At 63.9% G+C, this 48,828-nt stretch carries 44 protein-coding genes; 10 read left to right on the top strand and 34 right to left on the bottom strand.

Features of this window, described 5'->3' with window-relative positions; genetic code table 11:
- The 4 genes from nrfD to VMW12_03495 form a co-directional block, all read right to left on the bottom strand.
- Positions 1-638, bottom strand: a 638-nt coding sequence (gene nrfD / locus VMW12_03480; protein HUZ48787.1) for an NrfD/PsrC family molybdoenzyme membrane anchor subunit, incomplete at its 3' end; no start/stop codon positions are given.
- A complete protein-coding gene (locus VMW12_03485; GenBank protein HUZ48788.1) occupies positions 631-1,479 on the bottom strand; it encodes a 4Fe-4S dicluster domain-containing protein in 849 nt (282 codons plus the stop codon). The genes nrfD and VMW12_03485, both read right to left, overlap by 8 nt.
- Before the next feature lies 1 nt (position 1,480).
- Positions 1,481-4,147 carry a formate dehydrogenase-N subunit alpha gene (gene fdnG / locus VMW12_03490; GenBank protein ID HUZ48789.1) on the bottom strand — a complete coding sequence of 889 codons (2,667 nt, stop codon included), beginning with the start codon at positions 4,145-4,147 and terminating at the stop codon, positions 1,481-1,483.
- A 12-nt stretch (positions 4,148-4,159) separates the two neighbouring features.
- Entirely contained in the window at positions 4,160-4,732 is a 573-nt protein-coding gene (locus VMW12_03495; protein ID HUZ48790.1) for a hypothetical protein, read from the bottom strand.
- Between the two features lie 74 nt (positions 4,733-4,806).
- On the opposite strand from VMW12_03495, the gene VMW12_03500 reads away from it, so the two are divergent.
- Positions 4,807-7,488 (top strand): methyl-accepting chemotaxis protein, encoded by a 2,682-nt coding sequence (locus VMW12_03500; GenBank protein ID HUZ48791.1) that lies wholly within the window; start codon positions 4,807-4,809, stop codon positions 7,486-7,488.
- Between the two features lie 67 nt (positions 7,489-7,555).
- On the opposite strand, the gene VMW12_03505 is transcribed toward VMW12_03500, so the two are convergent.
- The 4 genes from VMW12_03505 to VMW12_03520 form a co-directional block, all read right to left on the bottom strand.
- A complete protein-coding gene (locus VMW12_03505; protein HUZ48792.1) occupies positions 7,556-8,833 on the bottom strand; it encodes an OFA family MFS transporter in 1,278 nt (425 codons plus the stop codon).
- A gap of 251 nt (positions 8,834-9,084) precedes the next feature.
- On the bottom strand, positions 9,085-9,270 hold the full coding sequence (locus VMW12_03510) for a hypothetical protein (protein HUZ48793.1): 186 nt from the start codon (positions 9,268-9,270) through the stop codon (positions 9,085-9,087).
- Positions 9,267-9,986, bottom strand: coding sequence for a hypothetical protein (locus tag VMW12_03515; protein ID HUZ48794.1), 720 nt, complete (start codon positions 9,984-9,986; stop codon positions 9,267-9,269). The genes VMW12_03510 and VMW12_03515 overlap by 4 nt, the downstream gene beginning before the upstream one ends.
- Positions 9,983-12,226: an alkaline phosphatase family protein gene (locus VMW12_03520; GenBank protein ID HUZ48795.1), complete on the bottom strand. Its 2,244-nt coding sequence runs from the start codon at positions 12,224-12,226 to the stop codon at positions 9,983-9,985. The genes VMW12_03515 and VMW12_03520 overlap by 4 nt, the downstream gene beginning before the upstream one ends.
- 100 nt (positions 12,227-12,326) lie before the next feature.
- Between VMW12_03520 and VMW12_03525 the strand changes: the two genes are divergently transcribed.
- Positions 12,327-13,265 (top strand): branched-chain amino acid transaminase, encoded by a 939-nt coding sequence (locus VMW12_03525; GenBank protein HUZ48796.1) that lies wholly within the window; start codon positions 12,327-12,329, stop codon positions 13,263-13,265.
- A 9-nt stretch (positions 13,266-13,274) separates the two neighbouring features.
- Here the strand turns inward: VMW12_03525 and VMW12_03530 are convergent, their stop codons facing one another.
- The 5 genes from VMW12_03530 to VMW12_03550 form a co-directional block, all read right to left on the bottom strand.
- Positions 13,275-14,147: a serine hydrolase gene (locus tag VMW12_03530; GenBank protein ID HUZ48797.1), complete on the bottom strand. Its 873-nt coding sequence runs from the start codon at positions 14,145-14,147 to the stop codon at positions 13,275-13,277.
- A 209-nt stretch (positions 14,148-14,356) separates the two neighbouring features.
- Positions 14,357-15,214, bottom strand: coding sequence for an ABC transporter permease (locus tag VMW12_03535; GenBank protein ID HUZ48798.1), 858 nt, complete (start codon positions 15,212-15,214; stop codon positions 14,357-14,359).
- Positions 15,215-15,227: 13 nt separating this feature from the next.
- Positions 15,228-16,247 (bottom strand): ABC transporter permease, encoded by a 1,020-nt coding sequence (locus tag VMW12_03540; GenBank protein ID HUZ48799.1) that lies wholly within the window; start codon positions 16,245-16,247, stop codon positions 15,228-15,230.
- The gene (locus VMW12_03545; GenBank protein HUZ48800.1) at positions 16,244-17,671 is read right to left on the bottom strand and encodes an ABC transporter ATP-binding protein; all 1,428 of its coding nucleotides are present in this window, start codon (positions 17,669-17,671) and stop codon (positions 16,244-16,246) included. The genes VMW12_03540 and VMW12_03545 overlap by 4 nt, the downstream gene beginning before the upstream one ends.
- Positions 17,671-18,693: a BMP family ABC transporter substrate-binding protein gene (locus VMW12_03550; protein ID HUZ48801.1), complete on the bottom strand. Its 1,023-nt coding sequence runs from the start codon at positions 18,691-18,693 to the stop codon at positions 17,671-17,673. Before VMW12_03550 ends, VMW12_03545 begins: the two co-directional genes overlap by 1 nt.
- Positions 18,694-18,749: 56 nt before the next feature.
- Between VMW12_03550 and VMW12_03555 the strand changes: the two genes are divergently transcribed.
- The 3 genes from VMW12_03555 to VMW12_03565 are packed head-to-tail and all read left to right on the top strand — an operon-like array spanning position 18,750 to position 20,715.
- Complete coding sequence (locus VMW12_03555) at positions 18,750-19,247, top strand: DUF5069 domain-containing protein (GenBank protein ID HUZ48802.1); 498 nt, start codon at positions 18,750-18,752, stop codon at positions 19,245-19,247.
- The gene (gene rocF, locus VMW12_03560) at positions 19,244-20,131 is read left to right on the top strand and encodes an arginase (protein ID HUZ48803.1); all 888 of its coding nucleotides are present in this window, start codon (positions 19,244-19,246) and stop codon (positions 20,129-20,131) included. The genes VMW12_03555 and rocF overlap by 4 nt, the downstream gene beginning before the upstream one ends.
- Positions 20,128-20,715, top strand: coding sequence for a hypothetical protein (locus VMW12_03565; GenBank protein HUZ48804.1), 588 nt, complete (start codon positions 20,128-20,130; stop codon positions 20,713-20,715). Before rocF ends, VMW12_03565 begins: the two co-directional genes overlap by 4 nt.
- Here the strand turns inward: VMW12_03565 and VMW12_03570 are convergent.
- A complete protein-coding gene (locus VMW12_03570; protein HUZ48805.1) occupies positions 20,712-21,410 on the bottom strand; it encodes a hypothetical protein in 699 nt (232 codons plus the stop codon). The genes VMW12_03565 and VMW12_03570 overlap by 4 nt on opposite strands.
- A gap of 114 nt (positions 21,411-21,524) precedes the next feature.
- Between VMW12_03570 and VMW12_03575 the strand changes: the two genes are divergently transcribed.
- A complete protein-coding gene (locus tag VMW12_03575) occupies positions 21,525-21,776 on the top strand; it encodes a glutaredoxin domain-containing protein (GenBank protein ID HUZ48806.1) in 252 nt (83 codons plus the stop codon).
- 17 nt (positions 21,777-21,793) lie between these two features.
- Here the strand turns inward: VMW12_03575 and VMW12_03580 are convergent, their stop codons facing one another.
- The 7 genes from VMW12_03580 to hemC all read right to left on the bottom strand — a co-directional run bounded on the left by VMW12_03580 (position 21,794) and on the right by hemC (position 30,309).
- Positions 21,794-22,564 (bottom strand): DUF92 domain-containing protein, encoded by a 771-nt coding sequence (locus VMW12_03580; protein ID HUZ48807.1) that lies wholly within the window; start codon positions 22,562-22,564, stop codon positions 21,794-21,796.
- A complete protein-coding gene (gene cobA / locus VMW12_03585; protein ID HUZ48808.1) occupies positions 22,561-24,090 on the bottom strand; it encodes a uroporphyrinogen-III C-methyltransferase in 1,530 nt (509 codons plus the stop codon). Before cobA ends, VMW12_03580 begins: the two co-directional genes overlap by 4 nt.
- Positions 24,083-25,420, bottom strand: a complete 1,338-nt coding sequence (gene hemA, locus VMW12_03590) for a glutamyl-tRNA reductase (protein HUZ48809.1) — start codon at positions 25,418-25,420, stop codon at positions 24,083-24,085. Before hemA ends, cobA begins: the two co-directional genes overlap by 8 nt.
- Positions 25,421-25,530: 110 nt before the next feature.
- The gene (hemL, locus tag VMW12_03595) at positions 25,531-26,829 is read right to left on the bottom strand and encodes a glutamate-1-semialdehyde 2,1-aminomutase (protein ID HUZ48810.1); all 1,299 of its coding nucleotides are present in this window, start codon (positions 26,827-26,829) and stop codon (positions 25,531-25,533) included.
- Positions 26,826-27,431 carry a molybdenum cofactor guanylyltransferase gene (locus tag VMW12_03600; protein HUZ48811.1) on the bottom strand — a complete coding sequence of 202 codons (606 nt, stop codon included), beginning with the start codon at positions 27,429-27,431 and terminating at the stop codon, positions 26,826-26,828. The genes hemL and VMW12_03600 overlap by 4 nt, the downstream gene beginning before the upstream one ends.
- On the bottom strand, positions 27,428-28,399 hold the full coding sequence (hemB, locus tag VMW12_03605; protein ID HUZ48812.1) for a porphobilinogen synthase: 972 nt from the start codon (positions 28,397-28,399) through the stop codon (positions 27,428-27,430). Before hemB ends, VMW12_03600 begins: the two co-directional genes overlap by 4 nt.
- Positions 28,399-30,309: a hydroxymethylbilane synthase gene (hemC, locus tag VMW12_03610; GenBank protein ID HUZ48813.1), complete on the bottom strand. Its 1,911-nt coding sequence runs from the start codon at positions 30,307-30,309 to the stop codon at positions 28,399-28,401. The genes hemB and hemC overlap by 1 nt, the downstream gene beginning before the upstream one ends.
- Positions 30,310-30,320: 11 nt before the next feature.
- On the opposite strand from hemC, the gene VMW12_03615 reads away from it, so the two are divergent.
- From VMW12_03615 to VMW12_03625, 3 genes are read left to right on the top strand one after another with little or no spacing between them, the layout of a single operon-like run.
- Positions 30,321-32,036, top strand: a complete 1,716-nt coding sequence (locus VMW12_03615; protein ID HUZ48814.1) for a glycosyltransferase family 39 protein — start codon at positions 30,321-30,323, stop codon at positions 32,034-32,036.
- Between the two features lie 23 nt (positions 32,037-32,059).
- Positions 32,060-32,740, top strand: coding sequence for a response regulator transcription factor (locus VMW12_03620; GenBank protein HUZ48815.1), 681 nt, complete (start codon positions 32,060-32,062; stop codon positions 32,738-32,740).
- Entirely contained in the window at positions 32,737-34,077 is a 1,341-nt protein-coding gene (locus VMW12_03625) for a HAMP domain-containing sensor histidine kinase (GenBank protein HUZ48816.1), read from the top strand. Before VMW12_03620 ends, VMW12_03625 begins: the two co-directional genes overlap by 4 nt.
- A gap of 56 nt (positions 34,078-34,133) precedes the next feature.
- Here VMW12_03625 and VMW12_03630 read toward each other — a convergent pair whose 3' ends face one another.
- From VMW12_03630 to ubiE, 8 genes are all read right to left on the bottom strand, one after another.
- Entirely contained in the window at positions 34,134-35,636 is a 1,503-nt protein-coding gene (locus VMW12_03630) for a cytochrome b N-terminal domain-containing protein (protein ID HUZ48817.1), read from the bottom strand.
- Between the two features lie 18 nt (positions 35,637-35,654).
- Positions 35,655-36,335, bottom strand: coding sequence for a ubiquinol-cytochrome c reductase iron-sulfur subunit (locus VMW12_03635; GenBank protein ID HUZ48818.1), 681 nt, complete (start codon positions 36,333-36,335; stop codon positions 35,655-35,657).
- Positions 36,336-36,453: 118 nt separating this feature from the next.
- Entirely contained in the window at positions 36,454-37,446 is a 993-nt protein-coding gene (gene ccsB / locus VMW12_03640) for a c-type cytochrome biogenesis protein CcsB (protein HUZ48819.1), read from the bottom strand.
- Between the two features lie 4 nt (positions 37,447-37,450).
- Positions 37,451-38,851: a cytochrome c biogenesis protein ResB gene (locus tag VMW12_03645; protein ID HUZ48820.1), complete on the bottom strand. Its 1,401-nt coding sequence runs from the start codon at positions 38,849-38,851 to the stop codon at positions 37,451-37,453.
- Positions 38,852-38,863: 12 nt separating this feature from the next.
- Entirely contained in the window at positions 38,864-39,625 is a 762-nt protein-coding gene (tatC, locus tag VMW12_03650; protein ID HUZ48821.1) for a twin-arginine translocase subunit TatC, read from the bottom strand.
- Positions 39,626-39,934, bottom strand: a complete 309-nt coding sequence (locus tag VMW12_03655; GenBank protein HUZ48822.1) for a twin-arginine translocase TatA/TatE family subunit — start codon at positions 39,932-39,934, stop codon at positions 39,626-39,628.
- Between the two features lie 23 nt (positions 39,935-39,957).
- Entirely contained in the window at positions 39,958-40,917 is a 960-nt protein-coding gene (locus VMW12_03660) for a polyprenyl synthetase family protein (protein HUZ48823.1), read from the bottom strand.
- Positions 40,914-41,642 (bottom strand): bifunctional demethylmenaquinone methyltransferase/2-methoxy-6-polyprenyl-1,4-benzoquinol methylase UbiE, encoded by a 729-nt coding sequence (ubiE, locus tag VMW12_03665; protein HUZ48824.1) that lies wholly within the window; start codon positions 41,640-41,642, stop codon positions 40,914-40,916. Before ubiE ends, VMW12_03660 begins: the two co-directional genes overlap by 4 nt.
- A gap of 94 nt (positions 41,643-41,736) precedes the next feature.
- Between ubiE and VMW12_03670 the strand changes: the two genes are divergently transcribed.
- Complete coding sequence (locus tag VMW12_03670; protein HUZ48825.1) at positions 41,737-42,606, top strand: hypothetical protein; 870 nt, start codon at positions 41,737-41,739, stop codon at positions 42,604-42,606.
- A 212-nt stretch (positions 42,607-42,818) separates the two neighbouring features.
- Here VMW12_03670 and VMW12_03675 read toward each other — a convergent pair whose 3' ends face one another.
- The 5 genes from VMW12_03675 to VMW12_03695 all read right to left on the bottom strand — a co-directional run.
- The gene (locus VMW12_03675; protein ID HUZ48826.1) at positions 42,819-43,589 is read right to left on the bottom strand and encodes a TatD family hydrolase; all 771 of its coding nucleotides are present in this window, start codon (positions 43,587-43,589) and stop codon (positions 42,819-42,821) included.
- Positions 43,590-43,610: 21 nt separating this feature from the next.
- Positions 43,611-45,287 carry a GGDEF domain-containing protein gene (locus tag VMW12_03680; protein ID HUZ48827.1) on the bottom strand — a complete coding sequence of 559 codons (1,677 nt, stop codon included), beginning with the start codon at positions 45,285-45,287 and terminating at the stop codon, positions 43,611-43,613.
- Between the two features lie 16 nt (positions 45,288-45,303).
- Positions 45,304-46,830 (bottom strand): methionine--tRNA ligase, encoded by a 1,527-nt coding sequence (metG, locus tag VMW12_03685; protein ID HUZ48828.1) that lies wholly within the window; start codon positions 46,828-46,830, stop codon positions 45,304-45,306.
- Between the two features lie 15 nt (positions 46,831-46,845).
- Positions 46,846-47,700: a 16S rRNA (cytidine(1402)-2'-O)-methyltransferase gene (gene rsmI, locus VMW12_03690; protein HUZ48829.1), complete on the bottom strand. Its 855-nt coding sequence runs from the start codon at positions 47,698-47,700 to the stop codon at positions 46,846-46,848.
- Positions 47,700-48,828: ABC transporter permease (locus tag VMW12_03695; protein ID HUZ48830.1), on the bottom strand; the 1,129-nt coding region annotated here is incomplete at its 5' end. The genes rsmI and VMW12_03695, both read right to left, overlap by 1 nt.

The following is a 48,828-nucleotide window of genomic DNA, read 5'->3' on the forward strand; positions in this document are numbered from 1 at the left end:
TGGTTGCCTTCGATGGTTGCCAGCAGGCCGGCGAGGGCGCACGCCCCGGCAAAGCCGGAGCAGACCGATGCTGCGGGAATATGTTTTTTCCCCGCGCCCCATAAGGGAATGGCGGTCGCCGAGAGCAGCACGCCGGTGTAACCTGCGACGAAGGCGCCGAGGACGGCCTGCAGCGGAGTGGTAACGCTCGGCGCCAAATGACGCATCCATCGCGGCAGTACGCCCGCATCGGCGAGTTCTCTAGCCACGTTCGCACCGGCGGCTCCCGAGAAAAAGATCAATCCCCAGACCCCGAGCGACATCGGCGATTTGATTTTAACGATGCGCAACATGTGCAGAAAGCGCTCGGGGCGCCCGAGGTGAGAAATCAGAATCAACGGATTGATCGCCGCTAGCGCAAACGACGCAAACCGGGCCGAGCGGCGCAATCGGCGTTCGTCTTCTTGATCTTCGCGCGCGATCGTCGCGAGGACGCCGAGGCCCCCCATCACGCCGCCGAGGAAGAGGTACGTGATGACGTTCCACTCCCAATGCGGTGCCTTAAGCATCGGCCGCTCGAAGTACGTCGGCGTCGCCGGCAGCGAATCGCGCCCGGAGGCGCCGGCAAAGGCTTCGTCGGGACTCGCTACGTTACGCATTGCGGAAGATCATCCATCCGGCGATTGCCAGTCCGGCCGCGGTAAGCGCCGCCGCCGTATATCCTGCGGGCTGGCGCGTCGACGGGAGGACGGGTTCCACGGGCAAATTGTACGCTTCGGGCCGATCCGTCAACAAGAAGAAGGCATTGAGAGCGCCTATGCCGCCTCCGACGTCGCCGGCTCCGTAGAGCGAGGCTTCGATCCCACGCTTTGCGAGCGATTCGACGCGCACGTTCGCACGTTCGCGCAGTTCTTCGAGGTTTCCAAACTGGATCGACTCGGTCGGGCAAGCCTTCGCGCAGGCCGGCGTCATGCCCAGCGTTTGCCGGTCGTAGCACAGCGTGCACTTCCCAGCGACGCCGCCCGTGGCTTGAACGGCCGTCTGCTTGTCGTCGAGCCGTTGGTCGTTCAGCGTCGCGAGCCCGTACGCTCCGCTCGCTTCCGAATTGAAAACGTTCACGAGATCGATCACGCCGAACGGGCACGAGACCACGCAATACCCGCATCCGTTGCAGACGTCCGGTTGTACGAATACCGAATCGAATTCGTTGCGAATGATCGCGCCGGTGGGGCACGCTTCCATGCAGCCTGCGTGCGTGCAGTGTTTGCATACGTCGCTCATCATCAGCCAGCGGTCGTCGATGGCGGTTTCCTCGACGTGCATCTGTTCGACGAAGGCGACGTGTCGCCACGTCGTTCCGGAGAGCTGTGAGGTGTTGTCGTAGGAATTGCCGGTGAACTCGTAGCCGTCGGACGGCAACTCGTTCCACTGCTTGCACGCGACCTCGCAGGCTTTACAGCCGATGCATAGGGTGGTATCGGTAAAAAATCCGGTCGACATCCTACACTCCTTTTTCGGGGCTGGGTTTATCGCCCTGGCCCATCTGTCGCATGCCATGGCTGGCATCCTTGCCGCTGTCGGCACGCGCATGGTGCGCGAGTGCAGCCGGATCGCGGAGGTCCTCCGGTCCCAAGGCCGACGATTGCCCCATCGTCGTTCGTTCGCTCATCGGCACGTCGGCTTCGACCACGCCTCTATGGCGCGGCGCGCGCCGGCCGGCACGGATGTTGCACGTCAACGATTTGGATTCGTGGATCGAGACGTTAGGATCCATCGAGAGCGCGATCAAATCGCCCACCGAATCGCCGCGCGCGAACGCCACTTGATTGCCGTAATTGTACGGTATGCCGATCTGGTGCACGCGTTGTCCCTTCGCGATGCGTAGCGGGCGCAAGCGGCCGCTCACGAGTGCGCGCGCCTCCATCTCGCCGAGTGCCGTCGAAATCGTCACCCATCCGCCATTCTTGATGCCCTTCTCCACCGCGAGTTCCGGATTGAGCTCGCAGAATGCGGCGGGCTGCAATTCGGCAAGCCACGGAACGTAGCGGGTCATGATGCCGGACATCTCGGTGACGCGGTAGGTCGTCAGGACGTACGGGTATGCGGCATCGATCGCTTCGTTGTAGGCGTTGTCGGGGCGATCCCACTGGCGCAGCATCGGATTGCTCTGTTGCTCGTAGAGGGGGTTGCGAACGACGGATTGCAGCGGCTCGTAGTGGGTCGGTAACGGCCCGTCTTTGAGCGCACCGTTCACAAAAAGCTGTCCTTTGCCGTCCACGTTCATAATAAACGGGTCGGCCCCAGAATGCGCGTCGAGCCCTTTTCCACCGGGAATTGCGGGCGTCGTCGGGGCTTTCGTCTTGGGAAAATCGGGAACGTCGTGTCCGGTCCACTCGTGGCGCTCTTCGTCCCACCAAACGTACTTTTTGCGCTCGCTCCACGGCTTGCCGTCCGGGTCGGCGGACGCGCGGTTATAGAGCGTGCGCCGGTTCGCAGGCCACGCCCAGCCCCAATTGAGTGAGGTGGAGTCGTCGCCGGTGCGCGAGCGCGCGTGATTGGTGTGTTCGTCGGGGCAGACTCCGGTAAAGATCCAGCCGCCGGCCGCGGTCGAGCCGTCGTCCACCAGATCGGTAAAGGCTTTGACTTGTTCGCCCGTCGCCGTGTAGAAGCCGTTGATCTCGCGCAGTACGCGAAGTGCCGAAGGCTCGCCTTTGGCACGCTCGTGCGGGTCGTCGTGATCGTATTCCCACGTCATATCGAGAATCGGTCGATCCTTCGGGTCGCTCGAAGCCGCGTAGAGTGCCTTGAGGCGCTTCCCCAGATCGTAGAAATACCATAGATCGCTATGCGCGTCGCGAGCGGGCTCGATCGCTTTGTCGTGCCACTGTAACAGGCGACTGGTTTGCACCATCGTGCCTTCTTTTTCGAGTACCGTGGCGCCCGGTAAGAAAAATACCTCAGTCGCGATTTTTGACGGATCGGCGCCCTCGCGCTTCCAGAACGAAACCGTCTCGTTGTCGTAGAAGTCGATGTTCACGAGCCAATCCAATCGCTCCATCGCCGAGCGCGTAAGCTCGCCGTTCTGGCTCGAAGCGCCCGGATTCTGGCCGATGACGAAGTAGCCTTTGACGTTGCCGTCTTTCATCGCCATCGTGGTCGGTAACGTAGAATGATCGCCGGTTAATTGCGGCAAGTACTCGTAGCAATAATCGTTTTCTTTCGTTGCGGCGGTACCGTAAAACGCCTTGAGCAATGAGACGACGTATTTGGGCATGTTCGCCCACCAGCCGGTCGGCTTCGTAGTGCTCTTGAGATAGCTCCCGAGCGTCTGTTCGTCGCGTAACGCGGAAGGCATGGGGAGATAGCCCGGGAGCAAATCGTACAGCGTCGCAATATCGGTCGCGCCCTGGATATTGGCGTGCCCGCGCAACGCCATGATGCCGCCGCCCGGGCGCCCGATATTACCTAGCAGCAACTGCAAGATGGCCGCAGTCCGAATGAACTGCACGCCGGCCGTGTGCTGCGTCCAACCAACCGCGTAGGCAAAAGCGGTGGTGCGTTCGCGCCCGCTGTTTTTCGCCAGCAACTCCGCGATCTTCAGGAACGACGCCTGCGGCGTGCCGCAAACGTTCTCAACCATCTCCGGCGTGTAGCGCGCAAAGTGGCCTCGCATGATGTTGAGGACGCAGCGCGGATGCTGCAACGTCGGGTCGTTGACGACGGCACCGTGCTCGTCGCGCTCGAAATCCCAGGTAGCGATGTCGTAGCCGTTCTTCTCTTCATTCCATCCGGAAAACAAGCCGTGCAGATCCTCGGTATCGACAAAATCTTCGCGTACGAGATGCGATGCATTGGTGTAGGCGGCGACGTACTCTTTAAAATACGATTCGTTGGCCAGCACGTGATTGATGATGCCGCCAAGGAATACGATATCGGTCCCGCTTCGAATCGGCGCGTACACGTCGGCCATTGCGGACGTGCGCGTGAATCGCGGGTCGACGTGAATGATCGTAGCGCCGCGCTCCTTGGCCTGCATGACGAAGCGAAACGCGACCGGATGCGCTTCGGCAAAATTCGAACCTTCGATGAGGATGCAATCCGCGTTGGCTAGATCCGGAACCCAGACCGTTGCGCCGCCGCGACCGAACGAGGTGCCGAGACCCGGCACCGTCGAGGAGTGTCATATTCGCGCTTGATTTTCAATCGAAACCACGCCGAGCGAGTGCATCAACTTCCCGAGCAGGTAGTTCTCTTCCACGCCGAAAGTGGCGCCCCCGAGCGAAGCGATGCCGAGCGTGTGGTTAACGCGCTTGCCTTCCGAGCTTCTTACGAACGTTTGCTCGCGCGTTTCTTTGACGCGTTGCGCGATGCGTTCGAGCGCCCAAGCGAGCGGCCGCTCCTCATAACGATCTGAATACGGCGCGCGATACTTTACCGTAGTCCAACGCTGGTCGTTGACGGTCAGGCCAAAGATCGCCGAGCCTTTGGGGCACAGGTGGCCGGCCGATATCGGGCTGTCGGGATTGCCCTCAACATCGAGAAGCTTGCCTTCGTCGCTAACGTACGCAAGCGTGCTGCAGCCTACCGCGCAATACGGGCACAGGCTGACGACCGGTTTTGCGTGAGCGATGCGGCCCTCGAGCGTTCGCGTACGTTCGGACGCAAGGTTGGGCATCATGCCGATGCGTTCGCTCAAACGTAGTCCCCCGCCGGACGATAGCATTTTCGTGAGATCGATCGTCGTTTTTGCCATGCTACCCCTCATGAAGCGACTCGTAGCCTAAACGGCCCAAAAGGTTTGTGCCCATAGTGACCGATTACTGAACTATGCAAGCGTTAGATGCACCCATTGGGTTGCACTTCGCCCAAGAGCTCTCGAGTTGGCTTGAAGCGGTTGTCTCCAACCGCGATTTTAGCCTATCACCGCAGCTTCAGGACGATCTTACCCCCGAAGAATCCGCCATCCTCGCGGCGACGTTCGAAATGGTCCGCACCTTTAGCGGTGAGTTCGAACGATATGTGGCCGTCATCGGGCATGCCGATGCCGCGATCGCCCGCAATGCCGAGCAGGTACGGTACGCGCTCGCCGATGCCACGAGTTACAATCGCTTGATCGAGCATGCGTCCGCTACCCTGGACCAAGCGCGCAGCGGCTCTATCCACGTGGCAACGCAGACCGAATCCCTCGAACGCGAAGCGCTTGGGGCGCGGGATGCTTCGCGGAGCGCGCTCGGCGAGGTGGCGCGGGCTCGGGTCGAGCCGCTCGTAGCGTCGATCCAAAACGTGGAGACGTCGGCCGGCGCGCTCCAGCGGACCTCGCTGGGCCTCTCCGCTTTCGTCGAAGGGATAGCGCGGATCTCGCGCCAGGCCGGGCTGCTCAGCACCAATGCGCTCATCGAAGCGGCCCATTTTGGGATGGCCGGTAAGGGCTTCGGCATCGTCGCGACCGAGGTCCGGACGCTCGCCGAATCCACCAAGGATTCCGTCCGCGATATCGGCTCCATCGCGCGACAGCTTCGCGAATCGACGGCGCGCGTCGGCTCGGTTACCACCGAGGCGCTGCACGCGGCCCAGCAGCTTGCATCCGATACCGGCGCGATCGCTCGAGGGGTCGAGCGCATCGATGCGTTGGTCGCTGCGTTTGCGGAACCGGTCGAGGCGATCGCGGCGATCGCGGCCGAGCAACAGGCCGCGTTGCCGCTGCTGGCCGAGAACGTCGATAGCGTTGCGATGCAGGCTGAGGCCACGGCCAAGGCGGCTGAGGGCGCCGCTGCGATCGACCTGGAGGAGATGTTCTCTCAGGCGCGCTCCCTGATCGCGTCCTACCGCTTCGCGGATGCGTCGGCGTCGCGTGTTATGCCGGCGGTAGAATCCACGCTCGTCGAAGCGATCGTGCGCGTTGCCGGCGGCGAGACCGACGCGCTTGCAAGTGCGGGCATCGGTAGCGGCGATCCCGCCGCGGCCCTGGTCGTGCGGGCGGTGGCGGATTTCGCGAGCACGCTTGCGGCGAAAGAACGCGAGGTTCTCACGACGGTCATGCGCGTTGCCGTCGCGGTCGCGCGCAACAGTTTTTCGTGGAAATCCATCGCAACGAATCTCTCGGAATTGAAGGCGTCGCTGCATGCCGGCAATCGCGCGCTGACGGAATCGCGCGAAGCCGCGCACTCCTTGCTCACCTCCGCTCGCACCATGCAGCGCCTCGGCGACGAACTACGCTCCGAAATCGAAGCGCCGGCACGCTCGCTCGCCGCCTCGGTCGCGTCGCTGGGGACGGTTCGCGAGCAAGTGGGGCTCGTTCGCACCGTCGTGGAGGAGATGTCGGCATCGCTGGATCGGGCCGGTGCGATTCTCAATCTCGTCGATGAAATCTCCGAGGAGACCAATCTCTTGGCGCTCAACGCCGCCATCGAAGCCGCCCATGCCGGCACCGCCGGTTTGGGTTTTTCAGTGATTGCCGGAGAGATTCGCAAGCTCGCCGACCGAACGCACGACGCCACGCGCGAAGTGAGCGCAGTGATCGAAGCCGTCTCCGCATCGGGCCGCGAGATGGGCGCCGGGACGAGCGATGCCACGGAGCGGACGCACGAGGTGGAAGATCGGGCTCGCGATATCGAGGGCGTGGTGGAGAAGCTCTTGCAGACGATTGCCCGCGCCGTCGATCGGGCGCAAGAACTGGCGGTCGTAGCGCAGCAGCAAGTGACGGGATTCGACGCGCTCTTGCACGAGATCGACGCGGCCGTGAGCGCGATCGATGCAAGCGCCGCGACGGCCACCGACACGCGTCGCTTGGAACTTGCGAACGTCGGACGCCAAGCGCACGACCTCGCCGCGCATCGCACGCTCGGAACGTTTGCCGAACGCATCCGCGATTGGGGATTGGCACTGGCACAAGAGATGGACGAAGCGTTCGACGATGCCGTCGATCGCGGCGCGATGACGCTTGCGGATTGCAAGGATACCGGCTATCAACCGATCGTTGGGACGCGCATCGCCGAGCTGGCGCGGCTCTTCGATGTCTCGCGCGTTACCGCGGCCGGATTCGATCCGCCGAAATTCGCCACGCGCTATGACCGTGCGGTCGAAGACGGGATCGACGCGATCATCGATCGCTGGGTGCCGAAGGATCCGGCGATTAAGGCGATGTTCGCCGTCGATCTCAACGGCTATTGCTTCGGGCACTACAAAGAGTGTCGCCGGGATTGGACCGGCGATTACGTTACCGATCTCAACGGCAATCGAATCAAACGGTTCTTCGAAGACGTGCTGAGCCTGCGTTGTTCGCGGGTCGGGCTTGGAGACGCGGCCGACGACTTCCCCGCACGCACTCCATACGAACGGTTCGAACAGGCGGGATGCGACCTGTCTCGCCCTCGCGGGCGGCGCCCCTGGGCGATCTTCACCTACGCTCGCGATACGGGCTTGGTATATAACGATCTCTCGGTTGCGCTCTACGTTAAGGACCGGCGCGTTGGAACGATCCGCATCATCTACGATCCCGACGTGTTATAGCAGCCGTACAAAAAACAACGCCCGGCATCATCGATGCCGGGCGTTGCATGTGATAGCGGAGCGGCAGCTATGCGGCAGCTTCGCGTGGGAGGTTCGTGGGTTTTTTAACGAAGAACGGGATGACCGCCGCGACGAGTAGCATGATCGCGACCGGAATGAGTGCGCCTGAGAACGATCCCGTCGCATCCTTGACGCGCGCGGCGATAAACGGCCCAACGACTCCGCCGAGGCCCCACGCGGTAAGAATCATCCCGTAGTTAGCGCCGAGGTACTTCGTGCCGAAGAAGTCGGCATTGAAGGACGGCATCACGCCGAAGCCTCCGCCGTAGCAGAGCAGCACGATCGCGAATGCGAGGCCCACCAACGTGAGAGAGTGGAATCCACCGAGCAAAAAGAAGACGACGACCTGAATGAGGTACATTACCGTGTACGTCAGGCCGCGTCCGATTCGATCGGAGATGCTCCCCCAGAGGAAACGGCCAAGCCCGTTGAAGATGGCGAGGAAACCATATGCCGGAGCGGCGACGGCCGCGGAGGCTTTGGTCAGCTCGATGATAATCGGCACGGCATTCGAGATGATGAGAATACCCGCAGTTACGTTCAGGAAGAGCAGCAACCAGAGGCCGTAGAGTTGCGGCATGCGTAGAGCTTCTCCGGGCGTGAAGCTGCCGGCAGAAGCGGCGGCGGTTGCGGTCGCGCCCGACAGCGTGTAATTCGCCGGCGGGTTCTTCATGAGGAACGCGCAGAGGCCGCCCAGGACGATAAAGACGACGCCGGACACGACGAAGATCGACATCACGCCGGCAACTTGATCGTGCGATAGCTGATAGGTCGAAGGATCGAACACCGTGCCGGCCTTGATCGCCGCGTCGCGCGCGGCAACGTACGCGCCGGACGCTTTCGCGGCCGATGCGAAGATGGCGATTTTCGGAACAATTTGGTTATAGAAAAAGGCACCTAAACCGAAGCCCATGACGACCAGGCCGCTACCTAATCCACGGCGATCCGGGAACCATTTCGTCACCATGGCAACCGGCGTGACGTACGCCATGCCGTTACCGAATCCAGCGATGATTCCGTAGGTGAGGTAGAGCCACCACTGGCCGATGGCTTGCGTTCCGAGCCCGGCGAGCGCGATGCCAAGACCCCATAGGACGACGCCGACGATGGTGACGGTACGCGGACCGACGCGGTCTTGCCAGCGTCCTCCGAATACCGCACCGAGTCCGAGGAAGAAGATTGCGAGTTCGAATGGAGTCGTTGCACCTTGCTGACTCCAGTTAAATCCCGCGATGAGTGAATTGGTGAAAATACTCCACGAGTAGACGGTGCCCAGGCAAATCATTACGATCACGCCCGCAAGCGCGATTCCCCAACGGTTACCCGTTGATGTGGGAGTGGAAGCCATTGGATCACTCTCCTTCAAAAAATCGCTCGTACCGTTGCAGCATCGGCACGAATCATTCGGAGTCTGTCCGGCTTGGGTCTACGAGGTTGCCTACGGGGCTAAATGGCCAAAATGGCCCAATCCTAACAGGCTCTTAGACCAAAACTCCTGCGATAGCCGGGTTGGATTCGCCTGCCTATGCTGAAATTTTACTGAGGCCGTTCGAAGGTCGAGCCGATGAATCCGAGCAGCACGATGGCCAGGAAGATCGCGGCCTTGAGCGATCCGTCGAGCCCTAGGGGTAGCAAAGCGAAGCCGACGGCGACGACGACGGCGGCCGGGGCGACGATCGAACCACCCGTGATGAAATCCCAGATCTCCGCGAGCGCCTTCATGCTCTCGCCGCCTGCGGTCGCATGAGCGCCACCAAGATGGCCGAGATCGCAAAATAGAGGCCGACCAACGCGAAGAGGGTCGAGTCGCCGAGCCACCAGGTGAGGCCCAAGCCTTCCCCCGCCCAGAGCGTCCCCAGCGAAAGCAGCATGATGCCGACCGTGGCTTTGAGCGCGTTCTCCGGTACGCGCGAGAACGGTTTGTGCAGCGCGATCGCTGCGATCAACACCGCGATCAGCGCTACCGCGGCGCCGCCCGCCGCCCAGGCTATCGAGCCGTGGCGCGTGGCGGAGAAGGTCACCACGATCACCGCAACCTCCAATCCCTCGATAAAGACGCCTTGAAAGGCGGTCGCGAAGCCGAGATGACGCTCGCGATCGGCGCGCAAGCGCTGGACCTCGCGGTCGTAGTTTGCCTGCTCGTCGCGCAGCGCTTTGCGGCCGGAATAGCGCCATACCGCCTTACGCAACCAGCCGATGCCGTAGACGATGAGGAACGGTCCGACGAAGACTTCGATGCGATGCACCGACGAAATGTTCGCAAGTAAGGGCCCGAAGAGGGCCACGAGCACGCCCAGCGCGAGCGTTGCCCATAGCGTGCCGGTCAATGCCGCTCGCCAGCCCTGCGTGAAGCCGACGGCGAGTACGATGGTCGCCGCTTCGACGAACTCCACCGTCGATGCGACCGCGCTGGTTCCGGCTAGTACCCAAAGATTCACAAGCGTCCTCCGACGGCATGGGCGAGTATGTCGTTGAAAAGCGCGGGGTCGACATCGTCCGCATGGGCGAAATCGAGACGCTCGCTTTTCGATGCTCCGTATGCGGTGCGCGCGTTCGTTGCGCGAACGTCGATTTCCGGCGCGATCGCATCGAAAGCCCGGAGGTCCGGGCGCGCTGCGAACGCGGTATAGAGGGGTTCCGCGACCGTGTCGTACACCGACATCGGCGCCATCCCGAGAACGATTTCGATCGTGCGCAATACCGACGCGGTGCTGTAGTCGGTATGGTGGACGCCGGGTGCGGCATACGGCGAAGCGACGTAGAGCGTCGTGCGCTGATCGTCGACGTGATCGGCCCCGTTCTGAGCGTCGTCTTCGATCGCGAAGATGGCGGTGGTGGCCCAATATGGCGAATGCGAAACGGCCGCCACGATCTCTCCGAGCGCGTAGTCGTTCTGCGCGACGTAGGCCTGCGGCGTCAGCGCGCCCGGGCGCGTCCCTTCGGTATGATCGTTCGGTAACCGCACGATCTCAAGCTGCGGCAGATCGCCGCGCGCGACGTAGGCGTCGAATTCGCGCTTCCACAAGGCGTAGCGGGTTTGGTCCGATATCTGCAGATCGAACCCGGGATATTCTGGGTCGATGTGGCCGAGCAGCCCAGGCATGTGCGTGGTGACGACGGCGCTTGCGGATGTCGGATTCGTGACGAACTCGCCGTAATCGCGAAAGCTCACGTGCGCGCGTTGCGCGTCGTCCCACAGGTAGCCGTTATGCGGTACCGAAGCCGTGGCGCCGTCGTCAAAATCGTAGAGCGAGCGGCGGCGCGCGTACACCGATGGCCACATGCGCTCGAGATAGTCGTTCGCGAACGCCGCGGTCGACCAACTGTGGCCGTCGGCGCTCACCTGCGCATCGGCGAAGGTGCGATCGAAGATGCCGAATCGTTCGGCGAGCGCATGCTGATTCGGGGTGTTCGTTTTGCCGAACCACACTAAACTCGGGTCGCCGTCCGCGCGCGCGATGTCGCCGAGAACCTCGTCGTACGTGCGGTTTTCTTTGATGATGTAGATGACGTGCCGGATCGGGCCGTCGGGACGGATGATGGTGCGCTGCGGCGGCAGCCATTGCGGCTGCGCGTCGGCGAGCACCGTCGCGCTCTGGGCGAGGACGCGAGCGGTCACGTCGATGCTCCGTAGCGACCCGTCCAGGCTCGAGCCGACGTAGCCGGCCGAGTTGGGCGAAAACGGATCGAACTGCGGGTTGGCGGGGCTGCTCTCGCCTTTTGCGTCGACGACGTACAGATGCGTGCCCAGCGCGGCGACCCCGCTCGGATACCAGCCGGTAGGAATATAGTCGATTCGCTGCGGAGCGACCAGCGCGAAGGTTGCGACGGCGTTCTCTGCGCCCAGGCTGATATAGAGCCGGCCATCCGCAATTGCGAGCGCGTTGGGCGATGCGCCGATGCCGCGAACGCGCTCGCCGCGCAATCCGACGGGCGTGACGGCGATCGTACGATCGTCGGCGAGATCGATCGCGCGCACGCTATCGTCGTCGCTCTGCGCGACGTACAGCGTTCCCCCGCCGATGGCAAGCGCGCTCGGATGCATGCCGACGGGAAGGATCCGAACGCGACGGCTTGCGAGGTCGATACGTGCGAGCGCGTTGCTCCCGCGTAGGGCGACGTACAAGCGCTTGCCGTCGGCGGTGAATGCAGCATCGCTCGGGTGCGGCCCGACCGCTATCGTCGTAATGCGTTGCGTTGCGAGATCGGCCAGCGTTACGCTGCCGTTGCCGTCGTCCACGGTGGCAACGCGTGCCGTATTTCGAGCGATTGCGACGTTGGCGGGCCACGTCCGCGGGCCGATGGGAATCGCCCGATACGATCCGTCGGCCACATCGACGTCGTCGACGGCATCGGTCCCGGCACCGGCGACCAGCACGTGCGTCGCGTCGAGCCAGGCCGGTTTTCCGAAGGCGCTCTTGAGCGCAACGACGCGGATGAGGCGTAGGCTCGTCGCATCGAGGATGCGCAGTGCGGGGGGGCCGTCGCCGGCCTCGACCACCGCGATTCGCGTCCCGTGCGGCGAAAGTGCAACACCCTGCGGAAAGAGTCCCAGGGATACGGCGGGGCCGCTCGGCGGCGTGATGCGCCACCCGGTCGGGAGCAGAACGGCTGTGACCGTTGTGGCTGCAACGACGCCCAATAGCAAGAACACGATAACGACGGATCGGCGGAGCATGGTACGGAGGTGCCACGAAGGCACGCCTGCAACCTTCGATGCTGCCTTGCGGCTCTTGGCGATCGCCGCACGCACGCTAACGTCACGGAGAGTACTTGCTGTGGACTTATCATCGACCACCGTCTATTCCAACGGCCGCTTCTGTCGCTACGATGAGGCAAAGGTCGGGCTGCTCACGCACGGTCTGCAATACGGAACCGGATGCTTCGAAGGGATTCGCGGGTATTGGGTGCCGGAGGATCGCGAACTCTATCTCGTGCTGCTGCGCGAGCACTACGAGCGGCTGCGCACCTCCGCGAAAATTCTGATGATGGAGTTGCCGCACACGACCGACGAACTGATCGACATCACGCTCGATCTGGCCGAACGCAATCACTTCGAGACGGATATTTACATCCGCCCGTGCATCTTCAAGGCGGCCGAAGATATCGGCGTGCGCTTGCATAACGTGCCGGATTCGTTCGCGATGATTCCGATACCGTTCAAAAGCTATCTCGACCCGACGCGCGGGCTCGCGGTGTGCATCAGTTCGTGGCGCCGCGCCGACGATACGATGGCGCCGCCGCGCGCAAAGATCACGGGCTTGTACGTCAACTCGGCGTTAGCCAAGAGCGAAGCGGTCGGGAACGGCTACGATGAGGCGATCCTGCTCTCGCACGACGGGCACGTCGCCGAGGGCTCGGCCGAGAACGTGTTCATCGTCCGGGACGGCAAGCTCTATACGCCGGACCCATCGCAGAACGTGCTCGAAGGCTGCACGCGCCGAGCGATCATGACGATCGCGCAGGACGTGTTCGGCATCGAGGTGGTCGAGCGCGCGATCGATCGCGGCGAACTCTATGCGGCGCAAGAAATCTTCTTCACCGGTACCGCCGCGGGCATCGCCCACGTGACGTCGATCGATCGCCGCACCGTGGGCGATGGGACGATCGGTCCGATCGGCAAAAAACTCGGTGAGTATTACCTGCGCGTCGTCAACGGTAGGGAACCGGCCTACGCGCAGTGGCTCTCGCCGACGTACGCTAAGACGCGCGTTTAGCGCGCGCCGCTACTCCCCGCCGGCGGCGTCGAGGTCGGTGCCGCTGCGCCAGTAGCGAACGTCCGACGGCACGTGCGCGCTCGCGGAATCGCCAACCGTGTCGCCGACGGCGAACGTGTCGATGCCGACGGTGGCCCTCCACGCGGCTAGCCGCTGTTCGTCGCGATACGCATCGCTCGAGAGGCGATGAAAAAACGTGCGTCCGATGCCGCGCGACGGTAAGCCGGTCGTATAAACCGCGATCACGTACGGCGCCTGCGAGGCGTAGACGATGCCGACGTCGTCGAGGGTATCGAAAAAGCTGCCGGTCTTATGCGCGATCGGCACGTCGTCGGGGAGCGGTTCGGGGAGCAGGGTGTTGTACTGGTCTTGCTCGAGAATCGAGATCATCTCGCCCGAGGCCCACGCATCGACCAGACGCCGTTTCGCCATCAACTCGAGAAGGCGGACCATGTCGCTGGGCGAGGAGCGGAGTTCCTGGCGCACGTTCCAGCTCGTGGTGCGAACGTCGCTGGTCAACACTGTGTGACGCAGGCCGAGTTCGCGCATCGTGCGGTTGATTCGTTGCCGTCCGACCAAGCGAATGAGCATGTTGGTGGCCGTATTGTCGCTGATGTCGATCATCTTTTCGAGCAGCTCGGATACCGGATACGTCGTGCCGACCGGCAGATCGCACAGCTCGCCCGAGCCATAATCCTTATCGCTCGCCAAGAGCGTCACGTGCCGCTGCAAATTGAATCGCCCGGCTTCGAGTTGTTTGAAGACCTCGATCATGACCGGAATCTTGATCGTCGAAGCGGCGGGCATACTGCGGCTCTGATTGTAACCGGCGCTATAACCGGTCGAGAGATCCATCACTTCGACGGCGCTGGAAGCGGGCAAGCGTGCCGCAAGGGTACGTACATCCGCTCGTAACTCGGCTAGTGGTTGCGGGACGGCGTAAGCGCGCGCAACCCCCATACTCGAAGCGAGCAGCGATGCAACGGCGGCGAGTATCGCACAACAGCGACGCAGACCCGATGTATCGTTCACGTTGCGACGTATTGTAGCAAAGATAGAGTCGAAAGTCCTAGGTATCGAAAATAATTCTCTTAGTACGGGACGCCGTCTGCTTTCGGCGGGCGCACTTTGCCCGTGATACCCGCTAGCGCGATCAATGCCGCGACGTATGGAAGTGCGGACATCGCGCTTGGCGGAAGCCACGCGATGCGCCCTTCGAGGACGAACTGCAACGCTTCGAAGAGTCCGAACACCAGCGCCGCGCCCGTCGCACCTAGCGGCGTCCAACGTCCGAAGATCACCGCCGCCAGCGCGATGAAGCCGCGACCGGCGGTCATCCCCTCGGAGTAGAGGTTGAGCTCTCCGATCGAGAGGAACGCGCCGCCCAACCCGGCGAGTGCGCCGCTGAGCACCACCGCGTACGTGCGCAGCAGCAGCGGATTGAGCCCGGCCGACGTCACGGCAAACGGATTCTCTCCGCAGGCTCGCACGCGCAGCCCCCAGGGCGTGCGATAGAGCACCACGTGCAACGCTCCGGCGAGGGCGAACGCGAGGACGACGAGGATCCAGTAGTTCGATCCCAGCGCGTGCACTTGAACGCTTGCGCCCGGTTGATTGAAGAGCAGAACGAGCCCGTACGCGGCGCCGCCGGTACAGATGAGGTTGATGCCCATACCGGCGACGATTTGATCGACTTTGAAACGCGTCGCCGCGAGGGCGAGGATGTATCCGAACGCGGCGCCCGCCGCTACGCCGGCGATCAACCCGAGGGCCGGGCTGCCCGTCGCGTACGATACGATGACCGCGAAGAACGCGCCGGCTACCATCATGCCCTCCAGGCCGATGTTGATGACGCCCGACCGCTCCGATATCACGCCGCCCAGCGCCGCAAAGATGATTGGCGTCGCTTTGATGAGCGTGAGAACGATGAGCGTTATCGCGAGGGTCATAGCGCGGCTCCCATCAAGCAACCTCGGTGCCCGCGGCGACGTAACGACGCGCGGCGAGGACGAGAATAATCAAACCTTCGATCACATGGATCGCATCCTTGGGAACTTGCGCGCTTGCCTGCATGGCAAGGCCGCCCGCTTCGAGGATGCCGAAACCGAACGCCGCGACGCACACCCACAGCGGGTTCAAATCGCCGACGAGCGCGACCGCGATCGCCGTGAATCCATAACCGGGCGAGAGCTGCGTGTTGAATCGATGCAGCTCGCCGGTGACGATAACCGCACCGCCGACGCCCGCGATCGCGCCCGAGAGCGCGAGCGAGAGCCACGTGAGGCGGCGGAGATCGACGCCGCTGCGGCGCGCGGCTTCGGGGGCTTCGCCGACGGCGCGCAGATCGTAACCAAATACCGTGCGCGTGAAAACGAACTGCAGCACCACCGCAATCGCCAGCGCAACCACGAGTCCGATCGAGAGACGCGTATGCGGCAGCAGCGTGGGCAGCCAGTACTGTGGTGCGAGCCACGCGGTCTCGGCGCCGCTCGCCACCGGCCCCTTCAGCGGCCCGCTCACCAGATCGAGCGCGAGAAATGCGGCGACGAAATTGAGCATGAGCGTTGCGATGATCTCGCTCGCTCCAAAGCGCGCCTTCATCCAGCCTGCGATGCCGCCCCAGATGCCGCCGCCGACCGCTCCGAGCAGCAGTAGCAGCGTGATTTCGATCGCCGGCGGAAGCGAGATCGCCGCACCGACCGCGCCCGCGAAGAGGCCGCCCATCAGCAGTTGCCCCTCCGCGCCGATGTTGAACAGCCCTGCCCGAAACGCAAGCGTGATGCCGAGCGCGGGAAAGAGCAGCGAGGTGGTGGCCACGAGCGTTTCGCCGAGTTCGTTGCGCCCGCCGAGCGCCCCCAAGAACAGCGCCGAGAATCCGTCGATCGGGCTGGTCCCCGCGACGACCATCGCGAGTGACATGAGGACGACGATCAGCAGTATCGCACCCAGCGGACCGGAGAGCGTTGAAAGCGTCCGCTTCATGCGATGCCCGCCATCAGGCGTCCGATCTGCGCTCGCTCGACCGCCTTCCGCTCGAACGCACCGACGATCGCACCGCGATACATCACGAGAATGCGATCCGCGAGCGAAAGAATCTCATCGAGTTCGAACGAGATGAGCAAGACCGCCGCGCCTTCGTTGCGCGCCTGCATCAAACGCGACTGCACGAGCGCGCTCGCGCCGACGTCGATACCGCGCGTCGGATTGTAGGCAACGATCAGGCTCGGCGCGTCGATGAGCGCGCGTCCCACCACGACCTTCTGCTGGTTGCCGCCGGAGAGATGCTTTACCGTGGCGTCGAGCGACGGCGTACGAACGTCGTACCGCTCGACGATTTGCTGCGCGTCTTCGCGAGCGTGGATGCGATCGATGAGCATTCCGCGGCGCGAACGCGCTCGATACTGGCGGCCGAGAAGAGCGTTCTCTACGATCGACCAATTCGGGACGAGCGCCTCCGCAAGCCGGTCCTGCGGAATAATTCCGATGCGCGCGCGGGGCGGCCGCTCGATGGTGCCCCGATAGGGAATGACTCCGGCGAGCGCGTCGGCGAGCGCGCTCTGCCCGTTGCCCTCGACACCCGCAATGCCGACGATCTCACCCGAGCGTACCTCGAACGTTGCGCCGCGCACGGCGCGTTCGTCTTCTCCGCCGTACAGTTCCGCAACGCGCAAACACGGTGCGTGCGTGGTAGCGGCGCGTGCCGCAACCGGCGGGAGGTCGCCGCCGACCATCGCTCGAGCGAGTTGCTCCCCGCTGGTTTGCGCGGCGAGCGTTCGCTCCACGATCGCACCGTGACGCATCACGCTGACGCGGTGCGCGTACGCCATCACTTCGGCGAGCTTGTGAGTGACGATCATGATTGCGGTGCCGCGCTGGGCCAAGGCGGTAACGGTAGCGAAGAAGCTGGCGATCTCGGCCGGCGCCAACGCTGCGGTCGGTTCATCCAATAAGAGGATGGCCGGTTCGCGATCGAGTTCGCGCAGTAATTCGACGCGCTGTTGGATGCCGACCGGCAATTCGTCGACGAACGCGTCGGGGTCGATCTCAAGCCCGTTGCGTTGCGCGAGCGCGATAACGTGCGCGTGCGCTGCTGTGGCGTCGATTCGCCAGCCGCGTAGCGGCTCGCGGCCGAGCAAGACGTTCTCCCAGACGCGCAACCGCCCCGCCAACTCGAAATGCTGGTGCACCAAACCGACTACGCCGCGGGCTTCGACGGTTCCACGATCGGGACGCATTTCGCCGAACGCGATCGACGCGAGCGTCGATTTGCCGGCGCCGTTTTCGCCGACCAACGCGTGGATCTCACCGGGGAAGAGTTCCAGATCGACATCGTCGACCGCGACCACTCCGGGATAGGTCTTGCGAATGCCGCGAAGCAGAAGAACGGGTTGCGCGGAGCCCTGCATCAGAGTGCGACCGGCTTGAACGTCGCGAGTTTCGCGCGCGTATCCGGCGGGTCGATCTTGCCGCTCACGATCGCGCGCCGAATGAGCTCGAGGCGCGCTAGACGCGCGGGGCCGATCGCTTTACGCGTATATTTGAAGTCGGTCAATCCGATGGCTCCGTCTTTGAGGCCCAGCACGAGGTGTCCCGTGAGCGGCTTACCGCGCTGAATCGCTTGGCCGACATCGAACACCGCGACGTCGACTTTTTTTACCATCGAGGTGAGGATGCGTCCCGGCGCGAGCGCATCTTGGTTGGAGTCCACGCCGATCACGTAATCGGTATCGCGCGATTTCACCGCGTCGATCGCACCCAAGCCCGCTTTACCGGCGGCCGTGTACACGATATCGGCACCGGAATCGAAGAGCACGTTCGCGAGTTCTTGACCCGAAGCGACGTCGTCGAAGCTGCCGACGTACTTCACGTCCACACGGATATTCGGATCGATCTCGCGCGCTCCGGCCGTATATCCGGCCTCGAACTTTCGCAAAAGCGGGATGTCTTGACCGCCCAAAAATGCGATGTGGTGCGTCTTGGTCATCATTGCGGCCAGCGCGCCGGCGAGAAAGGAGCCGTCCTGTTCTCGAAACGTCACCGAGACGACGTTCGGGTCGGGAACGACCGCGTCGATGATCGCGTAATGCTGGTGCGGATGCTCTTTGGCGATTTGATCGAGATCGAGGCTCATCAGAAATCCGATGGCATAGATCATTTGGAAATGCAGGTTGGTCAGCGCGCTGAGGTTGGGCTCGTAATCTGCGGCCGAGCGGGATTGCAGCACTTGAATGTACGCGCCGAGCCTCGAGCGAGCGCGGAGCAGGCCGCGATACGCCGAATCGTTGAACGATCGGTCGCCGAGGCCCCCAACGTCGGTGACCATGCCGAGCGTGAGCTGCCCCGGCCGCGGCCCGGGATGGTGCAGCCCGCAGCCTACAAGGCAGAGGGCGGACGCCATTAACAGAGCGACGAGCGCCTTCTGTTTCATCGTCGGCTCTGTACGACCCAGGGGAGCCATTGCCTGCGTACCGAAGCCGCTCGCAAATGGTACGAGATTTACGGCACGAGCCGCCGCGACGATGGAGCGAACAGGTGGGCGGCATCCGCTGGTTGCCGCGGCTGATCGACAAGACGCGCAGCGCGCTGCACGGCACGCTCGGCAGTTATCTTTTTGGGCAAAGTCCGATGGACCGCGCATTACTGGAGCGCTTGGGACTAAGCCATCGCGCCTTTGCCGAGATCGTAGCGGACGCGCTCGATGACGATGCCGTGCTCGCCGCGCTGCGCGCACGCGACCCAAAGGGCGTAGCGCGCGCTCGCGAATGGAGCGACGCCTTACCGCAACGCTCGCGCGTCTTTCTCTTTATCATCGATCTCGACGACGGCTATATCGGGGGCGGCTGGAAGCTGCTCAAAGGCCCGGCCAACGTTGCGAGCGGCGCTCTGACCTGGACGGTGAAGCGTCTCTTCCCGTCGCGCGCGGCACGCCCCGTTCGCGAATCCGGGCATATGGCGAGTGCGAACGACGGAGAGTCGCCTTGACAACCACGCTCCGCGCAACCGCCGGCGTTGAGATCATCGGCGTTCCGATGGATTTAGGCGCTAGCCGCCGAGGCGTCGACATGGGCCCGGCGGCCGTGCGATACGCGAAGCTCTACGAACGCTTGCGCGCGCTGGGCGTCGAACACATCGTCGACCACGGCAACCTGCACGTGCCGATTCGCGAGTCGATCGAAGCGGGCGAAGCGGGCGCAAAGTACTTCTCCGTCATCCAGCGCGTCTGCGACGAACTCGCCGGATTGGTGGAATCGGCGATTCACGCGAAGCGGATGCCGATCGTGCTGGGCGGCGATCACTCCATCGCGATGGGAACGCTCGCGGGTCTGACGCGCGCGTACGGCGATGCTCCGGGCTTGGTATGGATCGACGCGCACGCCGATATCAACAACCCGCAGAGTTCGCCATCGGGAAACGTCCACGGCATGCCGCTCTGGTTCGCGCTCGAACGCGGCTACGCGCTGGCGGAGAACACCGTGCTGATCGGCCTGCGCGATGTCGACGCGGTGGAGAAACGCATCCTGCACGAATCCGGCGTGCGCGCGTTTTCGATGACCGACGTCGATAAGCTCGGCATGACGCGCGTGATGGAAGAAGCGTTGAGGGTCGCCGGCGCCGGCGGGCGACGCATCCACGTCTCGTTCGACATGGACGGCATCGACCCGAGCGAAGCACCGGGGACGGGCACGCCGGTCAAGGGCGGCCTGAGCTATCGCGAAGCGCATCTCGCCATGGAGATGCTCGCCGAATCCGGCGCGCTCGGATCGATCGAGATGGTGGAGATCAATCCGATTCTCGACAACCGCAATCAAACGGCCGCGCTGGCGGTCGGCCTGATCTGCTCGGGTCTGGGCAAATCCATTCTGTGAACGCGTTGCGGCTCGCCGCAGTACGCACGCACGGAGCCATGCGAGCGGACGCGATGCGTTCGCTCGCCGCATATCTTACCGAGCACGTTCCCGACGTGCTCGCAATCCACGGTGTCGATGAGGGCGATGCGTTAGCGCTCGCCACGCGCTTCGAGTACGGCTGGGGCTATCGCGGGAGCGAGGCGCTGTTTTGGTCGAGCGCATATCGCGCCCGTGCGATCCACGATCGCTATCTCCCAGCCCCGCTGCTGCGCCCCTTCGAACGGCGCGGGCTGCTCTGCATCGAGGGCGAGTGCGGCGGGGCCGCGCTCGCGCTGAGCGCCGTGCAGTTTTCACCCGATCGCGCACGCGCGCACGAAGTACGGTTTGTGCGCGAGCAATTGCGCCGAATGGACGGCGATGCGTTGTTTTTCGCGGCCGCGTTCGATCCGCGTTTGCGGCTGCAGTCGCTCGACTTTACGGTAGTTGCGGCACCCGACGGCGGCGAGGAATTGGCGATCGGCTTGCGCGGCTTCGCTGCGGGCACCGCAACGGCGGAGGATGCAGCGTTCGGTGGTGCGCTGCGACTTACCGCGCGCCGCTAGAGTTTGATGGTTGCGCGTCCCACGCATGGAATGCCGCCGCCGCAGACCGATGGATCCCAGCGAGCGGTAGCGAGCAAGGCTCCGATGTTGGCCTCGGTGGCGGCGTCGAGCGGGGGCTGGAAGACGACCTGTTTGGTGTGTCCGTCATCGCCGACGGTGACCAGCAGCGTTACGTGGACTCCGAGCGCGACGAGCGCTTTGAAGACGCTTGGGTCGAGCACCGGGTCGTGCTCTTCGGCTCCGAGGGGCAAGTAGCCGACCACTGCATCGCGCGCGACGCTTGCGATTTTACGCACGGGCTGCGGCGTCGGCGTGGCCTGCGGCGCGCCGGTGCCGGACGAGACGGCTATGGGCGCAGCTATCGCGGCTACCGGAGCGGCGGCAACAGCTAGAACCCGCGCCGGTTTTTTGGCTGCGCGATGCGCTATGCGAGGCAACGCCGTACCCGCCGGCGCGGGGCTACGGACTGGTTGCGGTGCGTGTGCGGCGGCTTTGGCCGCGTGCGGGTGCGGCGGTTTCGCCCGCGTCTGGATCACGATCCGTTCCACCGGAGAGAAGGCGAGGGTTTCGAGCGTTTGGTCGCGCGACGGGGCGACGATGGCGGGAACGAACAGCGCCGCCGTTCCGTGCAGCAGCAGCGAAGCCAGGAGCGCAGCTTCCAGCGGCCGTCGTCGTAGCGCCATCGCGAGGTTCATGCAGGCCCCTCAAGGGTGTGTCCCGTCACAGCGTTCCTACGCGCCGGGTCGTGACGATCCCCTTTATCGCGCCGCCGAGCAGGGCCGGCTTACGTGGATTTCGCAGAGAGGGGCATGATCGATACGGAGATCGTCCTCTATCAGGCCGAGTGGTGCGGATACTGCGCGCGCGTGCGCTCGAAATTTACGGATATGCTGCTCGACTACAAGTGCGTGAACGTCCCTCCGGAACATCATAAGCGGACGCTGCTCAAGGAGCTGTTCGGCGTCACCGGCATTCCCTCGATGACCGACGGCGACGTGAAGATCGCCGACGACGACGATGCGATTATCGCCTACGTGCGGGATAAATACGGCAGGAAATAGGGCCGCGCGGCGCGGTTCTATCGAGCGACGATCGAGGCTGCGACTGCGGCGCCGGCGAGGGTGGCGGCAAAGTTCACCGCATCGTTTTCGAACCATGCGATCCCGCGGCGGACGACGGTGGCGGTACCGCAGATGTGAGGATTGCTTTCACAATCGCGCTTGCATGAAGGGCAGTAGCGTAATGCTTGTACGCTGCCGCCGAGCAGCGAATCGACGGTCGCGCCGATAAATCCGGCTAGCGCGATGGGCCAAAAAGGCGCGACGTGCGCGGCTTGCGCTACGAGCGCTACCGCTACCGCCCCGATCGCCGCCGCGGCGGTTCCCGCCGCCGAGATGCCGCCCGAAAGTCCGGCTGCGAGCGGTCGCAACGTCAGGATCGAGCGGGGCCGTCCGCCGATCCACGTGCCGATTTCGGTGCCCCACGTATCGGCGGACGCCGCCGCGAAGGCGCCCGCAAAGGCGGCTGCAAGCGGCGCTCCCAGAAATCGCGCGAGAACGATGGCGGCCGCCGCGATACCGCCGTTCGCAAGCACTTGGCGCGCGTCACGCGCACCCGATTTTGCAATATCCACGAGCCCACGCTTGCGCTCGCGCCCCAGCCGCGAGAGCAGTGCCGACGGAACGAAGAAGGCGAAGAGCACGAGCGCTGCGGGCCATCCGCCGGCGCCGAAGGTGGCGGCGCCGATCGCCCACGCGGCGATTGCACCGGAACGATCCAGCGAACGCGCTCGGAATGCGGCGTACGCGACGATCGCCGCAAGCACGCATCCGAACGCGGCTTGCGTCACGCGGTTGCGTGTGCCGCGAAATGGCGCTCGAGCGCGTCGAGCAATCCGTCGGTGGTGAAGACGTCGGCCACGACATCCGGCTCCAGGCCGATCGCCCGCGCCGCGTCGGCGGTGATCGGCCCGATACAGGCCACCACCTTACCGCGCGCCGCATCGCGCGCCGCGGCTTCGCCGCCTAAGGACGCCGCGAAAGCATCGACCGTGCTCGCGCTGGTAAAGGTGAGAATGTCGGCGCGTTCCACGTTGCCGGCGAACGCGTCGTCGTGGGAGAACGTCGTCTTATATGCTGCGGCAACCGTTACGTCGCGATCCGCGTCGCGGAGCATCTGCGGCAACACGTCGCGCGCATCTTGCGCGCGATAGATCGCGATCCGATCGCCCTCGCGCGTCGCTTCGATCAGCGCGCGAGCGATCTCTTCGCCGACGAACGCGGCCGGAACCAGATCCGGTCGCACGCCGTAGCGCTCCAAACGCTGCGCGGTTTTACTGCCGATTGCGGCGATCTTTACGCCGCCCAGCAGGCGCGCATCCGCGGCCAGCGATCGCACGCGGTCGAAAAATGCATCGACGCCGTTCTGCGAGGTGAAGACGATCCATGCGTAGTTCGCGATCTCATCGACGAGCCGGTGCGCCGCATGGACGTCGTCGGGCGGCCCGATCTCGATGGCGGGAGCGAGGATCGGTTCGATACCGCGCGCGTAGAGCGCGCGCGCGAAAGATTCCGCTTGGGCGGCCGGCCGCGTCACCAGGACGCGCTTCCCAAAGAGCACGCCGCTGTCGAACCACGCAACGTCTTCGCGCACCGTGACGACGTCGCCGATGATGACGATGGCCGGAGCGCCGAGCCCCGCGCGTTGTGCCTCGCCCGCGATCGTCGCGAGCGTCGCGACGATGGTGCGCTGCGTCGGGCGCGTGCCGTCCTGAATCACGGCGGCGGGCGTGGATGGCGCGAGGCCGTGCGTGACGAGTTTGTCCGCGATGGCTGCGAGGTTGCCCATCGCCATGAGGAGCACGAGCGTGCGATGCGGGTCGGCCAGTTTCGCCCAGTCCAGCGTCGACTCGGGCTTGGTCGGGTCTTCGTGCCCGGTCGCTACCGTAAACGCGGTGTTGTGGTCGCGATGCGTCACCGGAATTCCGGCGTAGGCGGGCGCCGCGATCGACGAACTGATGCCGGGAACGATTTCGAACGGAATCCCCGCCGCGCGAAGTTCTTGCGCCTCTTCGGCTCCGCGGCCGAAGACGAACGGATCGCCGCCCTTCAGGCGCACGACGCGTTTGCCCTCGCGTGCTTTGCGTACGATCAGCGCCTCGATCTCATCCTGCGGAAGCGCGTGGTTGCCGCCGCGTTTGCCGACAAAAATGCATTCGCAATCCGGTGGAACCATCGCGACGGTCGGGTCGCTGGCGAGCGCGTCGTACAGCAACACGTCCGCGTTTCGCAGCGCTTCGGCGGCGCGTAACGTCAGCAGGCCCGGATCGCCCGGGCCTGCGCCTACGAGGTAGACCTTGCCTGGATGGCTACTCATCCGTGTCGATTGCGGCCGAGGCCGGCAGCAGGTGGGCGATGTGATCGGCGAGATCGAGTTCGAAGAGTTCGTCGAGCACGCGTGCGTGCGAAATCGCCTCGGAGTGATTGCGCGATGCGGTCGCGCGAATGCGGGTAACGGCCGAGTGGAGCAACTTCGAAACGATCGTCATCGACATGCCTGCGACCAGCATCTTCTCGCGTTCGGTCAATTCGGGGCAGCGAGCGAACAGCCGCGCGACCTCGGATTCGCGGATCGCCTCGGCTTTGCGGGTCAGCGAGGAGATGATCGGTACCGCCACGCGTGCGCGGTACCATTCGTCGAACCGCTCGATGTAGGATTCGATGATCTCCTCAACATCCGGAATCGATTCGCGCCGCGTGTCCAAGTTTCGGTCGACAACGGATTTGAGCCCGTCGATATCGACCATCGTCACGTTGGGAATCTCAACGACGCTGGGTTCGGCATCGCGCGGTACCGCGATGTCGATGATAAAGAGCGGTCGCTCCGGGCGTGCCGCCATCGCTGCCGTGATGTTCTCGCGCGTGAGCACGAAGTGCGATGCGCCGGTGGACGTGACGACGATGTCGGCGGAGGAGAGCGCTTCCACCAGCCCCGGCATCTCGACGGCTTCGCCGAATCCAACCTCGGCGATCAAATCCTGCGCGCGCGACATCGTGCGATTGGTGACGATGAGGTGCGTCGCGCCTTCTTGCCGTAGGCGTTTGACCGCGGTGCGGCCCATCTTTCCCGCGCCGATGACGACGACCGAACGGCTATCGAGCGATCCCAGCCGAGCCTTCGCGGCTTCGATCGCGGCGGTCGCGATGGAGACGGATTCATCGCCGATGTGCGTCTGCGAACGGGCGGTCTTTCCGGCATTGAGGGCTTCGCGAAAGAGCCGGTGCAAGCTCTTGCCCAGCGCCTTGGCTTGGTGCGCCGCGATGTACGCGTCCTTGACTTGGCCCAAGATCTCGGCTTCGCCGATCAGCATCGAATCCAAGCCGGTCGCGACGCGGAACAGGTGCTCGACCGCCTGGCGCCCGAGCAGCGTGTACATATACGAATCCAGGTCGTATCGGGTGCGCGCCGAGCCATGGCCGAAATTGCCCAGGAACGATTTGAGCTGCACGACGCCGGCTTCGTAATCGTCCAGCTCGGCATAAATTTCGAGCCGGCCGCAGGTTTGCAACATTGCGGCTTCTTTGACGGCGCCGTAGTCGCGCAGGGCCGTCAGCGCTTCGGCCATACGGGAGGCGGGAAATGCGTGGCGCTCGCGGACTTCCACGGGAGCGGTGTTGTGGGAGAGCCCCAAGCAAACGATCGGCACCTAGGCCATCCTCACGATTGATGCACCAGCGAGCCCGCTAACGAACCGGACATATCCCGATCCTACGGCGCCGCGGCGCGGGCGGCAAGTGGATTGATAGCAGGCCTGGCTCACGGGCGCTCGAGGATCTCCGTGAGGCTGGCGTCGGCCGCGGCCAGGGTGAGTTCGATATCGCGCGTGGTGTGCGCGCTGGAAACGAAGCCGGCTTCGAACTGCGAAGGGGCGAGATAGATGCCGCGATCGAGCATAGCGTGAAAATACTTCGCGTAGAGTGCCGTATCCGACTTCATGGCGCTCTCTAAATCCGTGATGGGCGGTTCGGCGAAGAACAGGCCGAACATCGAGCCCGCGTAGGCGACCGCGTGGGGAACGCCGTGCTTGGTAAAGATTTCGGCTAAGCCGTCGGCCATCAGCTTGCTGAGGACCTCGAGCCGATCGTATAGCGTGGCGTCGTCTCGGATGATGCGCAGGGTCGCGATCCCGGCGGCCATCGCCAGGGGGTTGCCCGAGAGCGTGCCGGCATGGAAAATCGGCCCCTGGGGCGTGAGCTGCTCCATGATCGTAGCCCTTCCCCCAAAGGCTCCAACCGGGAGCCCGCCGCCGATCACCTTGCCCAAGGTCGTCAGGTCGGGCATGATGCCCTCGCGTTCTTGGACGCCGCCGCGAGCGACACGAAAGCCGGTCATCACCTCGTCGAAGATCAGCAGGGCGCCGTTTGCGGTACAGAGCTCGCGGAGCCGTTGCAGGTAGCCGGGCTTGGGCAGCACGAGGCCCATGTTGCCGACGTAGGGCTCGACGATGACGCAGGCGATCTCGTCCGGGTGCGCGTTGAAGGCGACCGCAAGGGCATCGGCGTCGTTGTACGGCAGCACGATCGTATCGGCCGCCGTCGCCCGCGTGATTCCCGGAGAGTTCGGGACGCCGAGGGTGAGCGCGCTCGAGCCCGCCGCAATGAGAAACGGATCGGCGGCGCCGTGGTAGCAGCCGGCGAATTTTACGATCTTCTCGCGATGCGTGTATCCGCGTGCAAGGCGCACCGCGTTCATCGTCGCTTCGGTACCGCTCGAAGTGAAGCGTACGCGCTCGACGCCCGGCACCATCGCGCACACGAGTTCGGCGAGTTCGCTCTCCGCTTCGGTCGGCGTTCCGAACGAGCTGCCGCGCGCGGCGGCGCTCTGTACCGCTTTGACGACGGCGGGGTGCGCGTGCCCGAGAATGAGCGGTCCCCACGAGAGCACGTAATCGATGAATTCGTGGCCGTCGATATCGAAGATCGTCGCGCCGCTTCCGCTCTTCATGAAGACCGGCGTTCCACCGACGGCTTTGAAGGCGCGCACCGACGAATTGACCCCGCCGGCGATCGAGTTTTTAGCGCGCGCGTAGGCAGAGATCGAACGCTCGAACTTCACGGTGTTCCTTTCGGCGGGGCGGCGCACGCGCGCATCAAATCCTCGGGAGTGTTCACGTTGAGAAACCAGCGATCGTCGCCCGAAATCGCGCGCGAACGCAGCCGTTCGAGCAGCGCGTGCATCGCACCCGTGCCTTCGCGCAGCAGGGCGAACCCTTCGCGCACCAGCGCCGCGCGATCGTAGAGCGCCGCCAGCGGCTCGAGGCGCCCGTCGTGGCGATAGACCACCGCTTCGTCCTCCGGCATCCAGGCAGCCTCGAGACGCTCGAGCGCCGTCCGCTCGATGAGCGGGAGATCGCCGGCCACGGCGAAGATGCGTCGCGCTCGTAGCGCTCCGGCCGCACTCACCAGCGCGCCTAGCGGGCCCGCATCGGGCCAGCGATCGATCAAGACCGGGCATGCGAGGCGCTCGTCGAGTTCCGGTGAGAACCCTCCGCGCGCCGCAATCGCGATCGGCCAGCGGCCGCCGAGCCGTTCGAAAACGCGCACGAGTAAGGGCTCTCCGCCGATCTCGCGTTCGAGTTTACCGGGCAATCGGCTCGCCTTACCACCGGCGAGGATGACGATTGCCGCATCCGCTGCGGCTTCGGTTGGGGATATCACGCGTGCCCGTGCCTGCGGGCGTACTCTTTGGCGAAATAGGTAATGACGATATCCGCTCCCGCGCGTACGAAGCACGCGAGCAATTCGTCGATCGCGCGGTCCCCTTCGATCCAACCGTTGGCGATCGCCCCCTGCAGCATCGCGTATTCGCCGCTCACGTTGTACACCGCGATCGGTACGTCGAACGTGTCGCGCGCCTCGCGCACGATGTCCAAATACGGCAATCCCGGCTTGACCATGACGATATCCGCGCCTTCGTCGATATCGAGCGCGATTTCGCGCATCGCTTCGCGTGCGTTGGGCGGGTCCATCTGATAGGTACGCCGGTCGCCGAATTGCGGCGTCGAATCGGCGGCTTCGCGAAACGGCCCGTAGAATGCCGAGGCGTACTTCGCGCTGTACGCCATGATCGTGATATCGGTAAAGCCGTGCGCGTCGAGGGCGTGGCGAATCGCTTCGACGCGGCCGTCCATCATGTCGGACGGCGCGATGATATCGACGCCCGCCTGCGCGTACGTGACGGCGGCGCGTGCGAGCAGCTCGACCGTCGCATCGTTGTCGACGTTGCCCGCGGCGTCGATGATGCCGCAGTGCCCGTGGTCGGTGTATTCGCAATTGCAGAGGTCGGCGATTACGAGCATATCGGGCAATGCCGCTTTGATCGCGCGCACCGCTCGCTGGACGATGCCGTTCGGGTCGACGTTACCGGACGCAACCGCATCTTTGTGTTCGGGAATGCCGAAGAGCAGGACGCTATTGACGCCCAGCGCCGCGAGTTCGCGCGCTTCGGCGACCGCACCGTCCACGGTGAAGCGGCTGATTCCGGGCATCGATTGAAGCGGCCCCGCATCGCTTGGGCGCTCGACGATGAAGAGCGGTTGCACGAGGCGATCGACGCGTACGTGGTGTTCGCGGACGAGCGAACGCAAAGCGGGAGTGCGGCGCAGACGGCGTGGGCGAATCGGCATCATCGTTGGTGGAGTTGCTCCGAAATCAGGGTGACGAAGGCATCGATCGATGCTTCTTCGCAGATGGCGTCCGGGGTGAATCCCGCGGCGCTCGCGGCGCTCGCCGATTGCGGCCCCATCGCAGCAACGCGCGGGCGCTGCGTACGGTTGCGAAGTTCGGCGAGATACGGCTCCGCCGCCGCGACCGATCCGCTCGACGGGAACGCCAGCAGATCGGGCATGTTTTCGTGCTCGATTGATGAGGCTGCGGTGATCTCGATCACGGTGGCACCCCGTTCGCGCAGTGCGGCGGCGATGCGGCTGGGGCGATCTTGCGTGCGCGGCAAGAATACGAGCCTTCCGTGGAGCGTGGCCGGCGCGGCCGATCCGGCTTCCAGCATAGCGAGCAAATGCCGCCCCATTTCGGCGCCGATCGCCTCGGCTTCATCGAGCGAGCGTACGGTGCGTTCGAGCGCGTGACGGTAGACCGGGCCGTTCGGCACCGCATAGACACCGTCGACGTGGAGCGTCGAATCGTTTAATCGCGCGTGCACGCCGACCGGCGCATCGCAACCGGCCCGCAATTCGCGTAAGGCGGCACGTTCGCAACGGACGCAAAGCTCGGTGGCTTCGTCGTTGATCGCATCGCGGATGTGCGCCGTCAGCGCCTCTTCGCCGGAGCGCACCTCGACGGCCAACGCGCCTTGCGCCACCGCGGGCACGACGCTGCGGGGGTCGAACGGCACCGTGTGGGTGGCCCGTAGACGCAAACGATTCAGGCCCGCCATCGCGAGTACGATCGCATCGTATTCGCCGTCCCGCAGTTTGCGCAGACGGGTATCCACGTTGCCGCGAATATCGCGAAACTCGAGATCCGGGCGCAGCGCGGCCAGCTGCCAGCGCCGGCGCGGGCTGGAGGTGCCGACGATCGCGCCGCTCGGTAACGCTTCGAAGCTGGCGTACCGTTCGCTACAGAATGCGTCGCGCGCATCCTCGCGTTGCGAGAACGCCGCGAGTTGCAGATCGGGTTGAAGCTCGCTTGGAAGATCCTTGCACGAATGCACCGCGTAATCGGCGCGCCGGTCGCGCAGCGCGTGCTCTAATTCCTTGACGAAGACGTTGACGCTGCCGATCTCCGCCAGGGGCCGGTCTTGAACGCGGTCGCCGACCGTGCTGATCGAGAGAATCGAGGTCGCGATGCCGCGCTCGGCCAAGCGTGCCGCAACCCATTTGGTCTGCGTCATCGCCAGCGCGCTGGCGCGCGTCGCGCAGACGATGCTCGACGTACGCGTCGGCGGGGCGTCGCTGCGCAGATGTTCGATCGCGTGCTCCACTTCGTGCTCGGCGAGGATGGGGTTCATGCGCGCGAGTTCCTCGATGGGGCGCTCCGCAAACGCGCGCAACACGGCGGCTCGTTCCGATGGGTCGGGAGCGACGGCCTTAACGTACGCTCGTACCCGCGCGAGAGTCCGCGCGGCGGCCGCGTACTCCGGCCCGAAATGCGCTTCGATCTCGCGCGCGATGCGCTTGGAGAACGCCGGGGTGCTGCCGCCCGAATCGATCGAAAAGGTGAGATCGCCGACGCGCACGGTGGCAAGCATCGTAAAATCCGCTCGTTCGGGCGCGATGGCGTCGCACGCGAGAATGCCCTGCGCACGCGCGTCGCTCACGACCGCGGCGTTGACGGCTTCGCTATCGGTTGCCGCTATCACCAGGCGCGCGCCCGCCGTATCGCCGGGTGCGTAGGCGCGCTCCTCGCACGAGCCGCCGGTCTCGGTCGCCAACGCGCGCAGCCGGGCATCGATCTGCGGAGCGATGATGCGCGTCTGGAAGCCGGAGGCGATGAGCGCCTCGGCTTTTCGTAGGGCGACGTTACCACCGCCGATGATGAGGGCGTGGCGCCCGTCGGGCCGTAAGGCAATAGGGAGCATGGGCAGGACGCATGACTTCCGCACCGGCGCGCCAAAAACTGCACGCACACGTGGGAAGAACGATCGAACGCCCCGCCCGTGCGGCTTTTGTCGGTGCTCTGGTGGCGGCGTTGATCACGCTACCCGGCCTTGGCGCAGGCACGCTCTGGGATAATAGCGAGACGGCCTATGGCGAAGTGGCGCGCGAGGTGCTGGTTTACCATAGCTGGATCGTCATGCACCTCAACGGCGCGGCCTGGTTCGTACAGCCCCCGCTCTATTTCTGGATTGCCGCCCTATGCATGAAGCTTCTGGGGGTAACGTCGTTTGCGCTACGCTTGCCCGCCGCGCTGGCGACGATTTGCATGGGCGCCATGACCGGCTATGCCGTCTCGCGCCAGGTTGGGACGCGCGTCGGCATCTATGCCAGCGTGATCCTGTCGAGTTGCCTCATGCAAGCCGTCATCGGGCGCCTGGCGATCATGGACGCCCTGCTCGATCTGAGCGTCGCGCTCACGATTTTTTGGTGGTTTCGCAGCATCGAAGCGGGTGAAGACCGGTACTTCGTCTACGGATGGATCGCTGCCGGCTTCGGCTTCCTGGCAAAAGGGCTGGTCGCGCCGGTCGTCGCGCTGATGGTGATGGCTCCGTTTGTGGTTTGGAACGTTCGAGCCGAGCGCACGAGGTTACCCTCGCTGCGCGCGTGGGTGCTGGGCATCGGCGCGTGCGTCGCAATCTCCGCACCGTGGCTCGTCGCCATCGCGATCCATTCCGGTATCGGCGCGCTGATCGATCTGGTCGTGCACTACACGTTCGGGCGCTATACCGGCGTCATCGAAAATCAGGCCGGGCCGATCTGGTACTACCTCCCGGTGATGATCCTGGGATTTTTTCCGTGGATCGCGTTTCTGCCGATGGCGCTGGTCTACGGCGTGCAACAGCTCCGCGCGACTTCGGCCGGCGATCCGAGCGTGGCGCGGCTGTGGCGACTGGGCATCACCTGGATCGTCGTCCCGTTGGTGTTTTTCAGCTTCGCGCGGACCAAATTGCCGAATTACGTGGCGCTCGAATTTCCGGCGCTGGCGTTGGTGACGGCGCTGTACTTCGATGCGATGGTGCGGCGCGGCGTCTCTCGCGCCGCGATCGTCTCGGCTGCGACCGTGCCGATCTTCATCGGTATGATCGCGTTTGCGCTCTGGGCGTTCTCGCGAGACAACCGTTTTCCGCCGGATGCCTATAGTTTGGTTCCCGATCTCGCGAGCATGGGCGCGGCGATCTTCGTCGGCTCCGCGCTGAGCGCGGTGCTGTTCGCGCGCCGGGCCACGATGGGCATCGCACCGTACGCGCTCGTCGCGGCGACGCTGGTGGCGATGGACGTGCTTGCGCTCTTCGCGCTTCCGAAATCCGATCGGTTCAAACCGGTGCCGCAATTGGCAGCCATCATCGAACGCGATCGGCAACCCGGCGACGTCGTGGCGATCCAGAGCTATCGCGGCGCCAATTCGCTGGTGTTTTACACGCAGCCCGGCGTGCGGATTTTGGCGCCCGCCGGCATCGCGCCCAACGATGATGCCGCGAGCCCCCGCGCGGTCGTGTGCGCCGCGCCGCGCGTCTGGCTGGTCGCGCCTAAAGCGCGCCCGGCCTACGACCCGACCTACGGCCGGGACCGCCGCATCGTCGCGCAGTCCGGCAGCGCCGCCCTTTTCCTGATCGATGGACCACGCTGTGGAAATCCCAGGGGCGTCTAAGCCCGCTCTCTTATGGTTGGCGCGTGCCCGCACACCCTAAAGTGCTCGTCGTCGACGACGAACTGCATATTCGCGAGCTGGTCGCTTTTATATTGGAGGATTCCGGCTACGAGATCCGCGGCGTTCCCGACGGCTTCGAAGCGCTGCGGGTTTTAGAGACCTGGACGCCGGACGTAATTCTGCTGGATATCATGATGCCGAGGCTCGACGGCTTCGAACTCTTGCCGAAACTGCGCCAACTCACCGACGCGCCGGTGATCGTTCTGAGCGCTCGCGGCGACGTCCAGGATCGCGTCGCGGGCTTAGTGCGCGGCGCCGACGACTACGTCAGCAAGCCGTTCGACCCACGCGAACTCGAGGCGCGGATCGCCAAAGCGTTGCGCCGTCCAAAGTTGGCGGCGACGACGCTGTTGCGATACGCGGACCTCACGATGGATTTGGAGACGCACAGCGTTACCCGCGGTTCGCGCGCGATTCATCTCACACGACGCGAATTCGATTTACTGCAACGGCTGATGCGGTTTCCCCGGCGCGTTTTTTCGCGCGACGAACTGATCGAACACGTCTGGGGCTCCGATAGCAGCGTCGGTACCGGGGTCATCGAAACGTACGTTTCGTATCTGCGCGCCAAAATCGATAGCGGAACGTCCAACCCGCTGATCCGTACGCTGCGAGGTGTCGGTTACTCGCTGCGCGACGGATGAAATTCCGCCAGCTTCGCAACCGATTAACCTGGTGGTACGCGCTGCCGGTCATCGCGTTGGTTATCGCGATCGCGGTCGGCGGCGTCTCGATCCTCTTGCACGAAGCGGGACGCGGTATCCAAGAGCGCCTGCGCTTAGCCGCCCAAGACGTGGCGCGCCGCCCGGATCAAGTGCGCGAGCATTATGCGGGCGCGGCCGACCTCATCGTGATCGTGTTTCGTCGCGACGGGGCGGTGCTCTCGACGCAAACGATGCCGTCGTTCGATCGCGGAGGGCCGGGCGCATCGCGTCCGCAACAAGCGGGCTTCGCTGCCGGGTTCGTTCTCGCGCCGTTCGGCGTGCACCCTGTGGTGGTAGAGCGCAAGGGCTGGCGCATCGTCGTGCTGCCCAGGGTCGCGTGGCTCGCAAACATTCTCAAATGGTACGCGCTGGTCGCGGCGCTCGTCGTCCTGGCCGCTACGTGCGTGGCCTGGATCATCGCTCGGTACGTCTCCGCCAAAGCCGTCGCACCGCTGGTCGAAATGGCGAACGCGCTGGACCGTTTGGCGGGCGGTGAGTTTACCGTTGCGCCGATTCGTACCGACGACCGCAGCGAACTGGGGCATTTGGTTACGCTCTTCAACCATGCGGCCGATTCGATCGCGGTTTCGATGGAAGAGCGAAAGCGTTCGGAGGCGATGATGCGCCAGTTCGTGGCGGATGCCGGGCATCAGCTGCGAACGCCGCTCACCGTCATCCTCGGCTATGTCGATATCTTGGGCGCGCGCTCCGGCAACGCCGACCCGAAGATGATGCACGTGTTCGACGTGATGCATATCGAAGGCCAGCGCATGCGCCGGTTGATCGATCAACTCTTGACGCTCGCGCGAATGGACCGCGAAGAGGAACCGCGCGACGAACGCGTCCTGATGTCGAGCATGGTCGAATCGCTGCGCGACGAGTTTGCGTTTCGCCTCGACCCTCCCGACGTGCACGTCGCGATTGAAGACGATGCGGCGATCTCCGCGAATGCGGACGAGCTCTACGAAGCCCTCTACAACATTCTCGACAACGCGGTCAAGTATGGCGCCGGTGCGCCGATCGATGTGATCCTGCGACGAACGGGCGGCGATATCGCCATCGTTATCCAGGACCGCGGCCCGGGCATTCCGCCCGGCGAACGCGAGCGAATCTTCGATCGCTTCTATCGTGGAGAATCTTCGGAGGGTCTGGAAGGTACCGGCCTCGGCATGACGATCGCCCGCCGCGGCATCGAACGCGCGCACGGCACGATTTCGATCGAGAGCATGGAACCTCACGGCACGCGAGTCGTCGCGGCGTTCCCGATCGCGCTATAACAAAAACGAGGGCAGCGCGTTTGGCGCAACCCTCGCTTTTATGTTACGAAGCGTCGCTACTTGTAGCTGGCGACGTCCGCTTCTTTGACGGGAGAGGCTTTGTTCGTGCCGAGCGAACCGCGGATGTAGGTGATCACGTCGGCGATGTCCTTATTCGAGAGCTGCCCCTTCCAGGCGGGCATTTGCCCGTTGTAGGCGGTGCCTTCGACTTGGATCGATCCGTGCAGTCCGTCGAGCAAGATCCCGATGACCTTGTGCGGATCGCCGGTGACGACCGGATTGTTGGCGAGCGGCGGAATGGCACCGGGTTGGCCCAGGCCGGTTGCGGCGTGGCAACCGGAGCAGTTCGTTGCATAGACCTTCGAGCCGTTCGCGTCGGCCGGCGCGGCTGCTACCGTTGCGGGCGCCGCGGCGCCGCCGCCGGTACCCGTACCGGTGGTTGCGGCCTCCGCGGGCGCCGCGAGAATCTGCGCTTGGCTGAGCGACGGCGGTTGCTGCGCCTCTTTTGCCACGATCGAGTTTTGCCCGTAAATGGAGAGCGCGACGATCGCCGCGATCGAGATAAACGTGCCCCAAAGGATCGGGGCGCGCGAACCGTACGAGCGCGTCGTGCTGCGATCGAGCCACGGCAGTAAGAACACCACGACGACGAAGATCGTCGGAATGATGATCGCCGCGAACATTTCAACCCACGGCGCGTTGCCTAGGAAGATCGGGACGAAATTGAGCAGCCCGAAGAGCGAGAGGAAGTACCACGCCGGATAGGGCGTGAACGCGGAGTTGGTGGGGTCGGCCTTCGCGTCGAGGAACGGCGGAAGCACGAACGCGAGGAAGATCACGATCCCGAAGACGATCAGCGATGCGAACGCATCCATGAACATCTGGTCGGGCCAGAAACGTCCCGGTTTGAGCTTGCGCGGATCCTGCGCAACCGGGCCGGCGGGACCGTTGTGACGGAAGATTGCCAAGTGCGCGCCGACCAATGCGACCAATGCCGCGGGCATCAACCACACGTGTAGGCCGAAGAAACGGTTGATCGTGTTGGTGCCCATGACGTTGCCGCCTTGAGCGATGCTCTGCAAGATCGCGCCGCCCGGCGGCAACCCGGCGATGTTGAGCGAGACCTGCGAGGCGAAGTAGGCGTCCATATCCCACGGCAACAAGTAGCCGGTCAAGCCGAGTACCAGGGTTACGAGCAGCAGCAGCAGCCCGACGACCCACTGCAGTTCGCGCGGCGACTTATAGGCGCCCCAGATCAAGACTTGCAGCAAGTGCAAGAAGACCAGCGCGATCATCGCCGACGAACCCCAATAGTGGATGGACAGGATCATGTGTTCGAACGGGTTCAGATAGATCGCGCGGGTGGATTCCCATGCGGTCGCCGCCGATGGCGCGTAGAAGAACGTGAGAAAAATGCCGGTGACGATCTGCATGATCATCGCGAACATCGTCGCGCTGCCGAAAACGTACCAGTAACTCGCGCCACCGGGAATGTCTTCCACCAAGAAATCCTTCGCCATCGAGACGAAGCCGGTGCGCGACTCAATCCAGTTGAGCATCGATGCGATGATCCTTCCTTACGATGTGTACGAGATGACGATGCGGTCGGGCACCGTCGATTTATAGCGAATCCACATGATCTCGGCGGCGCCGCTCTGCTCGCGCAGCGGGAGCGGATCGAGACCGCGTGGTGCCGGCCCGGCGAGGTGTTCGCCATCGAGGGCAAATTGCGATCCGTGGCACGGGCATTCGAACTTATCCGCGCCGTCGTTCCAGGCGAAGCGGCAGCCGAGATGCGGACAGATCGGGCTGAAGATGACGAAGTCCAGATTTACCGCGTCGTAGCCGTCCACCGCGGCCGTGCTGCCCTTCTTGAAGAGGTTGGGGCGCTTGGCCTCAAACTTGGCCGGATCGACCTTGATGCCCCAAACGTACTCCTCGGACGACTGCTCGGGAAGGTACGAATCCTTCGCCTTGAGCTGAAAGGTCAGCTTGACCGGTTTCGCCGTTGCGGCCTGGAGCTGCTTAAGCTCGTCGGCCGTAAGCGGGGACCAGTTGCCCTTAGTCGTTTTGCTCGATGGGAGCAGCGACCCGACGATCGGGATCGCGAGGCCCAGGCCGATGACGCCGCCGATCACGAGTGTGGCGTTAGCCATAAACGTGCGCCGCGTCATCTCCTCGGGCGTGCCGGGGTCGTCGTAGGCGCTGTGGACCGAACGCTGGACGCCCTCTGAGGCATCCGCAGAATGCTTAGACAAAGCTCACTCTCTCCGGAAAGATGAATCGGATCCTTGTTTCCAATGGATTGTAAGCCCGCCCTCTTCCTAGGGGCGAGGACCTAACTCGGAGCGAGCAGACGGATGTCGCTTCGGAGCCCTACATCTTGTAGCTGTGGAGGCCGCTGATCCAGATATTGACGCCCAAATAACAGAAGATCGCGGTCGCGAACCCGAGGATGCTGACCCAGTTTGTCCGCAGCCCGCGCCAATTGTTGCGAGTGTGCAGATGCATGTACGCGAGATAGACGATCCAAGTCGCTAATGCCGCGGTCTCTTTGGGGTCCCACTGCCAGTAGGCGCCCCACGCTTCCTTCGCCCAGGCCGCCCCGGTGATGATGCCGATCGAGATCAGCGGCAATCCGATGGCGACGGCGCGATAGACGACGATGTCGAGTTGCGCGAGCGTCGGCAACGAGGTGAGCCAGGTCGCGGTGGGGTTGCCCATGGCGGCCGCGGCGGCAATTGCCGGCGTGTCGCGCGTGATCTTGGCCTGCTCGGTTCCGGAGTACGAAATGTTCGCATGAGCACCGGCGAAGTTCGCCGGCGTACCGGCGTCGCCGGCGGCGACGAGAGGCCCGGCCGGGCGCGAGCTGTAGTGGCGCTCCGCGTAGTATTTCACGAGATAGATGCACGAGAAGACGAACGCGACCAGAAACGCCGCATACGACGAAACGACGATCGGGACGTGGACCTTGGCCCAGTACGACTGCAGCGACGGTACGGCCGGCATCGTGCCTTCGTTCCAGGTGACGCCGTACGCGAGAAAAATCGCGGCCATCGCCAGCACGAATCCGCCCGCGAACCAGAGTTTGTAACGAATCGCGAAGCCGATGAAAATGGCGACCGACATCGCCGAAAAGAGCGAGAGCGAACCGTACAGATTCAGCAGCGGCCAAATATGCGTCAATTCGTAGCGCACGACCAACTGCGCGAACTGGGTAACGCAGCCGGCGATCGCGAGCGGAGCGCCCAAATTGCGCAGCCAGTCCTCGCGCGTAAAGAAGAACATCAAGAGCGCCAGCGCGCCGAGCGTGTAGCACGCCAGTGCCACGATCATCATCAGTTCGTCGACCGAAATATGTGAGCCCATCGTATTAATACGCCTCCGCGGGAGAGAAGTGAGCGCTGGGGCCGGGCGGCTCCATCGAACTCGTGAATTCCGCGATCAATTCGCGGAATTGGGTTTCAAAGATATCGTAGCCCTTTACGGTTGTAGCGGCTAGGCCGACCGTACAGGTTTGTGAATGAGCTTCCGCTTCGACGCGAACGTACAGGCGCGCGGGCAGGAAGTAGAACGAGATAATCAGGCCGGCGACGAGCACCAACGCGCCGATGCCGACCAAGGGGATGCCGGGATCGTAGCGATACTGAAAACCGCTGTACAGGACGTAACGGTTCGGGGTAATCTGCCAGCCGCGTCCTAGATCGATAGCGCTATGCAATGGGACCAGCGCGGCGCCCGCCGACGAGCCGCCCACGAAAAGGTTGAGTACGGTTGCCGGGTCGTTGACGCGCGGGTCCGCGGAGGGTTGCCCGCTTACGCGATCGACGGTCGGGACGAAGCGCGTGTATTCGATCGTGCTCTGCGTCCCGGGGATATCGATCGTGTCGCCTTCTTTTAACGTGCGATCCGAGAGCGATGCGACGCGCTTGCCGTCGTGCGTCACCAAGAAGCGCATTCCGAAACCGTAGCTCGACTGGTAGTACAGGGTCCCATCGACGTTGATGGGGTGGTTGACGCGGACCGTGTAGTTCTTCGGCACGCCGTTCTTGCCGGTGACCGTGACGTGCGAGACGTAGTCGATCGGTTGATAGACCATTCCGCTCTTGGTGGCGATCGGAGCGATCGTGTAGCGGAAGCTGTTGAGGTGGAAGATCGCGTGAGTCTGCGGAATTTCCGCGGTTTGGCCGGTGAGTATGGCCGCATCGCCGGAGAAGCCCTTGGCCCAGTAGATCGTCGTACCGGCCGCGATGATCACGAATCCGAGATGCGCGATCAACACTCCGCGGCGCGCCCAATTGTGCTTATCCGCAAAGCCCCACTCGACGCCGTCGAATTCGCGATTGCGAATATGCCAACCACGGTTACGAAAAAACGCCTCGACCTTCGCGCGGACGCCGGCTTCGTCGCCGCGCACGCTCACCGAAGCGTTGAGCGGGATCTTGTCGATTTTCACCGGCCGTAGGGGTGGAAGCCGGGCCGGGATCACTCGCTTGAACGTGCAAACGGCAAGCGAGAGCAAGATCAATCCGATGATGCCGACGTACCACGGCGAGTGATAGATATTATCGAAGCCCAGGCGGATCAGGGCTCGAGCGATCGGGGCGGGATACGCGCTGAAATAGGTGCTCGCGTCTTTGCCTTGGTCGACCACGACGCCGATGATCGTAAAGACGCCCCACACCAAGAACAGCAAGACGGCGAATAAGACGTTACCGAAGGTGCGTACGACGTTATCGTAGGCGGCATCGAGCGATGAGCGAGTTGCGATCACGACATCTCCAGGCTAGGCGGAAGCTTCAGCGCGTCGCCACGACTTCTCAAGCACGATGATAATCCAAATGGAAACTTCGTACAGAACGTACATGGGGAAAGCAAGCAAGGCCATGGTTAGCGGGTTGCCATCGGGCGCGGCGATTCCGGCGGCGATGACCATTGCGAAAAGTGCGTGGCGTCGGTATTTGCTCAGAAAGGCCGCGCTCACGATCCCCAGCCGCGCGAGACCGATCAAGACGATCGGCAGTTGAAAGATCAGTGCGAAGAGCGCGAGCAGAATCAGCAAGAAATTGAGCGTTTCGCTAACTCCGAAGGTCGGCGTCGCGATCGCATCCGTAATGCTCACCAGCGCCGCGATCACGCGTGGAATGACGATGAAATGCGCGAAGGCTAAGCCCAGCGCCGCCAGAAAAAACGAAGGCGCGATAAACGCGTAGACCATCCGCCGGGTGCGCGGGTGCACGGCCGGCACCACGAACATCCAGAGCTGGTATAAGAGCATCGGAAGGCCGACGATGATGCCGCCGATCACCGAAAATTTGATCTCGATGAAGATGACGTCGGCCGGGCCGAACGCGTGGAGCGTGATGCCGTGAAAATACGCGTTCACCATCCATTTGATGATGAATTGCGAGGGATAGAAGAGCACGAGCGCGATGACGCCGACGGTTCCGATCGCGATCAATAGACGGTTACGGAGCTCCCCGAGGTGCTCCGTAAACGACATCTCCTTCTGATCCCAAGCGTGCGGCTCGGTGACGGTATCCTGCAATTAGGCGCTCGGCGTGCCCTTGCCGGCGGTCGGCTGCGGGACCGCTTCGCCGGACATGCTTCCGGCCTCGACGTTGCTCATCGGATCCGCCGCGGCGGTCTGGGCCGCCATACGGGAACGGGCTTCTTCGCGGGCCTTCGCGGTCGCTTCATCGGCCTCGATCTGCCCCATCATGAATTCTTTCTTCGCCTGCCCGGCGCTGCGCGCCAGCTTCGGAAGCTTGTCGGCTCCGAAGAGCACGGCGCCCACCACCAAGATACCGATAATGATCGGCGCATCGATGATGGCAAAGAGTGGGTGGATGGACATAGGTGGTTATCTCCTCTCCCTACTCAAACGAGCAGGGCATCGGCAAGGTTCGCCAAGCTCTCTTTCGACACGCCTTCCCGAAGAGGCTGCAGCGCCGCCTTAGCGCGCACTACATACTCGCCGATCCGTTCGCGGGTAGCTTCGAGGCCACCCTGGCCGTCGATAGCGCGAATCATGCTACCGATCATCGCGCCGTTCTCGCTCCCGGCATAGAAACGCTCGATCGTCGAACGAAAGTTGCGATCGCCGCGCCCCAGCGCCAAAATCAAGGGAATCGTCATCTTACGCTCGGTAAGGTCGTTGCCGACCGGCTTGCCGACCGTCAGCTCGTCCGCGGTCATATCGAGCAAGTCGTCGTTCATCTGGAACGCGATCCCGTAGAGCTCGCCGAAGGCGTGCAGCGCGGCGATCTCCTCGCTCGAACCGCCGCCCATGATCGCCCCGCATTGCGCCGAAGCCGCGAACAGCGATGCCGTTTTCTTGCGCGCGACCTCCACGTAGCCGTTCAGGCCGAGATCGAAGTTGCCGAGCGCGCGAAGCTGCAGCACCTCGCCGTCGCAAATATCGGCCAGCGTCGACGAGAGTATGTTCGGCACCGGATGCGGGTAGTTTGCCGTGACGTTCTTGAATATCCACGCAAAGAGGTAATCGCCCGCGAGCACGCTGACGCGATTGCCGTAATCGATGGCGGTTGCGTTTACGCCGCGTCGCGTCTTCGCATTGTCGACGACGTCGTCGTGGATCAGCGTCGCAACGTGGATCAATTCCATGTATGCAGCCAAGTGCAGATGCTCCGCTGCATCCCCACCGCAGGCTTGCGCGGAGAGCAGCGTCACGCGGGGGCGCAAGCGCTTTCCCCCGGCCGCCAGCATGCGTTTTACCGCTTCGGTAATGATCGCGTTGTCGGTCGAAAACGACGACGCGAAGAATGCTTCCACGAGCGCGTAGAGGTTCGATTCGCTCTCAAGAGCCCCGTGCATCATGGATTCGTTCCATAGTGGATGGCGATCGAACCGCCCATCAACCGCACGTAGCCGCTCTGCGCGAATCCGACGCGTTCGAACCGCTCGCGGAGCGCGTCCGCATTGGGATGATGCGTGAGCGAATTGGGCAGATAGGTGTAGGCGCGTTTCGACCCGCCGATGATGCCGCCGATCAACGGCACGAGGCCGTAGAAATACAGATCGAATGCCCGTTTGAAGAGCGGGTTGGGCGCCTTGCTTACGTCGAGATTGACGAATCGCGCGCCCGGACGGAGCACGCGGCGCACTTCGCGTAGCACCTGGTCGATATCCACGACGTTGCGCAGGCTAAACCCCATAGTGGCTCCGTCAAAACTTGCATCGGCGAACGGCAACGCCATCACGTCGCCTTCCAAAAACGTCGCCCGTCCCCGCGCCTCGCGCGGTGCGCGCGCTCGGGCTCCCGCGAGCATCGGTTCGCAGAAATCGACCCCCGTGAGTTCCAGGCTCGGGTCGGTGCGCAGCAGATGGAACACCACGTCGCCCGTTCCGCAGCACAGATCGAGAATACGCCCGCCATGAGGCGGCGCGAGGAGCGCGATGGCGCGTTTGCGCCAGCGCTCGTCGAGGCCCGCGGTGAGAACGCGATTGGCGGCGTCGTAGCGAGGGGCAATGTCGGCAAACATCTCGCGCACGAACGCACCCTTGTCATTTCCGGGCGGCCGGAGCGTTGGCGTAGTGCTCATAGTTGATCTGTGCGGCTCTTTCAGAACGCCCCGACCCTCTCCTTGTACCCGAGTCTCTTGCGCCGAGCGACCTTTGTCGGGAAGTAACGATGCCATGATAACCCTAGCTTCAACCGAGGACGTGCTCCGAGCGTTGCGAAGGGCGCGAGAGGTCACCTGCGCATCGTACGCGTTGCCGTCCGGCCCCGTGCTCGACGGGCTCGCGTCGGCCGCGCGCCGCGGCGCCCACGTCGTCGTCCGTTTAGAAGGCACCCCATACAAGGATGCCGCGGGCGGGTTGCAACGAGCCAACGCCGCCGCCGTCGCCGCCCTGCGCTCCGCCGGAGCCGACGCGCGATTGCTCCACGGGGCCCCCGGCGAAGCAGCCCTGCACGCCAAAGCGATCGTCGCCGATGACGCACTCTATCTCGACGACTGCAACTGGCCGCACGACGGCTGCGACACCATCGTCCGCGACGACGCACCCTCACACGTACGAATGGTGCGCGATATCACCCTCGGGCAGGCCGTCGCCGCTTCGCGCGGCTTCGCGACCGGCAAACGCGCCGCGCTCGCATCGGAAGCACGGACGATCGCCGCCGCATCTCGCGATTGCGTCGATATCGAAAGCGAATCGGTCAGCGCCTACAACTGCGCCTTTGCCGCCATCGACGCACGCGCCGAGCGCGGCGAACGCGTGCGCCTATTGGTCTCCGCGCGCGATCTTCGCGGCAACGCCAAAGAGCGCGCCGCGTTATCGAAGCTCGCGAACGACGGCGTACAAGTGCGAACCTGTCCGGCCAGCGAAAAATTCGCGCTAGCCGGCGCGCGCGCATGGATCGGCAGCGCAAATGCCTCCGCCGCATTCGATAAGCCCGATCAAATCGATTGGGGCCTCCAAACGCGCGCGAAACAAGTGATCGCGCACCTCCGTTCGCACTTCGAACAACGCTGGATCAAAGCAACGCCGCTAAGAACGATATAGCTAAACGATAGCGCCGGTGTGCCTAATACAGCCACATAGCCTTGAAGGACGCGCGGTCCCCACGCACTGGGCCGGGAGACGCCCAAAAATTTCATCCATGAAATTTTTCAGCTCGAGCATTTTTTCGACAGAACGAAGTTTTGAAGTGGCCCTCCGGGCCAGGTCGAAAAAACTGCACGCTCCCGGCCCAGTGCGTGGGGACCGCGCGTCCTTCAACCCCGCCTCAAGCCAAAGAGCGATCGCGTTCGCGCATCGCTGCGTGCGATCACCTCGTCCGGAGGCAATCCGAGCAATTCCGTGACGAATGCCACCGTGCGCGCGACGAATGCCGGCTCGTTGCGTTTGCCGCGCAATGGGACCGGCGCGAGATACGGGCAATCGGTCTCGAAGATGAGCGGCTCCAATCCGACCTCGCGGACCGCATCGCGAAGCGCTTGCGCCGTTTTGAACGTGACCACGCCGCCGATACCGAGCGAGAGGCCGAATTCTTCGACGTACGTGCGCGCTTGATCGGCGTCGCCGGTGAAGCAGTGGATGACGCCGCGCATCCCCGGCACGAACTCTTCGCGAAGGATCGCGAGAAAATCGTCGTACGCATCGCGGTGGTGGAAGATGACGGGCAAGTCGCGTTCGCGCGCGATGCGCAATTGCTTGCGGAGTACCGTTTGTTGCACGTCGCGCGGGCTGTGATCGTAGAAATAGTCGAGCCCGGTCTCGCCGATCGCGACGACGCGATCGTCGGCCAACAGCGGCGCAAACGCGGCCGCGAGATCTTCGGGAGCGTCGATCGCTTCGTGCGGGTGCACGCCGACCGAGGAGTAGACGCCGTATGCGCGTGCTGCTGCCAGCGCTCGGGCCGAATCGGGCAGATCGCATCCGACCGTTACGATGGTCGTTACGCCGGCCTCCCGCGCGCGCGCGACGACCGCGTCGCGATCTTCGTCGAATTGTTTATCGTGGATATGGGCGTGCGAATCGATCACCCCGCTACCTTTGCCGAGAGGTTACGCGGTCTCCTCGACGTCTTCGACGATGCGATTGCGGCCCTGGTGCTTGGCTTCGTAGAGCGCTCGGTCGGCGCGCGCCACCAGGCTCTCGCCCGTTTCGCCTACATTGGCGGCGGCGACGCCGATGCTGGCGGTGACGGGATCGCCGTTGGCATAGCGCATGCCACCGAGCGCTACGGCTAAGCGCAGGCGTTCGCCGACGGTCATCGCAATGTCGCGCGAGGCGCCGGGCATGACGATCAGAAATTCCTCGCCGCCGATGCGGCCTGGCGTATCGCCGCTGCGAATAGTGGATTTGATGATGTGCCCGATGCGGCGGAGGCAATCGTCGCCGGCGGCGTGGCCGAGTTGGTCGTTGACGGTTTTGAAGTGATCGACGTCCAGCAAAAGCACGGCGCCGCGATCGGGTATCGTGATCTCGGCGAGCATCGCATCGAGCCGTTCGAGCGTCGCGGCGCGGTTGTAGAGGGCGGTGAGCCCGTCGATGGTGGCGGCGTTTTGGGCGGCGGCGATCGAGCGCATGTCGCCGAGCAACGGTGCGAGTTCGCGCGCGGCGTTGGTGAATTGCGCGATTTGCTCGCCGCTGAGCGGCCGGTCGTGCCGCCGATGCACGATCAGCGCGCCGTTGAGATCGCCTTGCACGAGCTGAGCGGCGAACGCGTAGGCGACGTAGTATTGGTCGTGGAGCGTAATCGAGGCGGTGCCGCTAAATTTCATGCGCACCAGAAGCCGCCGCCGCATTTCGTCGCCGGCGGGGCTCAACGCCGGCCCGAGCAGCGTGACCGTCCGCCACAATTCGACGCGCGAACTCGTTGCCGCGAGCACGGTCACCGTTTCGCCCGGGGATGGGACGCGCAGCGTTGCGAGGATGGCGTTGATCTGCGGTAGCGGGTCGCGGTCGCCGAGCATCGCCTGCACGGCGTCACGCACTAAACGCAGACGGTGAAGCTCTGCGGTCTGTTCGTCGATGGTGCGCAAGAGTATTGAGGTGCCGATGACGGGAGCCCACATGGCGGCTGCGAGCGCGAAGTGGCCGGCGGCGACGGGGTCGCCGACCGCTACCGCCCACAGCACGTTCGAAGCGCCGACGATCCACGTGCGCGGATCGCGTGCCAAACGCTGCCAGACGCGCGTAATACCGATGTGATACATGGCCGACGACGTGCAGGCGGAGATGCCGAAAACGAAGACGACCGTCACGACGGCGAGCGTCCCCGCAAACGCGAGTAGCGCACCCGGCGTGTTGGCTGCGAAGATCGGATCGATTTGCGAGAGCGGCGGAATGAACGCGAGTGCCACGAGCGTGCGCAGGACGCCGTGACGCGCGATGTCGGTGGGAGCGCTGCCGCGGCGCGCAACGGCTGCGATACCGAAGCCGGCGGCGAGCGCTAGGGCCGCGGCAGTCGGGCCGGCCGCCCCATCGATCAAAAAGAGCGGAGCGACGATCGGAAGGTCGAGAAAAACGGCTTCGGCAGCCCGCCCGCTACGGCGCATGCGCAGTCCGCGGATCGGCAGCGCGTTGAAGGCCACGAGCGCGACGCAAACCGCTGCGGCGCCGCACAGCAGCCAGAGCTGCGGCGTAAATTGCCGGATGAAGAGCGTGAGTGCGACGGCCAGCCCGGCGATGGCGATAGCGCCGCCGCCGAAGGTAAAGCCGCGGCCCGGGCCGCTCACGCTTGAGTCCATCGCGTCAGCTGCCGGCCGGCTCGAGCTCGATGCGTGGAAAGAGCGCATCGCCGAGTGCGACGCGGGTTCCGGGCGCGAGCCCACCCCAATGCAACGCCTCGTTCCAATCGGCGTCGATGGGGGCGGTTGCCCCAAGCTGGCGCCACATCTCGGCCGTCCGCTCCGGCATCACCGGATGCAACAGCATCGCGAGCCAGCGGATTCCTTCGCAGAGGTCGTAGAGGAGCGCGTCGAGTTCCGTATCCCGTTCCTCACGGTGGAGGACCCACGGTTTCTGGTCGTCGATGCGACGATTGAGCGCGACGACCAGCTCCCACACCGCCTCGAGCGCGCTGCGAAAATCGAGGGTGAGAATGAGGGTGCGCACGCGTTGCGGCAACGCGGCCATAGCGGCGCCCACCTCGCTCCCCGCTGCGTCTCCGGGCGGAATGACGCCGTCCCGATACTTGAGCAGCATGCTGAGCGAACGGCGAACCAGGTTCCCTAAGTCGTTTCCGAGGTCGCTATTGTGGCGCTGGGCGATCTTGGCTTCGGAGTACGAGAAATCGCTCCCGAACGGAGCTTCTCGTAAAAGGAAGTAGCGCAGAGAGTCGGCGCCAAAACGCTCGGCAAGGGCGAAGGGATCGACGGCATTTCCGAGGCTCTTGCCCATCTTTTGGCCATCGACCGTGATCCAGCCGTGGGCGAAGACCAGCTCCGGAGCCTCCTCGCCCAAGGCCCACAGCACCGCCGGCCAAATGAGCGTGTGGAAGCGCGCGATCTCCTTGCCGATCAATTGAACGCTCGCGGGCCAATACGTGGCAAAACGCTCCGGATCCGACGACCAGCCGATCGCGGAAATGTAGTTGAGGAGCGCATCGAACCACACGTAGATGACGCCGCCGCCGCCCGGAATCGGAATGCCCCAATCGAAGTTGGTGCGCGAAATCGAAAAGTCTTCAAGCCCCTCCTCGAGGAGCGCCACCATTTCGTTGTAGACGCTCTTGGGGCGCACCCACTCCGGATGCTCCCGATAATACTGCAACAGCCGATCCCGATAATTAGAGAGCCGAAAGAACCAATCGTCCTCCGAGATCCACTGCACCTCGCGTCCGCAGGTGGGGCATTTGCCGTCCACGAGCTTGGCTTCAAGCCAAAAGGTCTCGTCGTTGACGCAGTACCAGCCTTCGTATTTTCCTAAATAAACGTCGCCGTTTTCGCGCAAGCGTTCGAATACGCGCTGCACCACGCTTTCGTGCCGCGGCTCGGTCGTGCGGATGAAATCGTCGTAGCGAACGTGGTAGGTGGCGAATAATTTCTGCCAACGCGGCACCAACTCGTCACACCATGCCTGCGGGGTCTTCCCGGCAGCCGCGGCGGCGTTGGCGACCTTTTGCCCGTGCTCGTCGGTGCCGGTCAGGAAATAGGCCGGGCCGGAGGTGCGCGCCATGCGAGCGAGCACATCCGCGACCACCGTTGTGTATGCGTGGCCGATATGCGGGTTGCCGCTAATGTAGTAGATCGGGGTGGTGACGTAAAAGGCGCGCTTCATCGCGCTCCCCTTTCGTCAGCCGACCGGCCGCCCTTGCCTCGCGCGGTTTTTACGCTCGCTGGCACGCGCATACAGCATCCGGCGCTCGCCCAGGCCCCCCTGGGCCAACAACCGAGCGATGTCGGCAATGCTGCGACCTTCTTTGAGGTAGCCGTCGATGCGCTCGTCGATCTGTTCCGGCGTCGGCGCCGCAGGGGCGCTGGTGCGTTCGAGCGGCGCGATCGCAAACGCAATCTCGCCGCGCACGGGCTCCGCGATCGCGGCGGCAACTTCGGCCGGAGAACCCAGAGCCTGCTGTTCGAAGAGCTTCGTGTACTCTCGCAGCACGAACACGCGCGCGTCGGGCGCGAGTTCTTGGAGGTCGGCGAGGGTAGCGTGGATACGCTTGGGAGACTCGTACCAAATCGTCGTGATGCCGCCCCGCAACGCTCGTTCGAAGGCATCGCGCCGATCGCGTTGCGTCCGCGGTACGAACCCTTCGAAAAGAAACCGGCGCAGATCGAAGCCGGAGAGTACGGCGACTCCGAGCGCGGCGCTCGGGCCGGGCAGGAGATCGACCGGGACGCCGGCGGCGCGCGCGGCGGCTACCAGCGCGGTGCCCGGGTCCGAGATGCCGGGCATCCCGGCATCGGTTACCAGCACGACGTTACCGTCGCGAGCGCGCGCTAAGATGCCTTCGGTAACGCTCGCGGCATTTTGTTCGCGGTAACTCCAACACTCTTTCGTGCCGATGCCCAGCGCAAAGAGGAGCTTGCGCGCGACGCGCGTGTCTTCGGCGACGACGATATCCGCATCGCGTAACGCGTCGAGCGAACGCAGCGTGATGTCGCGTAAATTCCCGAGCGGCGTCGGGACTAAAACGAGCGGCATCAGGAACGAATCACGGACCAGATTTGCGAGAACTTCGGCGCGCGTCCGTAGAGCAGCATGCCGACGCGATAGAGCTTGCCGCCCAGGATGCCGATCCCGATCAACGCGGCGATATTGAGTGCGAGCGAGATCGCGACTTGCCATACGGGCACGTTGCTAACCGCGATGCGCGCGAACATGACGAACGGCGAGAAAATCGGCACGAAGCTGGCGGCGACCACCCACGGAGCGTCCGGATCGCCCAGTGCCGAGATGGCGAGGAAAAACGCGCCGACGACCGGCAGCACTAACGGCGCGCTCAAGCTTCCCAGATCCTCGGTGCGATTGACCAGCGAAGCGACGCCTGCGAAGAGCGTCGAGAGTTGGAGAAACCCGCAGATGAAGAACAGCACGAACGCGCAAAGTACCCATGCCGAGAGCAAATTGCCGGAGAACAATCCGCCCAGCGCGATGGGGGAGGCGTCGGCACCACCGGCGGCTCCCATACTCGCGACCAGGCCCACGCCGACCCAAATCGCCATCTGCAGCAACGCGAGCGTCGCGGCGGCGAAAATCTTACCCGTGAGCAGGGCGATCGGGTCGACCGATGCGACCAGCAATTCGGCGATGCGGCTGGTCTTCTCTTCGGCGACGGCACTCATGACGAGCTGACTGTTGAGCAGAATCAACATGTAGAGAAAGAAAATCAGCGTGTAAGCAATGCCGCGCACGGCTTGCGCCTGGCTCGACGAGGAAAATTTGGAATCGATCGGGTGGATCGCGACGGGGATGGCTAACAACGAGGTTATGGCCGCCTTCGACCCATGCATCGCCAACTGCACCTGCAGCGGGAGCAAATCGGCGCGGACTTCCTCGCGCGGCACGCTCCCCGGATCGCGCGCGAAGATCGTGACGTGGAGGCGATCTCCCACCCGCGAGAGCACGATGGCGGACGACGCATGGTGGGCTTTCAAAAGCGCGATATCGACGGTGGTAGGCGCGAGCGTTGCGGCGATATCGAAATCGCCCTTGAGTAACGGAACGGCGGGCGTGGTAAGCGCGGAATCGCCGACGACGATCGCTTGCTTGTTGCCGCTAAAAGCGCCGCCGAGCAGGCTCGGCAATTGAATGAACGCGAAAATCCCGATC

Source organism: Candidatus Dormiibacterota bacterium (assembly GCA_035532835.1).
Classification (GTDB): Bacteria; Vulcanimicrobiota; Vulcanimicrobiia; order Vulcanimicrobiales; family Vulcanimicrobiaceae; genus DAHUXY01.

Coding starts and splice junctions, on each gene's coding strand:
- VMW12_03495 (HUZ48790.1), bottom strand. CDS start 4,732: ATGGCAAAAACGACGATCGATCTCACGAAAATGCTATCGTCCGGCGGG.
- VMW12_03550 (HUZ48801.1), bottom strand. CDS start 18,693: ATGAAACAGAAGGCGCTCGTCGCTCTGTTAATGGCGTCCGCCCTCTGC.
- VMW12_03575 (HUZ48806.1), top strand. CDS start 21,525: ATGATCGATACGGAGATCGTCCTCTATCAGGCCGAGTGGTGCGGATAC.
- VMW12_03485 (HUZ48788.1), bottom strand. CDS start 1,479: ATGTCGACCGGATTTTTTACCGATACCACCCTATGCATCGGCTGTAAA.
- metG (HUZ48828.1), bottom strand. CDS start 46,830: ATGAAGCGCGCCTTTTACGTCACCACCCCGATCTACTACATTAGCGGC.
- rsmI (HUZ48829.1), bottom strand. CDS start 47,700: ATGCCGCTCGTTTTAGTCCCGACGCCGCTCGGGAATTTACGCGACATC.
- VMW12_03670 (HUZ48825.1), top strand. CDS start 41,737: ATGATAACCCTAGCTTCAACCGAGGACGTGCTCCGAGCGTTGCGAAGG.
- VMW12_03660 (HUZ48823.1), bottom strand. CDS start 40,917: ATGATGCACGGGGCTCTTGAGAGCGAATCGAACCTCTACGCGCTCGTG.
- cobA (HUZ48808.1), bottom strand. CDS start 24,090: ATGAGTAGCCATCCAGGCAAGGTCTACCTCGTAGGCGCAGGCCCGGGC.
- hemC (HUZ48813.1), bottom strand. CDS start 30,309: ATGCTCCCTATTGCCTTACGGCCCGACGGGCGCCACGCCCTCATCATC.
- VMW12_03545 (HUZ48800.1), bottom strand. CDS start 17,671: ATGCAGGGCTCCGCGCAACCCGTTCTTCTGCTTCGCGGCATTCGCAAG.
- VMW12_03540 (HUZ48799.1), bottom strand. CDS start 16,247: ATGAAGCGGACGCTTTCAACGCTCTCCGGTCCGCTGGGTGCGATACTG.
- ubiE (HUZ48824.1), bottom strand. CDS start 41,642: ATGAGCACTACGCCAACGCTCCGGCCGCCCGGAAATGACAAGGGTGCG.
- VMW12_03555 (HUZ48802.1), top strand. CDS start 18,750: ATGGTACGAGATTTACGGCACGAGCCGCCGCGACGATGGAGCGAACAG.
- VMW12_03630 (HUZ48817.1), bottom strand. CDS start 35,636: ATGCTCAACTGGATTGAGTCGCGCACCGGCTTCGTCTCGATGGCGAAG.
- VMW12_03520 (HUZ48795.1), bottom strand. CDS start 12,226: ATGCTCCGCCGATCCGTCGTTATCGTGTTCTTGCTATTGGGCGTCGTT.
- VMW12_03615 (HUZ48814.1), top strand. CDS start 30,321: ATGACTTCCGCACCGGCGCGCCAAAAACTGCACGCACACGTGGGAAGA.
- VMW12_03655 (HUZ48822.1), bottom strand. CDS start 39,934: ATGTCCATCCACCCACTCTTTGCCATCATCGATGCGCCGATCATTATC.
- hemB (HUZ48812.1), bottom strand. CDS start 28,399: ATGCCGATTCGCCCACGCCGTCTGCGCCGCACTCCCGCTTTGCGTTCG.
- VMW12_03535 (HUZ48798.1), bottom strand. CDS start 15,214: ATGACCCTCGCGATAACGCTCATCGTTCTCACGCTCATCAAAGCGACG.
- VMW12_03505 (HUZ48792.1), bottom strand. CDS start 8,833: ATGATTTGCCTGGGCACCGTCTACTCGTGGAGTATTTTCACCAATTCA.
- VMW12_03510 (HUZ48793.1), bottom strand. CDS start 9,270: ATGAAGGCGCTCGCGGAGATCTGGGATTTCATCACGGGTGGTTCGATC.
- VMW12_03625 (HUZ48816.1), top strand. CDS start 32,737: ATGAAATTCCGCCAGCTTCGCAACCGATTAACCTGGTGGTACGCGCTG.
- ccsB (HUZ48819.1), bottom strand. CDS start 37,446: ATGGGCTCACATATTTCGGTCGACGAACTGATGATGATCGTGGCACTG.
- VMW12_03500 (HUZ48791.1), top strand. CDS start 4,807: ATGCAAGCGTTAGATGCACCCATTGGGTTGCACTTCGCCCAAGAGCTC.
- VMW12_03570 (HUZ48805.1), bottom strand. CDS start 21,410: ATGAACCTCGCGATGGCGCTACGACGACGGCCGCTGGAAGCTGCGCTC.